This window comes from Pseudomonas sp. SMN11, from assembly GCF_052041945.1.
Lineage (GTDB): Bacteria > Pseudomonadota > Gammaproteobacteria > Pseudomonadales > Pseudomonadaceae > Aquipseudomonas.
Genome location: NZ_JBKGGW010000002.1, coordinates 278,979 through 333,394 on the forward strand (window position 1 = coordinate 278,979; position 54,416 = coordinate 333,394).

Genomic DNA, 54,416 nt, shown 5'->3' on the forward strand with positions numbered 1-54,416 from the left:
GCAGCACTTCACGCGGCAGGGCGTTGCCGATACCGGTGATGGCACCGGTGGCGGCGCAGTTGACGAAGCCATGCACTACCTGGGTGTCGACGCCGACCATCAAGGTCACGTCGTCATCCTTCGAGGTGATGTGCTCGGCGGCGTAGCGCAGGTCGGCACCACCGCCGAACTCCTTGAAACCGATCAGGTTGGGGAATTCGTGGCGCAGTTCGAAGAACAGGTCGGCGCGAGTGGCGAAGCCGTAGTAGGGGCTGTTGTAGATCACCGCCGGCAGCTTCGGCGCGGCGGCGAGAATGGCCGAGAAGTGGTGTTTCTGGGCGATCAGCGAAGCACCGCGGCTGAGCACACGGGGGATGACCATCAGGCCGGCGGCACCCACCTTGGCAGCGTGGGCTGCGTGGGCGACGGCTTCGCGGGTGTTCACCGCACCGGTGCCGACGATGGTCGGGATGCCGGCGGCCACCAGGCGGGCCACACCTTCCTGGCGTTCGGCTTCGGTCAACAGCGGCCAGTCGCCCATCGAGCCGCAGTAGACCACGGCGCTCATGCCGGCTTCGATCAGCTCGCGGCCCTTGCGCACCAGGGCGTCGAAGTCCGGCTTGCGCGCGGCGGTGCACGGGGTCATCAGGGCAGGCATGGTGCCGGTGAAGATGTTGTCAGTCATTGTTGTCACTCCTGGCGATATTCAGTGGTTTAAAAAGCCGGGTTCAGATGCCCCAGGCGAATGGATCCTGTTCATCGATCAGCAGGGTGCTGTCGGCGGTCATGTAGGCGCGGCCGGTGATGAACGGGCGAATGCGCTCGCCGTCGCGCTCGTAGCGTCCGTGGAACTGGCTGCCGGTGATGCTGGCCTGGACCCAGGTCTGGCCTTCTTCGAGCTTGCCGTCGGCGGCCAGGCATGCCAGCTTGGCGCTGGTGCCGGTGCCACAGGGCGAGCGGTCGTAGGCCTTGCCCGGGCACATGACGAAGTTGCGGCTGTCGGCATGGGCGTCATCGGCGAACAGCTCGACATGGTCGATCGGTGCACCGTGCTCGCCGGTGATGCCCTGAGCTTCGAGGGCCTTGAGCATGGCCCAGGTGTATTCGGTGAGGGCTTCGCGGTTGTCCAGTTCGATGCGCTGGCCGTGGTCGGAGACCAGGAAGAACCAGTTGCCGCCCCAGGCGATGTCGCCGCGCACCACGCCATGGCCAGGCACCTCCACCGCCACTTGCTGGCGGTAGCGGTAGGACGGCACGTTGCCGACGGTGATGGCGCCGTCTTCATGCAGGGTGGCGCTGACCGGGCCGACCGGGGTGTCGATCTTGTGCACGCCGGGCTCGATCAGGCCCAGGTGCTGCAGCGAGGCGACCAGGCCGATGGTGCCGTGGCCGCACATGTTCAGGTAACCGGCGTTGTTGAAGAAGATCACCCCGCAGGTTGCGTCGGCCGACACCGGTGGGCAATACAGCGCGCCCACCAGCACATCGTTGCCGCGCGGTTCCAGCAGGCAGGCGCGGCGCCATTGATCGTGCAGCTCGCGCAGTTCGTCGCGCTGCTCGGCCATGCTGCGCCCCTGCAGCGGCGGGAAGCCTTTCATCACCAGGCGGGTCGGTTCGCCGCCGGTATGCGAGTCGATCACGTGAATCTGTTTCATGGGCTTGTCCATTGCTAAGAGAATCAGGAGGCGACGGCGGGGCGGCCGCTGTAGGTTTCAGCCGAGGCTTCGCTTTCGTCCTCGCCTTCCAGGCGCACCAGGTGAGCCGGCACGCCGGTTGCCGCGCCCCAGTAGTAGATGCCCAGGGCGCAGACGGCCACGGCCACGGTGTCGAACGGGTGGCCGAGCACGCCCAGTCCGCCGAAGCTGCCCAGCCAGGACAGCAGGATGGTCACGGCGTAGAAGCCGATCAGCCAGGCCGACGAACGCACTTGCTGGGCCAGCGACAGGTGTTGGGTCGGGACGAAGCGGCCGCACAGCAGGTACAGTACGAACATCACGATCTGCAGGGCCAGCAGCCAGGACACGGTGCTCCAGCCCGACCAGTAGACGATCAGTGCGGCGATGATGAACGACAGCGGGCCGAGCACCCCCATGCCCTTGACCCGGAATGGGCGTGGCATGTCTGGCGCATTGCGGCGCAGGGCGGCGACGGTGACGGGAGCCACGGCGTAGCTCAGCACCAGCGCGGCGGATACCACGTTGATCAGCGCTTCCCAGGAGGGGAATGGCAGGGTCCAGAACACCGACAGGCCGAAAGTCAGCCACAGTGCCGGGCGCGGGATGCCGGACTCGGCGTCGATGCGGGTGAAGTACTTGAAGAAGGTGCCGGTCTGCGCCCAGCCATAGACCACGCGCGGGGTGGCGTTCATGTAGATGTTGCCACAGCCGCTGGGCGAGATCACCGCATCGGCCACCACCAGGTAGGCCAGCCAGCCCACGCCCAGGGCCAGGGCGATGTCACGGTAGGGCAGGGCCAGTTCCTTGGTCACCGCAGCCCAGCCGTTGCTGAGCATTTCGGTCGGTACGCTGCCGAGGAAGGCCAGTTGCAGCAGGGCGTAGATCGCGGTGGACAACAGCACCGAGAGGATCAGCGCGATCGGGATGGTGCGCTGCGGGTTCTTCACTTCGCTGGCCACCGAGATGATCGGCGTCAGCCCCAGGTAGGCGAAGATGATGCCACCCGCCGACACCGCCATTTCCACACCGGACAGGCCGAACGGGGCGAAGCCCTGGACCTCGAAGTTCTCTGGTTTGAAGAAGGTGAACAGCACGCCGATCACCAGCAGCGGGACGATGAACTTGAACACGCTGACCAGATTGTTGGCCTTGGCGAAGGTCTTCACGCTGCGGTAGTTGAGGAAGAAGAACAGCCCCAGCAAGGCGAACTGCACCAGCCAGCCGAGCACCGTCGGGTCGCTGGAACCGGCCTTGGTCAGCCCCGGGAACCAGGCCGCGGCGTACTGGCGCGAGGCGACCACTTCGATGGCGATCAGGCTGGAGAAGGCGATCAGGGTGATGAAGCCCATCAGGTAGCCGAGCAGCGGGCCGTGGGAGTACACCGGGTAGCGCACCACGCCACCGGCACGCGGCAGGGCGGCACCGAGTTCGCAGTAGACGATGCCCAGCAGCAATACGGCGAAGCCGCCGAGGAACCAGGAGAGGATACCGGCCGGGCCGGCGATGGCCGAGACGTGGCTGGCGGCGAACAACCAGCCGGAGCCGAAGATGGCGCCGAGGCCGATGAAGGTGAGGTCGAGCAATGACAGCTGTTTCTTGAATTTGCCTGACATGGGTGCGCCTTTTTGTAGGTTTTGGATAGGCAGGTCTGATGTCACGTGTTGCGGCTTTTTACGGCCGCGCTCTTGTAGGTTTGGGCGGCTTACGTGGGGCATAGAGTGGACCCGAACGGGGTGGGGGTTCTTGATGGTTTTCTGCAGGGTGAATGACGAAATCGGCACAATTGAAAAAAGTGCTGGCGACTGTGCTGGGCCGATGGGTACGCTGGAAGCCAAGCTGAATAAGGGCTGTAGAGAAAAGATGACACGCTCGAACCTGACAACCCTGTACCAGTCCCTCGACCAGTACCGCCCAGCCACCCTCGAGGCCCTGCTGGCCGGTGTGTCGCTGCTACTGCCAATCCTCGACGCCATCCCCAACGCCGCGATCTTCATCAAGGACCCGGCCGCCCGCTATGTGCTGGCCAACACCACCCTGGTCCAGCGCTGTGGCCTCAAGCGCCTGCAGCCGCTACTGGGCAAGACCAGCGCGGAGGTGTTCCCGGCGCAACTGGGCCCCGGCTACACCGAGCAGGACCGCCGCGTACTCAAGGATGGTCTGGTGCTGGAAGATCAGCTCGAACTGCACCTGTACGGCAGCCGTGAACCGGGCTGGTGCCTGACCCACAAGCGCCCGCTGCGCAATCCGGCCGGCGAGATCATCGGCCTGGTGGGCATCTCCGTCGACCTGCAGTCAGCCGCCGACACGCACCCCGCCTACCAGCGCCTGGCGGCCGTGGACGAGCACATCCGCCGCCATTTCCACCAGCCGATCAGCATGAATGAATTGACGCGCATCGCCGGGATTTCCGTGGCGCAGCTGGAGCGCTACTGCAAGCGGGTGTTCCACCTCACGCCGCGGCAGATGATCCACAAGGCACGCCTGGAGCACGCCCACCGGCTGCTGCATTCTGATTTGCCGATCACCGAAGTGGCGCTGCGCTGCGGCTACACCGACCACAGCGCGTTCAGCCGCCAGTTCAAGCAATTGACCGGTTTCACGCCTCGGCAGTATCGCCAGGCAACGGCGGATCAGGCCGGTTGAAACAGCCGCTTGGCTTCGTCGAAGCATTGCTCGGCAATCGCCGAGCGTGGCTCGCTGCGGCGCAGCAGCAGGCCTACCGGGCTGTGAATGCTGGCGTCGGTGATGGGGATGATGCGCATGTGTTCGCTGAGATCTTCCAGGCCGCAGCCCAGCGGCATGATCGCGCAGCACACGCCGGTGTTGATGGCCTGCACCAGCTGGAAGGTCGAGTCGCTTTCCAGCACCGCATTGGGCTCGAGGCCGCGGCTGCGGAAGCTCAGGTCCAGTGACTGGCGGTAGTGCATGCCCTTGCTCAGCAGGCCCAGGGGAACGTCGCCGAGTTCGTCCCAGCGCAGGCTGTCGGTGTCGAACTGGAAGTGCTGGGTGTCGAACAGCAGGCCCATGGTGGTGGTGCCCAGCTCGATCACTTCGAAGAAGTTGGCGTTGACCTGGTCAAGGTAGCAGATGCCCAGGTCGAGCTGGTTGCGGCTCAGGCCGTCCATGATTTGCTCGGTGCTGTGCGAGCTGAGCTGGAACTGCAGCTCGGGGTACTTCTCGCGCAGCGGCAGCAGCAGGTGCATGGGGTTGAAGCTGGCCAGCGGCACGGTACCCAGGCGCAGGCTACCGACCACCTGGCCACGGCAACTGGCGGCTTCGGCCTGCAGGCCGTCATGGGCGGCGAGCAGGGTGCGGGCCCAGGCCAGGATGCGCTCGCCCGCCTCGGTGAAGCCCTCGAAGCGCTGGCCGCGCTTGACCAGCACCAGGTCCAGTTCGTCCTCCAGGTTGCGCAGGCGCATGGACAGGGTCGGCTGGGTGATATGGCACAGCGCCGCCGCCTGGCCGAAGTGGCGGGTCTGGTCGAGGGCGATGAGGAACTTGAGCTGCTTGATGTCCATGGAAGTGCCTGGCGTCTGGTTGTGCAGACATTAACCCACGTCTGCGATAGATGTCATTGATCGGCCGGTTCGCCATTTCGATTGGACGCTTGCCAGGCTTGCCTCTAGCGTGACGACAATGCCATTCAAGGAGCTTCACCGTGCGCGTCCAACCCGATGCGGTCTTCGTACCGCTGAACATCGCCGTGCTGACCGTCAGCGACACCCGTACCTACGACAACGACACCTCTGGCGAGCTGCTGGCCAGCCGCTCGGTGGAGGTCGGCCATCGCCTGGTGGCGCGGGCGCTGCTCAAGGACGACCTGTACAAGATCCGCGCCCAGGTGGCGACCTGGATCGCCGATGACGACGTGCAGGTGGTGCTGATCACCGGCGGCACCGGCTTTACCGGGCGTGACAGCACGCCGGAGGCGGTGCAGTGCCTGCTGGATCGAAGCGTCGATGGCTTTGGCGAACTGTTCCGCGCCTTGTCCATTCTCGATATCGGCAGCTCGACCGTGCAGAGCAGGGCGCTGGCAGGGATTTCCAACGGCACCCTGGTGTGCTGCCTGCCCGGCTCGACCGGCGCTTGCCGTACGGCCTGGGAAGGCATTCTGGTGGAGCAGCTGGATTCGCGGCATCGGCCCTGTAATTTCGTGAAGCACCTGAAGCCTATCGTAGCCTGCGGAAGCCGCGGTTAGCCTGTACTGGCCCTTTCGCGGGTTCACCCGAGAAAGGGCCATCAGCTCAATACATAATCCACCGGCAGCAACACCGGTGGCAGCGGCTCGATCCCCAGGGCCCCCAGCACATCCCGCTCCACGGTCCTCACCATGGCATCCATCGGCAGGTCGTTCTCATCCCGCCCGAACGGGTCTTCCAGCTCGTTGCCAATCGCATCCAGCCCGAAGAAGGTGTAGCCGACAATGGTGGTGAATAGAGGCGCCAGCCAGCCCAGCGGCTCGGCAAGGGCAAACGGCAGCAGCAGGCAGAAGATGTAGATGGTGCGATGCAGCAGCAGGGTATAGGGGAACGGCAGCGGCGAACCCTTGATCCGCTCGCAGGTGGCCTGCACCTCGGTCAGCCCGGCCAGGCGTTGTTCCAGCAAGGTATAGCGCCATTCGCTGATCTGCCCATGTTCGGCCAGCCGTGAACAATGGGCGCCAATATCGCGCAGAATGCCATCGCACACGTTGTACTCAGCCACCGGAGCCGCTGCGTTCAGCCACGGGCGCGTGGCGTTCACTTCGTTTTCGTTGCGCAACCGCGCATTCAGCCCATGGGCAAAACCGCAGAGGCTGCGCAGCAGCTCGGCGCGCAGAGTCGCGTCGGTGATCACCAGGCTTTCGCGGATGAACGAGCGGGTTTCGATGATCAGCTTGCCCCAGGCCTTGCGCCCCTCCCACCAACGGTCGTAGCAGGCGTTGTTGCGAAAGCTCATGAAGATCGACAGCGACAGGCCAAGCAAGGTAAACGGCGTGGCGCTGACCGGGTAGAAGAACGCCGGAAAGTGTCGCTCGACCAGTACGATCAGCGCCGCCAGCAAGGTCACCATCAGGCAGCGCAGGGCAATACGCTTGACGATCGAGCCCTTGAGGGTAAAGAGCACGCGCAGTACATCGGGGCGGGGGTGGACGATCATGGAAATCCAGAGGCAGCCGATCAGCCGCCGGTCATGTTCATGAAGCGCAGGATCTGCACCTCGCCGCCGACCTCGAAGTGGTGGCGGTAGGGTTTGAGGTGCAGCGAGTCACGGATGGCCTTCTCCAGCCGTGCATCATCGCCGGGGTGGGCACGCAGCACCTGCTTGAGGTCCATCGAGTGTTCGTTGCCCAGGCACAGTAGCAGGCGGCCTTCGACGGTCAGGCGCACGCGGTTGCAGGTGGCGCAGAAATTGTGGCTGTGCGGCGAGATGAAGCCGACGCGGGTGTGCCCCGCTTCGGCCAGGCGCCAGTAGCGCGCTGGGCCCTGGGACGATTCGGTGGACTCGATCAGGGTAAAGTGCTCGGCCAGGCGCTCGCGCACTTCATCGCTGGAGCAGAACGACTCGCCGCGCTCATGTTCGTTGATCACCCCCAGCGGCATCTCTTCGATGAAGGTGATGTCCAGTTCGCGGTCGATGGCGAAACGCACCAGGTCGACCAGTTCGTGGTCGTTGCGGCCCTTCAGTACCACGCAGTTGAGCTTGGTGCGCTGGAAGCCGGCCTGGCGTGCGGCGTCGATGCCGGCGATCACCTGGTGCAGGTCACCCGTGCGGGTCAGTTGCTTGAAGCGCCCGGGGTCGAGGCTGTCGAGGCTGATGTTCAGGCGGGTGACACCGGCGTCGAACAGCGGCTGGGCCAGGCGCCCGAGCTGCGAGCCGTTGCTGGTCATGCACAGTTCACGCAGGCCGGGCAGGGCGGCAATGCGCCCGCACAGATCGACGATGCCCTGGCGTACCAGCGGCTCGCCACCGGTGAGGCGGATCTTGCGGGTGCCGAGGGCGACGAAGCGCTCGGCCACCTGGAACAGTTCTTCAAGGCTGAGGATCTGCTGGCGCGGCAGGAACTGCATGTCTTCGGCCATGCAGTACACGCAACGGAAGTCGCAGCGGTCTGTGACCGACATCCGCAGGTAGTCGATTTTCCGGTTGAAGTCGTCGATCAGGGCCCGGCTGTTCTGTTCCACGTTGGCGCTCGAAATGAAATGGGGGCTACAGGATCCAAGCTATCGCCTGTGGCCAGCCCCGTCAAATCGCTTTCCCTGACTGCTTGATCAATGCCCTCTATCACGGCTGCAGGCCAGGCGCGGCGAGGGCTGCAAGGCATGATCGAGAGCGCTTATCGTGCCGTAAGGTATTTCGATTGGACGGCTCTGGGCCGGGCTCCATAGGCTGGAAAAAACACCGGAGAGATCGATTCGGTGAACATTTCCATGCCGCGTGAGGATTGACCGCATGAGCCAGGACCAACACATCAGGGACTACAAGGGCCCCGCCGCCGGATGGGGTGCGCTGAAGAGCGTGACCAAGAGCTGGCTGGGCAGCGACAACGCCTTCAAGAACCTGCGGGCCATGCTCAAGACCAACCAGAACGGTGGCTTCGACTGCCCGGGCTGCGCCTGGGGCGAGTCGCCTGAAGGCGAGATGGTCAAGTTCTGCGAAAACGGCGCCAAGGCGGTGAACTGGGAAGCCACCGGCCGCTCGGTGGACCCGGCATTCTTTGCCAAGTACAGCGTCAGCGCCTTGCTCGACCAGACCGACTACTGGCTTGAATACCAAGGCCGCCTGACCCACCCGATGCGCTACGATGCGGCCACCGACCACTATGTCGAAACCAGCTGGCAAGAAGCCTTCGAGCTTATCGCCCAGCACCTGCGCGCGCTCGACTCTGCCGACCAGGCCGAGTTCTATACCTCGGGCCGGGCCAGCAACGAGGCGGCTTTCCTCTACCAGCTGTTCGTCCGCGCCTACGGCACCAACAACTTCCCTGACTGCTCGAACATGTGCCACGAAGCCAGCGGCGCCGGCATGTCGGAAACCCTCGGGGTGGGCAAAGGCACCGTGGTATTCCACGACCTGGAACTGGCCGACGCGATCTTCGTCATCGGCCAGAACCCCGGCACCAACCACCCGCGCATGCTCGAACCGCTGCGCGAGGCGGTCAAGCGCGGTGCCCAGGTGGTGTGCTTCAACCCGCTCAAGGAGCGTGGCCTGGAACGCTTCCAGCACCCGCAGCACCCGTTCGAGATGCTCAGCAACGGCTCCGAGCCGACCACCAGTGCCTACTTCCGCCCGGCTCTGGGCGGCGACATGGCAGCCATGCGCGGTATCGCCAAGTTCCTCTTGCAGTGGGAACGCGAAGCCCAGGCCAAGGGCGAGCCGGCGGTGTTCGACCATGCCTTCATCGCCGAGCACACCAGCGGCGTCGATGACTACCTGGCGGCGGTGGATGCCACCTCCTGGGAGCACATCGTCAAGCAGTCGGGCCTGACCCTGGCTGAGATCGAGCTGGCCGCGCGCATGTACCGCAAGGCCGAGCGGGTCATCATGTGCTGGGCCATGGGCGTCACCCAGCATCGCCATTCGGTGCCGACCGTGCAGGAGATCGTCAACCTGCAGCTGCTGCGCGGCAACGTTGGCAAACCCGGTGCCGGCCTGTCGCCGGTGCGCGGCCATAGCAACGTGCAGGGTGACCGCACCATGGGCATCGACGAGAAGCCCAAGGCGGCCCTGCTCGATGCCATCGAAAAACGCTTCAAGTTCCGTGTGCCGCGGGCCCACGGGCACAACGCGGTGCTGGCGATCAAGGCCATGGAAGAGGGGCTGGCCAAGGTGTTCATCGGCCTGGGCGGCAACTTCGCCCAAGCCACCCCGGATACCCCGCGCACCCACGCGGCGCTGCGCAAATGTGCGCTGACCGTGCAGATCTCCACCAAGCTCAACCGCTCGCACTTGGTCACCGGCCGTGATGCCTTGATCCTGCCGTGCCTGGGCCGTACCGAGATCGACATGCAGGCCGCGGGGCCGCAAGGCGTGACGGTGGAAGACACCTTCAGCATGGTGCATATCTCCAACGGCCAGCTGCGTCCGCGTTCGCCGCACATGCGTTCGGAGCCGTGGATCATCGCCGGCATGGCCAAGGCCACCTTGGGCAACCAGCCGATCGACTGGGAGTACGCGGTCACCGACTACAGCCGCATTCGCAGCATGATCGCCGACGTTATCCCGGGCTTCGCCAATTTCAACGAGCGCCTGCAGCACCCGGGTGGCTTCCACCTGGGCAACAACGCGGCCGACCGCAACTTCCGCACGGCCACCGGCAAGGCACGCTTCATGCCCCATGTGCTGCCGGAGGAGCTGGTCAACGCCAAGGTGCTGGCGCGGGGTGACAAGCCGGACCTGATCCTGCAGACCATGCGCTCGCACGACCAGTACAACACCACGCTGTACGGGCTCGATGACCGTTATCGCGGAGTGTTCGGCCTGCGCGAGGTGGTGTTTGTCAGCGAAGCGGACATCCGCCGCCTGGGCTTCGAGCCGGGCGAGCAGGTGGATCTGGTGTCGCTGTGGGAGGATGGCGTGGAGCGGCGGGTGTCGGGCTTCCGCCTGGTGCCCTATGACATTCCGGATGGCCAGGCGGCGGCGTATTACCCCGAGACCAACCCGTTGGTGCCGCTGGAGAGTTATGGCGAGGGGACGTACACGCCGACGTCCAAGTTCATTGCGATCAAGCTGGAAAAAGCCAAGGCCGGGAACCGGATCGAGGCGGTGCTGGCTGCTGATTGAGTGGGATTTGCTGGGGCCGCTTTGCGGCCCTTTCGCGACACAAGGCCGCTCCTACAGGAAATCGCATTCCCCTGTAGGAGCGGCCTTGTGTCGCGAAAGGGCTGCAAAGCAGCCCCGGCTATCGATGCACCGGTAAGGCAGTGGTGTATTTCATCTGCTCCATGGCGAAACTGGAGGTGATGTTCGACAGCCCGTCGGTGCTGGTGATCAGCTTCTTGTAGAAGCGGTCATACGCCGCGATGTCGCCTACCACTACCCGCAACATGTAGTCCCAATCCCCGGACATGCGGTAGAACTCCATCACCTCCTCGAACCCCTTCACCGTCGTCGCAAACTGCTCCAGCCAGGCGCTGTCATGGCGCTGGGTCTTGAGCTGGACGAACACGGTCAGCCCCAGCCCCAGGCGCTCGGGGTCCAGCAGGGCGACACGGCAGAGGATGTAGCCCTCTTCTTCCAGGCGCTTGACCCGCTTCCAGCACGGCGTGGTCGACAGGTTGACCGCTTCGGCCAGGTCCTTGAGCGAGATCGAGGCGTCGCGCTGCAGCAGGGTGAGGATGTGTTGGTCGAAACTGTCCATGGCAGGGTTGGAGCCCACAAGAAAAATTTTCCCCAGATTACCCCAAGCCTAGGAAAATTTCCCACGTCGTGTCTGATTTGCCGCCGCGCCACGTTGTTGCCATAGTTGCAGGCTTGAATCCTGCCAATGGGCCCGACCATGTCCGATAAGCCGCGTAATTTCGCCACCCGTACCATTCACGCCGGCGAGCAGTCCAGCGTTGCCGACAACGCCATCTTCCCGCCCATTTACACCGCCAGTTCCTACATCAAGCGCAGCCTCGACGATAACCCTGAATACGCTTACAGCCGTGTCGGCAACCCGACCCGGCACGCCTATGAGAGTTGTGTTGCCGCGTTGGAGGAGGGCGTTGGTGCGGTGGCCTGTGCATCGGGTGTGAATGCCACCGCCACGGTGCTGGAGCTGCTGCCCAAGGACGCCCACGTGGTGGTGATGAATGGCGTCTACGGCGGCACCTTCCGCATCCTCGAAGACTACCGCGGGCGTACTTCGGGCCTGACCACCACCTATGTCGACCTCAATGACGTCGAGGCGCTGGCGGCCGCGATCAAGCCCGAGACCCAGCTGATCTGGATCGAGTCACCGACCAACCCGTTGCTGCACCTGGTGGACATCAAGGCGGTGTGCGACCTGGCCCGTGCCCGCGGCATCCTCACCTGCATCGACAATACCTTCTGCTCGCCGTGGAACCAGCGCCCGATCACCCTCGGCGTGGACCTGGTGATGCACTCGGCGAGCAAGTACATCGGCGGCCATTCCGACCTCACCGGTGGCGTGGTGGTTGCTGCCAATGACCAACTACTGGCGCGGCTGCGCAAGATCAGCATGGCGGTAGGCGCTATCCAGGGGCCGTTCGACTGCTACCTGGCCCTGCGTGGGCTGAAGACCCTGGATGTGCGTATGGAGCGCCAGTGCGCCAATGCGCTGCAGGTGGCGCGCTTCCTCGAAGGTCACCCGCAGGTCGAGCAGGTGTTCTATCCAGGGCTGGAAAGCCACCCGCAGCACGACCTGTGCAAGCGGCAGATGCGCGCTGGCGGAGCGGTGGTGGCGATGAAGGTCAAGGGCGCTGATCGTGCGGCGCTCAACCGGCTGGTCGAGGCCCTGCAGATCTTCGTGCTGGCAGACTCGCTGGGCGGGGTGGAGAGCATGATCAACCACTCCTGGAGCATGTCGCACAACTCGTTGAGCCCGGCGCAGAAGGGCGAGATGGGGATCAGCGAGAACCTGCTGCGGTTGTCGGTGGGGATCGAGGATTACCGCGACCTGATTGAAGACCTGGATGGCGCGTTGAAGGCTTCGGCTGCTGTGTGAGGGCTACCAGCCCCTTCGCGGCTAAAGCCGCTCCCACAGGTATAGCGCAGCCCTCAGGTTATGCGCGGTCCCTGTGGGAGCGGCTTTAGCCGCGAAGAGGCCGGTGGATTCAATAGAGAACTATCAGGACTTCGGCGGATGGATGATCCGTTCGATCTTGTCCTTGAGCAGCAGCCTTTCCTTGCGCAGGCGGTTTACCGCCTCGTCGTTGGTGCCATTGGCCTCGGCGGCCAGCACCTCCTTGTCCTTGGTGTTGTATTCCTTGTGTAGCTTGTGAAGGTCCTGGTCCTTGTCTATGAGCGCCTGGAATGCGTCAGCGGTAACGTGCAGGTCAGCGAGCAGATCATGCGGAACTGGCATTTCTTCACCTCTGTCAGGGTTGTCGGTAAGGTCCTGACCTTTGAGGATAGCCGCCTTTGCGCAGGTGGGGGACTGGGGTAGGCTGTCGCATCCTTTCCCGTGCCTGGAACCTGCGCCATGCCTCACCTGAACCTGGAATACAGCGACAACCTGGGCGAGCTCAACGTCGATGTGCTGTTGCTGCGCCTGAACCACGCCCTGGTCGGCAGTGGCCAGTTCGCCGACGAGGCCGATATCAAGAGCCGTGCCGAGGCCTTCAGGCAGTACCGGGTTGGCACCGCGCCGGGTGAGCGGGCCTTCGCCCATGTGCGCCTGGCCATCCTCAGCGGGCGGTCGCCCGAGGTGAAGCAGCAGTTGTCCAACGGCCTGCTCGAGGTGTTGCGCGAAACCATCCCGGCCCGGGCCGGCGTGGACATCCAGCTGTGCGTCGAAGTGCTCGACATCGACCGCGAACCCTATGCCAAGGCGCGCCTGCCTGGCTGAACGAATGCTGAATGAAGTTAATTTAATGTAAAAAAATGCATCGGCTTACGAATTTGTTACCGTCTTTTTCACGAAAAATTGATGGTGCGCTTTCTAGAGTTCGCCCGACTTTCCCACGGTGCCATCTGGCCTTGGGGGTTGATAACCACTCTTGATTGCGAATGCCGATGCTCAACTTCAAATCCCTGCGGACTGAATGGGTCACGCTGTTGGCCAGCGTTTACCTGCTGGTCGGTCTCAACATGTTCCTCTGGAAGCACCTGCAAGAGGTGGTGCCCGCAGGGGTAACGGGGCTTTGGCTGAGCCTGGCGTTCGCCGTGCTGATGCTGTTCGCGTTCAACCTGATATTGACGCTGTTCGCCTTCCGTTATGTATTGAAGCCACTTTTGATCGTGTTGTTCGTGAGTGGGGCGGGTGCCGCTTACTTCATGAACCAGTATGGCGTGCTTATTGATGCCGGCATGTTCCGCAACATGGCCGAGACCAATGTTTCGGAAGTGCGCGACCTGATGTCGTTGAAGTTCGCAGCCTATATTCTTTTGCTCGGCGTATTGCCATCGGTACTGCTGTGGAAAGCGCAGATCGCCTACCGCCCTTGGCACCGCGAGCTGCTGGGCAAGCTGGTGGTCAGCGGGGCCTGCGTGGTGGCACTGGGCTCGGTGGCCCTGGTCAACTACCAAGGGCTGTCGTCGCTGTTTCGCAACCACCACGAACTGCGCCTGATGCTCACCCCGAGCAATGTCGTCGGCGCGACCATCGGTTATGTCAACGAACGCGTCGGCACCGCTGCGCGACCGTTCCAGAATTATGGCGAAGATGCCAAGCGCGATGCCGCCTGGCAGAAACACGAGCGCAAATCGCTGACCGTGCTGGTGGTCGGTGAAAGTGCGCGGGCCGATCACTTCGGCGTGCTGGGCTATGACCGCGATACCACCCCGAACCTTGCCAGGGAACAGGGCTTGCTGAGGTTCTCCGATGTACATTCGTGCGGTACCGAAACCGCCGTCTCGGTGCCCTGCATGTTCTCCGGCATGAAGCGCAAGGAATACGACGCCCGGGTGGCGAAGAACCGCGAAGGGCTGCTGGACATCCTCCAGCGTGCCGGCTTGGCCGTGCAGTGGCGCGACAACCAGTCGGGCTGCAAAGGCACCTGCGACCGCGTGCAGTACATCGATGTCAGCAACCTCAAGGACCCGCAGCTGTGCGCCAGCGGCGAATGCCATGACGAAATCCTGCTGCAGGGCCTGGGCGAGCTGATCGACAACCTCGACAAGGACACCGTGCTGGTGCTGCACCAGATGGGCAGCCACGGCCCCGAGTACTTCAAGCGCTACCCCCAGGCCGACGAGCGCTTCACCCCAGTGTGCCAAAGCAATGCGCTGGACCAGTGCAGCGAGCAGGAAATCATCAACGGCTACGACAACACTCTGGCCTACACTGACAAGGTGTTGTCCTCGCTGATCGACACCCTGCGCAGCAAGCAGGACAAGGTCGACACGGCGATGATCTACTTGTCCGACCATGGCGAGTCGCTGGGTGAGTACAACCTGTTCCTGCACGGCACCCCGTATGCCATCGCCCCGGAACAACAGAAGCACGTGCCATTGCTGACCTGGTTCTCCGACAGCTACAAAGAGGACTTCGGTATCGACACCGACTGCCTGGCCAAGCTCAGCGATGCGCCGCTGTCGCAGGACAACCTGTTCCACTCGATGCTGGGCCTGCTGCAGGTGCACACCGAGGTCTACCAGCAGTCGCTGGACATGTTTGCCAGCTGCCGGCCGTGGTTGGCTGCCCAGCGCTGAGGCCGTTCATCTAAACCAGGGATGGCGCAGGTTTCACCAGCAGGGCCCGCGCCGTATATACTGCGCGCCAATGTTTGTGGGAGAGCCTTGTGGCCATCGAAATTCACTGGATCCGTGACGACCAGACCCTGGCCGAACACTGCCGCAAGTGGCGCGAACTGCCCTTCGTGGCGCTCGACACCGAGTTCATGCGGGTCGACACCTTCTACCCGAAAGCCGGCCTGGTGCAGGTCGGTGACGGGCAGCGGGCTTTCCTCATCGACCCGCTGCTGATCGGCAACTGGCAGCCGCTGGGCGAACTGCTCGACGACAGCAGCGTGGTCAAGGTGCTGCACGCCTGCAGCGAAGACCTCGAAGTGCTGTTGCGCCTGACTGGAAAGCTGCCGCAACCGTTGTTCGACACCCAGTTGGCGGCCGGCTATCTGAACCTGGGCTTCTCCATGGGCTATTCGCGCCTGGTGCAGGAAGTGCTGGGCATCGAGCTGCCCAAGGGCGAAACCCGCTCTGACTGGCTGCAGCGCCCGCTGTCAGAAACCCAGGTCAGCTACGCCGCCGAAGATGCCGTGCACCTGGCCGAACTGTTCACTGCCCTGCAGCCGCGCCTGTCTGATGACAAGTACGCCTGGGTGCTGGACGACGGTGCCGAACTGGTGGCCGCCCTGCGCCGTGAGATCGAACCCGAGATTCTCTATCGCGACGTCAAGCTCGCCTGGAAACTGGGCCGCCAGCAGCTCGCGGTGCTGCGCGAGCTGTGCGCCTGGCGCGAGCGCGAAGCACGCAGCCGCGACGTGCCGCGCAACCGCATCCTCAAGGAACACTCGCTGTGGCCCATGGCCAAGAGCCAGCCGGACAACCTTTCGGCCTTGGCCAAGATCGAAGAAATGCACCCGCGCACCATCCGCCAGGACGGCCCCTTCCTGCTTCAGCTGATCAAGCGCGCCGGCAGTCTGCCGCCCGAGCAGTGGCCTGAGCCACTGCCTGAGCCGCTGCCGATCGAAGCCGCAGGTATCCTCAAGCGCCTGCGCGCCATCGGCCAGGCCGAAGGCGAGCGCCTGGGGATCGCCCCGGAGCTGATGCTGCGCAAGAAGGCCCTGGAAGCCCTGCTCAAGAGCGGCTATCCCAACGGCCCCTACCAACTGCCCGATTCGCTGCGCGGCTGGCGCCGTGAGCGAATGGGCCAGGCCCTGCTCGACGACCTCGCAGGCGCCGGAGACAAGCAATGAAACGTATCTGCTCGATCTACAAGAGCCCCCGCAAGAACGAAATGTACCTCTACGTGCTCAAGGCCGAAGGCCTGGAGCGGGTGCCAGAGGCGCTGCTGCCGTTCTTTGGCAAGCCGGTGCATGCCTTCGACCTGGTGCTGACCCCGGAGCGCCAACTGGCCCGCGAAAACATCGCCAAGGTGCTGGAAAACCTCGAGACCCAGGGTTATCACTTGCAGATGCCACCGGCCGAGGACGAGTACATCGAGCACTTGCCCGAAGAGCTGCTGCGCCGTAACGACCCGGTCTGATCATGCGTGTACTGATTGCTGAGCATGATCATGCTCGATACGCCGAGCTATTGCGCGAGGCAGCGCCGCAGCTGGAAATCCTGACCAGCAGCGACTCCGCCGAACTGGCTCGCCAGGCACCGCAATGCCCGGTCTGGCTGGGCCAGCCGGACTTGCTGGCGAGCCTGCTGCGCCAGGGGCACAAGCCGCAGTGGATGCAATCGACCTGGGCAGGTATCACGCCGTTGCTGGCCGAGGGTTTGCCACGTGATTACCGCCTGACCCGCGCCGTGGGCATCTTCGGCCAGGTGATGGCCGAGTACATGCTCACCTACATGCTCGGCCACGAGCGCGAAGTGCTGTCGCGCCTGGTCAGCCAGGTCGAGCGACGCTGGGATGACCGCCCTGGGCGTACCCTGGAAGGGCGCAAGGTGCTGATTGTCGGTACTGGCGATATCGGTCAACGGGTGGCGGAGTTCCTCGTGCCGTTTGGCGTGAGCCTGTACGGCATCGCCAGCAGCGCCCGTGAGCAGGCGCCATTCATCGAGGTTGCGGGGCTGGCGGATTTGCCGCGCATGGTCGGGGAGGTGGATTACGTGCTCAACCTGCTGCCCGACACGCCGGCTACCCATGACCTGTATGACGCGGCGCTGTTCCAGTGCTTCCAGCCCACGGCGCTGTTCATCAACGCCGGGCGCGGCGCGGCGGTGGTCGATGCCGACCTGGTCGAGGCATTGAAGGAGGGGCACCTGGCCGGTGCGGTGATCGACGTGTGCCGGCAGGAGCCGCTGCCGCAACGGCATCCATTTTGGACCGCCTGGGGCTTGTTGCTGACCGGGCACAGCTCGGCGCCCACCTCGCCGGCGGCGATGGTGCGGTTGTTTGCCGAAAATGTGCGGGCGTATGCAGAGGGGCAGGGGTTGCGCGGCGAAGTCGATTTCGCCCGGGGCTACTGATCTCTTACGCCTGTACCGGCCTCTTCGCGGGTAAACCCGCTCCCACATCTATTGCGTTGTCCCTGTGGGAGCGGGTTTGGCCGCGAAGAGGCCGGCACGGGCAACACAAGGTTTACAGGCTGAAATCACCCTCAGCCGCCAGCTCGCTCAACGGCCGACGCGGGCTCGGCACTTCACGCGCCTGCAACGCCTCGTCCAGGCTGGCCTTGTCGCCCAGCTTGCCGATCGCCACCATGGCATGCAGCTCGTAACCTTCCGGAATCTTCAGCTCCTGGCGCGCCAATGCCTGGTCGAACCCGGCCATGCCGTGGGTGTGCCAGCCGCTGATGCTGGCCTGAAGTGCCAGATGGCCCCAGGCGGAACCGGTGTCGAAGGTGTGCCACAGCGCCGGCTTTTCTTCGCTGGCGCCAGGTGCTGCGAAGGTGGTCTTGGAAATGATCAGCACCAGCGCCGAGGCCTGCTGCGCCCAGCTGCGGTTGAAAGGCACCAGCAGGCTCAGGTAACGCTCCCAGCTCGGCGTGTCGCGGCGCGCATACAGGAAGCGCCAAGGCTGCGAATTGTAGGCCGATGGCGCCCAGCGTGCCGCTTCGAGGAAGCTCAGCAGGATCTCTTCGCTGATCGGTTCGGCGGTGAAGGCGCGCGGCGACCAGCGGTTGATGAACTGCTCGTTGATGGCGTAATCGGCAATGCGGGGGGTGGCACTCATGGCGGCTCCTGCAAGTGGATGGCAAAGCACGCACGCTACTGCGTCCGCCTGGCACTGACAAGCGGTCTGGCGTTGCCGAAGGCCAGGCTCTAGACTGGCGCCGCCGCGCACCGCGGCCACCAAGATGACTGCAGGAAACCCGTGTGATGATCGCTGACAGCGCGCCGTTCTGGCGGCGCAAGACCCTCGAACAACTCAGCCCGCAAGAGTGGGAGTCGCTGTGTGACGGCTGCGGCTTGTGCTGTCTGCAAAAGCTCGAGGATGAAGACGACAACAGCGTCTATTACACGCGCATCGCCTGCAAGCTGCTCGACCTCGATACCTGCCAGTGCAGCGACTACCCGAACCGCTTTGCCCATGTGCCGGATTGCATCCAGCTCACCCCGGGCAAGGCCGACCAGTTCAAATGGCTGCCAAGCACCTGTGGCTACCGCCTGGTCAGCGAGGGCAAGGACTTGCCCGAGTGGCATCACCTGGTTTGCGGTGACCGCAAGCAGGTGCATGAACAGCGCATATCGCAATCGGGGCGTATGCTCAGTGAACATGATGTGGACGAAGACGACTGGGAAGACCACCTGATTTTCCGCGCCAGCTGAACGGCGCACCCGTCGCCTCTGAGGAACAAGGAGTTTCGGTATGCGTTGTCAGTGGTTGTTGCTCCTCGGGCTTGTGGCCTGTTCGTCGGCCTGGGCGAAGAAAGTCGACCTTGATTACCAGGTGCGCCTGCTGCCTGCCAACGGCCAGGCCGAAGTGCGCCTGACCCTGGCCGATGGCAGTGCCGTGCGCAGCCTGGATTTCGACCTGGGCAAAACCGATACCTACAGTGGATTCCAGGCCGATGGCCAATGGCAGCAGCAGGGCGAGCGCGGCGTGTGGCACCCGGCGACGGGCAAGACCAGCCTCAGCTACCGGGTGAAGCTGGACCAGAAACTGCGCAGCGGCGCCTACTCCTCGCGCATCACCCCGCATTGGGCGCTCTTCCTCGGCGATCAGCTGGTGCCGCCTGCACGCCTCGACCAGCAGGACGGCACCGAGCTGGTGGCGCGCCTGACGGTCGATTTGCCTGAAGGCTGGAAGAGCATCGAAACGTCCTGGCCACGCATCGGCAAGGACAAGTTCCGCATCGACAACGTGTCCCGCCTGTTCGACCGCCCGACTGGCTGGATGCTCGCGGGCGATCTTGGCAGTCGCCGCGCCCGTCTGGGTGAGACCGACGTGACCGTGGCGGCGCCGGTAGGGCAGGGCATGCGGCGGATGGACAGCCTGACCTTGCTGACCTTCATCTGGCCGCAATTGCAGGCAGTGTTCCCGCGCAACCCGGCCAAGCTGCTGCTGGTAGGGGCTCGTGATGGCATGTGGCGCGGGGCGATGGCTGCTGACGGTTCGATCTACCTGCACAGCAGCCGGCCGATGGTCAGCGAGAATGGCAGCACCCCGTTGCTGCGCGAGCTGGTGCAGCTGTTTGCGCAGATTCGTGTGCGCGACAATAGCGACTGGCTGGGCCAGGGCCTGACCGAGTACTACGCTACCGAGCTGTTGCGCCGTGCTGGCGGCATCAGCGATGACCGCTACGAGGTGTGGCAGGCACGCCTGCAGAAGCTGGGTGGCAAGGTGACCCAGCTGCGTGCCGAACATTCCAGCCCGGCGCAGGTGGCCCGCGGGGTAATGCTGTTGCAGGCGCTGGACAAGGAAATCCGGATCCATACCCAGGCCAAGCGCTCGCTGGATGATGTGACCCGGGCGCTGATGCGCCTGCCCAGCGTGAGCACCGAAGAGTTCGTGCAGATCAGCGAGAATGTGCTGGGGCGCCGGTCCGACGTCCTTCAAAGCAAAGCGCTGCGCTAGCCCGCACCGGCCTCTTCGCGGGTAAACCCGCTCCCACAGGGACAGTGAAAATCCCGAAGGTAACGCTTTACCTGTGGGAGCGGGTTTACCCGCGAAGAGGCCCGAACTGCCCGAGCAGATTCAACTGCCAGTCAAAGGATCCTTGCCGGTCACGCTCACCCCCCGGGTAGCCGCCTCGGCACTGGCCCTGAGCACCTCAAGCTCCGCCGCACTGCGCTCGATATCCGAACGCAAGCGGTGATACTCCTTCCGATGCTTCTGCCACCAGGCCTTGGTCGAGCAATGCCCGCTGACCCCGCGGGCTACCGCCAGGCCACCGACCACCATCTGCAGCAGCCCGATCAGCCCACCGTGGCGCAGCCCCTTGCTGAACATCAGCGCACCGCCAGCGAGTGAGCCGACCCGTTCCAGGCCATGGACATTGTGTTCCGCCGTCCCGTTGGATGAATGGATATCAAGCATGGCGAACCCTCCTTGTGGAATGTAAGTAGCTGACCCGCCTGCCGCGTCTGGCGTTCATTCGTTGCGCCGGGTGGTCGCGAAGGCTCTGCAACGGGCATTCCGTCCGTCCTGATGTCCGGTCTGGTCAACTGCCTGGCGGATACGGGCAACTGAGGCGCGCTCACGCAGGATTAACTTGTCCCCGCGCGAAGCTCATCCACGCTGGGTTTCGACCCAGGAGCTTCACGTCCCCCTCCACAAAAGAACAACAGCAGGGATCAGGATGACAACGACAAGCGCGAGTGGCGCCGGCAATCAGCTGGCGCAAGGCTTCAAGCAACGCCACGTGACCATGCTTTCCATCGCCGGGGTAATCGGCGCCGGGCTGTTCATCGGCTCCGGGCACGCCATCGCCGCCGCAGGGCCTTCAGCCATCATCGCCTATGCACTGGCCGGCGCCCTGGTGGTACTGGTGATGCGCATGCTCGGGGAAATGGCCGTCGCCAGCCCCGACACAGGCTCCTTCTCCACCTATGCCGACCGCGCCATCGGGCGCTGGGCCGGGTTCACCATCGGATGGCTGTACTGGTGGTTCTGGGTACTGGTCATCCCCATCGAAGCCATCGCCGCTGGCGTGGTGCTCAATAACTGGTTCCCGCACATCGATGCCTGGTTCTTCGCCCTGAGCATGACTGTGCTGCTGACCGCCACCAACCTGTTCAGCGTGGCCAAGTACGGTGAATTCGAGTTCTGGTTCGCCATGCTCAAGGTCATCGCCATCGTCGCCTTCATCGCCCTGGGTGCCGCAGCGTTGGCCGGGGTGTTGCCGGGCCGCGATGTCAGTGGCCTGCCGCGCCTGCTGGAGGAGCAGGGCGGGTTCATGCCCAACGGCTGGACGGCAATCATCGGTGCCTTGCTCACCACCATGTTCAGCTACCTGGGTACCGAGGCGGTGACCATCGCTGCCTCGGAATCCAAGGACCCGGCGCGCAACATCGCCAAGGCTACCCGCTCCGTGATCTGGCGCATCAGCGTGTTCTACCTGCTGTCGATCTTCGTGATCATCTCGGTGGTGCCGTGGAACGACCCGCTGCTGCCGGTGCAGGGGTCCTACCAGCGTGCACTGGAAATCATGCACATCCCGTATGCCAAGCTGCTGGTGGACATGGTGGTACTGGTGGCGGTGGCCAGCTGCCTGAACTCGTCGATCTACATTTCCTCGCGCATGCTCTATTCGCTGAGCAAGCGCGCTGACGCCCCGGGCTTCATCCAGCGCACCTCCAAGGTTGGCGTACCCCGTGCGGCGGTGATCGGCAGCACGCTGATCGGCATGCTGGCGACCATCGTCAACTACTTCGCGCCGGCCGAAGTATTTGCCTTCCTGCTGGCCAGCTCCGGCTCGATCGCCTTGCTGGTGTACCTGGCCATCGCCTTCTCGCAGCTGCGCATGCGCGCCATCCTGCAGCGGCAGAACGTCGAGATCGCCTTCAAGATGTGGCTGTATCCGTGGCTTACCTATGCGGTGATCGGCTTCATCGTGTTCGCGCTGGGCACCATGTTCGTAATGCCGCAACACCGCATGGAGGTGTCACTGACCTTGGCCTTGGCGCTGGTGATCCTGGTGTTGGGGGTGATTACCAGCAAGCGGCATGAGCGGCGGGAGGCGCTGGCTACTGCCTGATTCGGAGTGAAGCGAAGAAAGCCATCTGCCTGCAGATGGCTTTTTTGTTTGTGCATTTGTCTGATCTGGATAATTACCTGTCCGGTTTGGCAATGCAGCCTCCAGGGTGTTTAATCTCACCTCTGGAAAGCCCTCAACCCCCTGGAAACAAGGGCCCTGAGAGATTTCACCGTTCATCGAAAATGCTGTAGACACATTGTCTAACAGTGACCTATAGTCGTTATACAAATAGTAGACATAGCTCTATGACAACAAAGAAGGCCGCCATGAAAGCCACCGTCCAACCACTCGCTGCAGAAGTGCCGCAGGACCGCAAAGCCGTCCTTGCCGAAGCGCTGCGCCGCCGGATCCTCAGCATGGAACTGGCCCCGGGCGCCGTGGTGGACGAACTGGCGCTGTGCGACGAGTTCGGCCTGTCGCGCCCCCCGGTCCGGGAGCTGCTGCGCCAGATTGCCGCCGAAGGCTACATCGAGCTGGAAGCCAACCGCGCGCCTCGCGTCGCCGCCATGAACCACGAGTCGCTGCACAGCTTCTACGTTGCCGCGCCGCTTATCTACGTTGCCACCACCCAGCTGGCCGCCACCTACGCCAGTGCTGATGAAATCGAAGTGCTCAAGGCCATTCAGGCCAAGTTCCGCCAGGCCATCGAAGAGCGCGACGTGGAAAACCGCGTGCTCTACAACGACGCCTTCCACCTGGAAATCGGCAAGATGGCGCACAACGATTACCTGATGCCAAGCCTGCGCCGCCTGCTCATCGACCATACCCGCCTGGGCAAGATCTTTTACCGCCATCCGACTACCGACGACATGCAGCGGGACCTCGAGATCGCCTGTGAGCAACACGAACAGATTATCGAGGCCATCGAGCGCCGTGATGCGCAGACCGCTGGCCAGTTGGCCCGCGAGCATATGGAGCTGTCGCGTCGGCGTATGGCCGAATACGCCGCACCGCAAGGGCTGGATGTACCGATTCAGATATGAATTACCCGGTCGTCGCCACCGGCGCTGACCACCCGTCGAAACAAGAACCAGGTTAGTGACATGACAAGAATAAGTTCGTTACCTGCCGATGATGCCACCTGTGGCTGGTATCACCTGAGCAAACCCCGCACGCCAAGGCCGGCCCACAGTGGCCACAGCCAGGCGCGCTGGGTGGTGGTCGGCGCCGGCTTTACCGGCCTGGCCGCTGCGCGGCAGCTGGCAACGAACTTCCCGAATGACGAGATCGTACTGATCGAGGCCCAGGAGGTCGGTTTCGGCACCTCCGGGCGTAACGCGGGTTTTGCCATTGATCTGCCACACGACATTGGCGCCGAGGACTACATCGGCGACATCGACATCGCCAAGACCATCCTCAAGCTAAACCTGGGTGGCCAGTCGTACCTCAAGGAGCTGATCGAGCGCTACGACATCGAGTGCCAGTTCCGCCATTGCGGCAAGTACCAGGCCGCCATCGAAGACCGTGGCATTGCCGTGCTGGATGCCTACCGCCGTGGCCTGGACAAGCTCGGCCAGCCCTACGAAGTGATCGAAGGGCGCGACCTGCCCGAACACATCGGCACGCACTTCTACCGCAAGGGCCTGTTCACTCCGGGCACGGCACTGCTGCAGCCCTCGGCACTGGTCAAAGGCCTGGCCGACAGCCTGCCGAGTAACGTTTCCCTCTACGAACACACACCGATCACCGACGTCGAGTACGGCGACAAGGTCGTGCTGCGCCACGCCAATGGCTCGATCACTGCCGACAAGCTGGTGCTTACCACCAATGCCTTCGGCATGAGCTTCGGCTTCCTCAAGGGCCGCATGTTGCCGGTGTTCACCTACGGCAGCATCACCCGCCCGCTGACCGAGGACGAACAGGCGCGCCTGGGCGGCAAGCCCTTCTGGGGTGTAATCCCGGCCGACCCATTCGGCACCACCATGCGCCGTACCGTCGACAACCGCCTGCTGATCCGCAACAGCTTCAGCTACAACCCGGACGGGCGCAGCAACCGCAAATACCTGGAGCGCTTCGTCGAGCGCCACCGCGAATCGTTCGCCCGACGCTTTCCGATGTTGCCCGGCGTGAATTTCGAATATACCTGGGGCGGTGCACTGGCCTTGTCGCGCAACCACATGGGCTTCTTCGGCAAGTTGGCGCCGAATGTGGTCGGCGCATTGTGTTGCAACGGCCTGGGCGTTACCCGTGGCACCGTCACCGGAAAGTTGCTGGCCGACTGGCTGGCGGGTGACAAGAACGAACTGATCGAGTTTCTGCTCAATGCCCCCGGGCCTTGTGCGAATCCGCCGCAGCCCCTGGTTTCCCTGGGCTTGAACGCCAACCTGATGTGGGGGCAGTTCCGCGCTGGCAAGGAAAGCTGACCGTTCTTTGAAGTAGGCAGTAAACAACTTGATGCCGGTGCTTATTTGCCGGCACGGGCGCCCTTTGCCCGAATTTGATGATCGAGATGCGTAGTCCGGTCACTCGGGGCTGAATGTGCTTTTCAGTTTCGCGGATGCGCTCGCCTTGAATATGTGCAAGCAAGAAGTGGTAGGAACTAACAATGACAAGTCCGAATCTTTCGATTGAAGAAGTACCGATCAATAACTTCCACCAGTTGCTGACCTTGCGTTCAGGTGGCGGTTCGTTCGTCGATGGCTACGTGCTGAGCATCATCGGTGTGGCCATGGTGCAGATGTCCGCCGGCCTCAACCTGACCAGCTTCTGGCAGGGCATGATCGCCGCCTCGGCATTGATCGGCATCTTCTTCGGTGGCTTCTTTGGCGGCTGGCTGACCGACCGCCTGGGCCGCAAACGGGTGTTCTTCGTCGGCCCGGTCCTGTTCATGCTGGCTTCGGTCGCGCAGTTCTGGGTGGAGTCGGCGCTGGCCTTGTTCCTGTTGCGCTTCGTCATCGGCATCGCGGTGGGCATCGAATACCCGGTGGCGACTTCGCTGTTGGTGGAGTTCCTGCCCAAGAAGAACCGCGGCCCACGTCTGGCCACCCTGACCGTGCTGTGGTTCGCCGGTGCCGCCACGGCCTACATGGCCGGTGAAGCGATCCTGCGCCACGGTGGCGACGACGCCTGGCGCCTCGTGCTGGCCAGCGCCGCGGTGATTGGCGCACTGCTGTTCGCCATCCGCCTCGGCACCCCGGAATCGCCACGCTGGCTGATCAGCAAGGGCCGTTCGGCCGAGGCAGAGCAGGTGATCAAGCAAGTCTACGGCAACGGTTTCAGCCTGAAGAACCTGCCCGAGGAACCCAAGACCCGCAAGCTGTCGTTCCTCAGCCTGCTGCACTCTGGCTACGGCAAACGCATGCTGTTCGTCACCATGTTCTGGACCTGCTCGGTGATCCCGGTGTTCGCCGTCTACGCTTTCGCTCCGAAAGTCCTGGGTGCGTTGAACCTGAAAGGGGACTGGGCGTCGATCGGCTCGGTGGCCATCACCTGCCTGTTCGTCGTCGGTTGCATCATCGGCACCCGCCTGCTGAACACCATTGGCCGGCGCACCACGCTGCTGCACAGCTTCTTCTGGTCGGGGCTGGCACTGCTCGGCCTGGGCGCCTTCAGCAACGGCAACGAGATGCTCATCCTCGTGCTGTTCGGCGCTTATGCCTTATTCATTGGCGGTGCCCAGGTGCTGCAACTGGTCTACCCGAACGAACTGTTCCCCACCGAAATTCGCGCTGGTGCCGTGGGCGTAGGCACCTCGATGTCGCGAATCGGTGCCGCCGTCGGCACCTGGCTGGTGCCTATTGCCCTGGATAGCTATGGCATCGGCGCAACCATGTATGCCGCTGCCGCCGTGACGTTCGTCGGCCTGGCCTTCTCGGTCGCCCTGGCCCCGGAAACCCGTTCGCTGAACCTGCAACAGGCCGCTTCGCTGGGCTGAATTGACTGACAACCCGCCACGGCGTCGATCCGTCGTGGTCTTTACAACACTGATCAACGCACTGGAGAACCTACCGTGAAATTCGAAGGCATCTACACCCCGGCAATCACTCCGCTGGCTGCGGACGGCTCGATCGACAAGGCGGCGTTCGCCGAAGTGCTCGAATACCTGGTCGAGTCGAAGATCCACGGCGTCATCATCGGCGGCTCCACCGGCGAGTACTACGCCCACACCACCCAGGAGCGCATCGAGCTGGCCGCCCAGGCCAAGGACGTGCTCAACGGCCGCCTGCCACTGATCGTCGGCACCGGTGGCATCCGTACCGAAGACGCCGTGGCCTTTGCCCAGCACGCCAAGGAAATCAAGGCAGACGCGCTGCTGGTCGGCACCCCGCCGTACGCGCTGCCGACCCAGCAGGAAATCGCCCTGCACGTCAAAGCCGTCGACGCCGCCGCCGGCCTGCCGATCATGCTCTACAACTACCCAGGCCGCATGAGCGTGAGCATGGGAGAAGAGTTCTTTGACGCCGTGGCCGACGTGAAGAACATCGTCGCCATCAAGGAAAGCTCCGGTGACATGGCCCAGTTGCACCGTCTGGCCATCCAGCGCCCGAACATCCAGCTGTCGTGCGGCTGGGACGACCAGGCCCTGGAATTCTTCGCCTGGGGCGCCAAGAGCTGGGTCTGCGCCGGTTCCAACTTCATCCCGCGCGAGCACGTGGCCCTGTACGAGGCCTGCGTGATCGAGAAGAACTTCGACAAAGGCCGCAAGATCATGGCCGCCATGATGCCGCTGATGGACTTCCTCGAAGGTGGCAAGTTCGTCCAGGCGATCAAGAACGGCGTTGCCCTGAACGGTCTGAAGACTGGCGGCGTGCGCAAGCCGCTGTACGACCTGGATGACGCCGAGAAGGCCGAACTCAAGCGCGTGGTCACCGAACTGAAGGCCACCATCGCCCAGATCAAATAAGGAGGCTGGAAAAATGGCTGAATTGCTGAGCAAGGAACAATACGCGGCCATCGCCGCCGACCTGCAGCTGCGCACCAAGGCGTTCATCGACGGTGAATTCCGTGATGCCATCTCCGGTCGCACCTTCGTCACCACCAACCCAGCCACCGGCAAGCAGCTGGCTGAAGTCGCCGCCTGCGACGTCAACGACGTCAACGTTGCCGTGGCAGCAGCCAAGCGTGTGTTCGAAGAAGGCACCTGGTCGAAGATGCAGCCGAACGACCGCAAGCACGTGCTGCAGAAGTTCGCCCAGCTGCTGGAAGACAACGCCCATGAGCTGGCGGTACTGGAAGCGCTGGACAGCGGCAAGCCGGTCAGCGAGTGCCAGACCGTCGACGTACCGGAAACCATCCACACCATTCGCTGGCACGCCGAGCTGATCGACAAGATCTACGACGCCACCGCCCCGACCGGCAACGCCGCCGTGACCATGGTCGTGCGCGAAGCCATCGGCGTGGTCGGCCTGGTGCTGCCGTGGAACTTCCCGCTGCTGATGCTGGCTTGGAAGATCGCCCCGTCGCTGGCCGCCGGTTGCTCGATCGTGGTCAAACCGGCCAAGGAAACCACCCTCAGCGCCCTGCGCGTGGCGGAACTGGCCCATGAGGCGGGCATTCCTGCTGGCGTGTTCAACCTGGTGCCTGGCGGTGGCCGTGAAGTGGGCGAAGCCATTGGCCGCCACATGGACATCCCGATGGTCAGCTTCACCGGCTCGACCGATACCGGCCGCCTGTTCCTGAAATACGCCTCCGAGTCCAACCTCAAGCGCATCGTCCTGGAGCTGGGTGGCAAGAACCCGGCCGTGGTCATGAACGACTGCGAAGACCTCGACGAAGTGGCCCAGTTCGTCACCGCCGGTGCGTTCTGGAACATGGGTGAGAACTGCTCGGCGTCCTCGCGCCTGATCGTCCACAAGGACGTCAAGGACGAACTGCTGGGCCTGATCGCCAAGCACCTGAAGGACTGGAAACTGGGCGACCCGCTTGATCCGGACAACCGCCTGGGCGCGATGGTCAGCAAGTCGCACTTCGAAAAGGTGAAGTCGTACCTGGAATACGCTGCCGAGCAGAAACTCAGCATCGTTCAGGGTGGCGAGACCGAGGAAGGCGTGTTCGTGCAGCCGACCATCGTCGACAACGTTGGCCGCGACAACAAGCTGTTCGTCGAGGAAATCTTTGGCCCGGTGCTGAGCGTGACCAGCTTCGAGACCATTGACGAGGCGATCGAGCTGGCCAACGACACCGTCTACGGGCTGGCTGCCTCGGCCTACACCGGCAGCCTGCGCAATGCGCTGCGCCTGTCGCGTGAAATCCGTGCGGGCGTGGTGACGGTCAACTGCTTCGGCGAGGGTGATGTGACCACGCCGTTCGGTGGCTACAAGGAGTCTGGCTTTGGTGGGCGCGACAAGTCCATCTGGGCCCATGACCAGTACACGGAGCTGAAGACCATCTGGATCAACGCTTCGTGACCTGAGCAAGACCGGTGCTGTTCTGACGGAGCTCAGCACCTGGCCGCCCTTGCAGTTTTACTGCATGGGCGGCTTTTTTTATTTGTCTTTTATTTGAATTTGGGGCCCGAACGGGTATTCAGCCCCTTGGCCATGCGGTCATACAGCACCACATTCACCGTCGCCGCCAGGTTCATGCAGCCTTCGGTGGGGATGTAGATGGTCTCTTCACACCAGGCCCGCACTTCCTCGCTCAACGAGCCATCCTCAGGCCCGAATATATAGATCGCCCGGTCCGGGTGGGTGTATTCAGGCAGCGGCCGTGCGCCTTCCACCAGCTCCACCGCCACTGGCGTGCAACCCAGGGGAATGATGCGTTGCAGGTCGTCGATGCCGATCAGCGGAATGTCGTAATGCACCCGCTTGGTGTCGGTGACGAAGTCACGCGCGCGTTCATAGCGCTTGCCGGTGTAGAACACCGAGTTGACGCCGTAGCAACCCGCTGCGCGCATCACCGAACCGACGTTCTCCGCAGACTTGGGGTTGAACAGGCCGATGCAGCTGTACCGTTTGTTTGCCACGTGCCGGGGCCCTTCGCGAAAAAAAGAGCGCGATTATACGGGCTTGCCGGCAACGGCGGGGATTTGCAGGCAGGAGTCGCGACGATCAGTCTTTCTTGAGCATGCCCGCCAGCCCGGCGAACGGGTTGTGGGTGGCCTTGGCGATGCTCGGGGAGCTGGTCGAGCCTTCGCTGAAGTACTGCTGGTCGGTGTAGCGCGAGTGCTCATTGTCGTGGCAGTACAGGCACAGCAGCTCCCAGTTGGAGCCGTCCTGCGGGTTGTTGTCGTGGTTGTGATCGCGGTGGTGCACGGTCAGCTCGCTCAGGCGCTTGCCGGCGAACTCGCGGGCGCAGCGGCCACACACGTGCGGGTACATTTTCAGGGCCTTGTCGCGGTAGCCCATCTCCTTGTCGCGCTTGGCGTCGGCGAGGATGCGATCGAGGCGGGCGGTGGCGGCGGAGGTGGAAGCCGAACTCATGGTGTTTCCTTTGTTCTGATCAGGCAGATGACGGTTATGCCATTGAGTCTAGCGCGCTTGCAGGGCAGGCGGACAGGCGAAAACTCGAATATCGGCGTAGCCTGTAGAGAGGTTCCCGACAGGAGGTTGCTGATGTTCCACGCGATCCTCGCCGCGCTGCTTGCTGCCGCCATGCCCCTGGCCGAAGCGGCAGGCACGCCACCCCGGCTGAACACCCCGGTGCCTGGTGCGCCGGGCACGCCGACGCCCACGCCTTACCCGCAGATCACCCCGAGCACGCCGCCCAAGGCCTACGACAGCACGCCGGGTGCGCCGCTGCTGCCGCCGATGCCGGTACCGGGGCCGCCGAAGGATCAGGACTTGCCCGGCCTGCGCCAGGAACCGGCGAAACCGCCTGCGCAGGATGACTAGAGCGACAGGCGCTGGCCATCCTGCATGCGCAGGCGCTTCGACAGTGCCACAGCCAGCGCCCGAATGATCCGTGAGGCGATGCGTGGAGCTTCGTTGAGCATCTTTTCCAGTGAGTCCTTGCCCAGTGTCAGCAACTGACAGTCGCTGGCGGCCACGCAGCTGGCCGAGCGGCGCTCGCCGTCGAGCACGGCCATTTCGCCGAAGGCCCGGCCACTGCGCAGGGTGGCGATTTCCACCGGATGGCCGTTGCTGTCGGCCTTGCGCACGGAAACCACGCCCCGGTGCAGGATGCACATGAAAGTGCCGGCATCGCCTTCGTTGAAGATGGTTTCGCCTTCAGCCATGGCGGCCAGGCTGAAGTAGCCGGCGGCAGTATGGAAGTCGGCGAGCTGCAGGGTGTCGAACAGGCCGCAGTCCATGAGCATGTCGCGGATTTCGGCGCTGAGGTGGGTCGGGTCGGGCATGTGTTGTTCTTCTTGGCGGGTGTTGTCCGAGAGCTGAAGTGCGCCATCAAAGATGGCGCGCATGCTATGACAACGGAAAACGCGATTTACACCACGCCCAGCTCATTGAAGACGAACGCATATTCCAGCGCCACATCGCGCAGCCCCTGGTAGCGCCCGCTCATCCCGCCATGCCCGGCGCCCATCTCGGTCTTGAGCAGCAGCAGGTTGTCGTCGGTCTTGCGCGTGCGTAGGCGCGCTACCCACTTGGCCGCCTCCCAGTACTGCACGCGGCTGTCGTTGTAGCCGGCCACCACCAGCATGGCCGGGTAGGCCTGGGCGCAGACATTCTCGTAGGGCGCATAGGCCTTGATGCGCGCGTACACCTCGGGCTCCTCGGGGTTGCCCCATTCGTCGTACTCGGTGACGGTCAACGGCAGTTCGGGGTCGAGCATGGTATTGAGCACGTCGACGAACGGTACTTCGGCGATGGCGCAGCGGAACAGTTCAGGGCGCAGGTTGAGCACCGCGCCCATCAGCAGGCCGCCGGCGCTGCCGCCGCTGATGGCCAGGCGCTCTGGCGCGGTCACACCCTCGGCGATCAGGTGTTCGGCGCAGGCGATGAAGTCACTGAAGGTGTTGTGCTTGTGTTCCTGCTTGCCGGCGCGGTACCAGGCTTCCCCCAGTTCGCCGCCGCCGCGTACGTGGGCGATGGCGAAGGCTACACCGCGTTGCAGCAGGCTCAGGCGGGCGTGGGAGAACCACGGGTCGAGGCTTTCGCCGTAGGCGCCGTAGCCATACAGGTACAGCGGCACGGTCTTGCCCTGGTCTTCGCGGCGGCGCACCAAGCTGATCGGCACCTGGGTGCCGTCTGGCGCCGTGGCCCACAGGCGCTGGCTGACGTAGTCGTCGGCGTCGAACTGGCCGAGCACCGGCGTCTGTTTGAGCACGTCCTGGGCGCCCGTGGCCAGCTCCAGCTGGCGCACCTGGGCCGGGCGGTTGAGCGCCTCATAGCGCAGGCGCACGCGGCGGCTGGCGAACTCCATGCTGTCCTGCACGTACAGGCTGTAGGCCGCATCGGGCAATTCGACCCGGTAGGGGGCCAGCCCCTGCGGGCGTACTTCGATGATCGGCAGGCCGCCTTCACGCAGGCTCAGGGTCACCGCCTCGGCATTCAGGCTCAGGCCCTCGAGCATGATGTCGTCGCGGTGCGGTACCAGCACCTGCCACTGGTCGCGGCTGGGGACCGGGATAACCGGGGCATGACAGAGGGCGAAGTTGATACCGTCCTGATTGGTACGGATGAACCAGCGCCACTGGCCGTCGAGCTGGCCGTGGTCGGGGAAGTACTCATGGCCCTCGACCCGTGGTGCCAGGCAGGCGAATGCCGCTTGTGGCGTTGCGGCGTCGAGCACCCAGGCTTCGCTGGTGGTCTTGCTGTTGAGCAGCAGCACCAGCTGGCGCTCGGAGCTGGTGCGGTAACAGTGCAGGAAGAAACGGCCGTCGGCCTCTTCGAACACCGTGGTCGCGTCGGCCTCGCCAAGGGTGTGGCGGCGCAGGCGCCAGGGGCGGTGGGTATCGTCCAGTTCGGCGAAGAACAGCGTCTGGCTGTCGTTTGCCCAGGTCATGCTGCCGTCGCAGTCGTCGAAGGGCAGGGCGGTCAGGTTGCCGCTGGTCAGGTCCTTGACGTACAGACTGTAGATTTCGTCGCCGCTGGTATCGAGGCTGTAGGCCAGCAGGCGGTGGTCGGGGCTGACACTGAACGCGCCCAGCGACAGAAAGCCGCCGTTGGCCAGGGCGTTGGGGTCGAGCAGCAGTTGTTCCTGGCTTTCATCGACCGTGTTGGAATCGTCCGCCGGGCGTGGGCAGCGGTAGTGGCGTGGGTACTCGTCGCCCGCGGTGGTGCGGGTGTAGTAGAGGTATGGGCCCCAGGGCGAGGGCAGCGACAGGTCGGTTTCGAGGATGCGGCCCTTGATCTCTTCGAACAACTGCTCACGCAAGGGGGCCTGAGCGGCCAGGCAGGCCTCCTGGTAGGCGTTTTCCGCCTGCAGGTAATCGAGCACTTGCGGGGTGTCGCGCTGTTGCAGCCAGGCGTAGGGATCGGCGGCCTCGTCCTGGCGGGCAATGGGGGGCTGGGGCTTGGTTGGCATCGGGGATCTCTTGACCGGGGACAGGGAGACGCTGTCTGCGCCCTGAAAAGTGTTTATCATAGGCATCTCTTTGCCTGGCTTGCACGAACACCATGATCGAGAACGACTACACCTTCGCCTGGGGCCTCTACGCTGTTGCCGCCCTGGGTTGCCTGCTGGTGGGCTTCAAACTCACCGGCTGGATGTGGCGCTGGCTGCGTGAACCGCTACGGGTGATCCTGGCGGTGCTGCTGCTGACCCCGACCATCGTCGACCCGGTCAAGGACAGCTTCGCCCCGGCGATCGCCATTACCGCCCTGGACCTTGCGTTCAAGGTCGGCAACAACGCCTGGCGGGCGATCTCCGATTTCGCCATGTACGGCATGATTGCCTTCGCCTTGTACATCGTCTTCGTGCTGATCCGCTGGCCGCTGGAAAAACGCGCCCGCGAGCGCCGCGCGCAGGCCGAAGCCGCCGCCCAGCGCCGTGCCGCCGAGGACACTGCAGTCACTGCTGGCGCGCCAATGGCCGCCGAGCGCCATGACCGTTACCGCGACGACCCGCCACCTGCCGCACCGAGCGGTGGCCGCGGCCGGGTCGAGCCGCGCCTGTAAGCGGAGACACCTTCATGTGCGAACTGCTGGGCATGAGTGCCAACGTCCCCACCGACATCGTCTTCAGCTTCACCGGCCTGATGCAGCGCGGTGGGCGTACCGGCCCGCACCGCGACGGCTGGGGCATTGGCTTCTACGAAGGGCGCGGTCTGCGCCTGTTCCAGGACCCGGCCGCAAGCAGCGAGTCGGAAGTCGCCAACCTGGTGCAGCGGTATCCGATCAAGAGCGAAGTGGTGATCGGTCATATCCGCCAGGCCAACGTCGGCCGGGTGTGCCTGTCCAACACCCACCCGTTCGTCCGCGAAATGTGGGGCCGCAACTGGTGCTTCGCGCACAATGGCCAGCTTGGCGAATTCAAGGGCGAAGCGACGTTCTATCGCCCGGTGGGTGACACCGACAGCGAGGCCGCCTTCTGCGACCTGCTCAACCGCATCCGCGCGGCCTTCCCCGAGCCGGTCGAGGTGGAACAGCTGCTGCCGGTGCTGGTCGAAGCCTGTGCCGAGTATCGCGGCAAGGGCGTGTTCAACTGCCTGCTCAGCGACGGCGACTGGCTGTTCTGCTTCTGCTCGACCAAGCTGGTACACATTACCCGGCGTGCGCCGTTTGGTGCCGCACGCTTGAAAGATGTCGACCTGATCGTCGATTTTCACACCGAGACCACCCCCAATGACGTGGTCACGGTGATCGCCACCGAGGCCTTGACCGAGAACGAGACCTGGCGGCGCTACGAACCCGGCCAATGGGGCCTGTGGCGGCACGGCGAGTGTGTCGTGCAAGGCCAGAGCTAAGGACGCTGCATGTTCAGAAGTTACCTGCGGTTGCTGCTGTTCACTTTCGGCCTGCTGGCCGGTATCCAGGTGCCTGGGCTGGTCAAGGACTACAGCCAGCGGGCCGAGGCGCACCTGTTCGAATCGCGCCAGGCGCTGGATGGGTTCAAGCAGACTGCCGAGCGCTTTTTCAACGGTGATCTGCAGGCCTTGGTGCGGCATTATCGGACCAGTGAAGACCCGGTGTTCCTCAGCGACGCCAACAGCATCGAGAGCCTGCTGATTCGCAATCAGTTGCTGGAAGACGAATGGCAGGCGCTGCAAGGCTCGTGGCTGAGCCGGACCTGGCATGTGTTGGTGCAGCCGGAGCCGCAACTGCGCGAAGAGACGCTCAAGGGCTACAGCTACCAGATTCTGCTGGTGCCCGAGGCGATTGGCTGGGGCGTCGGGGCCGGGTTTGTGCTGGCTTTCGTGGTCGAGAGCCTGTTGCTGGGGATTGGCTGGGTGATCCTGGGTGGGCGACGCAAGGCGGTGAAAGAGAGCTGGCGCTGATTTTTGTTACCTGTACCGGCCTCTTCGCGGGTGAACCCGCTCCCACAGGGACTGCACAGGCCTCAAAGGCGGCGATATCCCTGTGGAAGCGGGTTTACCCGCGAAAGGGCCGGCACAGGCGAAGTAAAACTTTCAGACCAACACAATCCGCTGCCCACCCACATCCCGTGCATACCGCTCCAGCACCTGCCTGCACACGCCGACCACCTCATCCACCAACGCCACCCCGGTCTGCCAGGCCACCACCAGCTCCAGGCTCGGCGGTGGCTGCAAGCCTTCCAGCAGCACCAGCTCACCCCGGTCCAACTCCGCATCCACCAAGGCCGGCGGCAAGGCGCCAACCCCGAAACCATCACGCAGCAACCGGGTAATCGCCGCCACCGAGTTCACGCAGTTCAGGCGTGGCGTTTCGGCCCCAGCACCCTGCAGCAGGCTGAGCACCTCCTGGTGCGGCCGTGAGTTCTTCGAGAAGGTGACAATCCGCTCGCGGCCCAGCTCGGCCAGCGAGGCGAAGTCGCGGTGGTACACCGAGCCTGCCGCCACCACCCAACCCATCGGGTAGCGCGCCAGGTCCTGGCTGCGGATTGATTGTTCGCGCAGCAGGTCGGTCTGCAGTATCACGTCGAGAAAGCCCTTCTGCAGCTGCTCGCGCAGGTTCAGCGCGGTGTCGGCGACCAGTTCGATCTCCACCTGCGGGTAACGCTCGGTCAGCTCTGCCACCAGGGCGCTCATCCAGGTGTGGATCACCGTGTCCATCACCCCGACGCGAATGCGCCCGACCTTGGCCCGGTCGCTGTCCAGCGACTGCTTCATGGCCTTGGCCGTGTCGAGCATGCGCTCGGCATACTCCAGCACCTTGCTGCCTTCCGGCGTCAGGCTGACACCCCGGGAGTCGCGCAGCAGCAGTTTCACCCCGAGGTCGGCCTCCAGTGCAGCAATGCGGCTGGACACCGATGCCTGGGTGGTGAACAGCTTCTCGGCGGTAAGGCGGAAGCTCTTGAGGCGGGCGACCCAGACAAAGGTTTCGAGGAAGCGAAGGTTCATGATCAGTTTTTCTTGTTCCAGACCGGCGGTTTTTCTCGTTGGACTCAGGCAGCACGGCCTCTGAACATGACGCCCAGGCCGCGACGCTCGACGTCGCCCATAGAACAATACCAACAAGCCGAGGCAAGCATGAACCCAAGCGGCGTGCAGCAGCAGGTGCAATCCCCCCCTTCGACCGGGCCGTTCGCCTGGTACCGCGACATCGACCAACAGCAACGGCGCACATTCTGGAGCTGCAAGATCGGCTATGGCCTGGACGGCATGGACACGCAGATGCTCAGCTTCGTCATCCCGACGCTGATCATGCTGTGGGGCATCAGCACCGCAGAAGCCGGACTGATCCACACCAGCACGCTGATCGCTTCGGCCGTCGGTGGCTGGGTCGCTGGCATTCTCTCTGACCGCATTGGCCGCGTGCGCACCCTGCAGCTGACGGTGCTGTGGTTCGCTTTCTTCACATTCCTCTGCGGTTTCGCCCAGAACTATGAGCAGCTGCTGATCGCCCGCACCTTGATGGGCTTCGGTTTCGGCGGCGAGTGGACCGCTGGCGCAGTGCTGATCGGCGAGGTGATCCGGGCCCAGGACCGTGGCAAGGCGGTGGGCATGGTGCAGTCGGGCTGGGCCATCGGCTGGGGCTTGACGGCGATCCTGTATGCGCTGCTGTTCTCCTGGCTGCCAGCGGAACAGGCCTGGCGCGCGCTGTTCCTGCTGGGCCTGGTGCCGGCGATCTTCGTGATCTTCGTCCGCCGCCTGGTCAAGGACCCAGAGGTGTATCGCCAGGCCAAGGCCGTGGAAACCGCCGAAGCGCCGTCGCATTTCTACGAGATCTTCGCCCCTGGCATGCTCTGGACCACCGTACGCGCCTCGCTGTTGACCACCGGCGCGCTGGGTGGCTACTACGCCATCACCTCGTGGCTGCCGACCTTCCTCAAGAACGAGCGCGGCCTGAGTGTGCTGGGCACCGGCGGCTACCTGGCCATGGTGATCGTCGGGTCCTACATCGGTTATGTGGTCAGCGCGTACCTGTCCGACCTGCTAGGGCGCAAGAAGAACTTCATCCTGTTCGCCGTGGGTTCGTTCATCATCGTGTTGCTGTATACGCAGATGCCAGTCAGCGACGGCGTGATGCTGTGGCTGGGCTTCCCGCTGGGGTTCTTCGCCTCGGGCATCTTCAGCGGCATGGGCGCGTTCCTGACCGAACTGTTCCCGACCCGGGTACGTGGCTCGGGGCAGGGCTTCTGCTACAACATCGGCAAGGTCATCGCAGCCTTGTTCCCGCTGCTGATCGGCCTGCTCGGCGAGAAAATCCCCCTGGGCCTGGGCATCGGCGTGTTCTCTGCGGTGTCCTATGGCGTGGTGATCGTGGCAGCGCTGAGCTTGCCGGAAACACGCGGCAAACAACTTCAGGCGCGCTAAGGTAGGCCTATGAACATCGACACGGGAGCACGTCAGGTGAAACCCCTGCTACTCAATTGCGACATGGGCGAGAGTTACGGCAGCTGGCGCATGGGCCTGGATGCCGAGGTGATGCCCTACATCGACTGCGCCAACATCGCCTGCGGCTACCACGCCGGCGACCCGAGCATCATGCGCCGCACCGTGGCCATGGCGCTGGAGCACGGCGTGACCATCGGCGCGCACCCGGCCTACCCGGACCTGGTCGGCTTCGGCCGCCGCTCCATGGCCTGCAGCCCTGAAGAAATCCGCGACCTGCTGCATTACCAGATCGGTGCCCTGGACGGCATCTGCAAGGTGCTCGGCGGCCGCGTGGCCTATGTGAAGCCCCACGGCGCGCTGTACAACGACATGATGGCCGACCCGCTCAAGCTGCGCACCGTGCTGGAAGCCGTGGCGGTCTATGGCAATGGCCTGCCGCTGATGCTCATGGCCACTGCCGACAACCGCGCGGCCCAGGCCCTGGGCGATGAAATCGGCGTGCCGCTGTGGTTCGAAGCTTTCGCCGACCGCGCTTACACCGCCAGCGGCCACCTGGTCTCGCGGCGCCTGCCGGGCGCGGTGCACCATGACCCGGCACTGGTGGTCGAACAGGCCCTGCGCCTGGCCCGCGGTGAAAGCCTGGTGGCGGATGACGGCAGCACTTTGCATCTGGCTGCCAGCACCCTCTGCGTGCATGGCGACAACGACAGCTCGGTTGCAGCCGTGCGGCAGATCCGCCAGGCCCTCGATGCGCTGGAGGCGTGATGAAGCTGCGTATCGAAGTCGTAGCGATCGACAGCCTGATGGTGCGCCTGTTCGACCGTATCGATGAAGCCAACATGCCTTGGATGCTTGCCGCCAGCCAGCGCCTGAGCGCGGCGTTCGGCCTGCATTTGGTAGATCTGGTGCCGTCCTACACCACGCTGATGGTGCAGTTCGATCTGCCGCCGTGTGAGGCGAGGGCGTTGATCACTCAGGCGCTGCATGGCTTGCAGCCGGACACCGGCAGCGGTGGCCGGCGCCATGAAATCCCGGTGTGGTACGACGCCAGCGTCGGCCCGGAGCTGCCCGCGCTCGCAGCCCGCAACGGGCTGAGCGAAGCCGAGGTGATCCGTCTGCACAGTGAACGTGAGTACCCGGTGTTTGCCCTTGGTTTTGCCCCCGGTTTCGGCTTCATGGGGCTGGTCGACGAACGCCTTGCCAGCCCGCGCCTGAGCACCCCACGCAAGCGTGTGGCAGCTGGCAGCGTAGGTATCGCCGAACGTCAGACGGCGGCTTACCCCGCAGTGTCGCCGGGAGGCTGGAACCTGATCGGGCGCACCCCGGTGCGCCTGTTCGACCGCGAACGCGAGGGCTACAGCCTGCTGCAGCCGGGTGATCGGGTGCGTTTCGTGGCGGTGTCGCGTGACGAATTCCTGGCCTTGGGCGGCGATGTGGAGGCGCAAGGATGAAGCAGTTGAAGATCGAGGCCAGTACGGCTCTGTGCCAGTTGCAGGATGCCGGGCGCTTTGGTGTACGTCATCTGGGCGTGACACAGGGCGGGGCGCTGGATTGGGTAGCGATGCATTGGGCCAACTGGCTGCTGGGTAACCCGCTGGGGGCGCCGGTGGTAGAAGTGGCGCTGGGTGGTTTCAGCGTGGTTGCCGAGCAGGATTGCGTGCTGGCGCTGGCCGGGGCTGACCTGGAGGCACGGGTGGATGATCAGCCACTGCTGCCATGGCGCAGCTTCACGCTGGCCAAAGGGCAGCGCTTGACCCTGAAGCAGCCAAAGCACGGTGTGCGGGCCTATCTGGCAGCGCCGGGCGGGTTTGTCGGTGAGGATGTGCTGGGCAGCTGTGCCACGGTCGTGCGCGAGGAACTGGGGGGTATCGATGGGCGCGGTTCAGCGCTTGGCAAAGGGCAAACGCTCACGTTTGCCGGGGATTCGCCGGCTTTGCGTGAGGTGCCGGCGAACCTGTGTCCAAACTATGTGGCCAAGCCCGTGCTCGACCTGGTGATGGGCGCGCAGATTGGCGATTTCAGCGGGACCAGCCTGTTTGAAGCGTTCAACCGTGACTGGACACTGGACAGCCGGGCTGACCGCATGGGTATTCGCTTGCTGGGGCCGGAGCTGGTCTATCAAGGCGCGCCGATGATTTCCGAAGGGATCCCGCTGGGGGCGGTGCAGGTGCCGCCGGACGGGCAACCGATCGTGCTGCTCAATGACCGGCAGACCATTGGCGGCTATCCTCGGCTGGGGGCGTTGACGCCGTTGGCGTTGGCGCAATTGGCGCAGTGCATGCCGGGTGCGGTCGTGCGGTTCAGGGCCGTAGTGCAGGGAGAAGCCTGGCGGGAGCAGCAGGCATACTTGAGCCGTTGGTTGTAAGGCTACCGGCCCTTTCGCGGGGTGAGCCCGCTCCCACAGGATTACTGACAGCTCTGGCAAATCACAATCCCTGTGGGAGTGGGCTTGCCCCGCGAAAGGGCCGGTACAGGCGAAATCACTTGGACAGGTAACGCATGCCTTCTTCCAGTCCCTGCAAGGTCAGCGGATACATCTTGTCCTCGATCAGATCCCGCACCAGGTGGGTCGACGCCGTGTAATCCCAGGCCTGCTTGGGATACGGGTTGATCCAGATGATCTTCCTGAATTTCTCCATGAAGCGCTGCATCCACACATACCCGGCCTCTTCGTTCCAGTGCTCGACGCTGCCCCCCGGCTGGGTGATCTCGTACGGCGCCATGGCCGCATCCCCGACGAACACCACCTTGTAGTCATCCCCGTACTTGTGCAACAGGTCAAAGGTGGAGAAGCGCTCCGAGGTGCGGCGCAGGTTGTTCTTCCACACCGACTCGTACACGAAGTTGTGGAAGTAGTAGTACTCCAGGTGCTTGAACTCGGTCTTGCAGGCCGAGAACAGCTCTTCGCAGACCTTGACGTGGGCGTCCATCGAGCCGCCGATGTCGAATAGCAACAGCAGCTTCACTGTGTTGCGCCGCTCCGGGCGCATCTGAATGTTCAGCAGGCCGGCATCCCGCGCGGTGTGGTCGATGGTGCCGTCGATGTCCAGCTCTTCGGCGGCGCCTTCGCGGGCGAACTTGCGCAGCCGGCGCAGGGCCAGCTTGATGTTGCGCGTGCCCAGTTCGACCTGGTCGTCGAGGTTCTTGTATTCGCGCTGGTCCCAGACCTTTACCGCCTTGCCCTGGCGCTTGCCGGCCTCGCCGACACGGATGCCTTCGGGGTTGAAGCCGCCCGAGCCGAACGGGCTGGTGCCGCCGGTGCCGATCCACTTGTTGCCACCGGCGTGGCGTTCCTTCTGCTCTTCGAGGCGCTTCTTGAATTCCTCGATGAGTTTGTCCAGGCCACCCAGCGACTGGATCTGCGCGCGCTCCTCGTCGGTAAGCGAGCGCTCGAATTCCTTGCGTAGCCATTCATCGGGGATCAGCGCCTCGATGTGCCGGTCGAGGTTTTCCAGGCCCTTGAAGTAGGCGGCGAACGCACGGTCGAACTTGTCGAAATGGCGCTCGTCCTTAACCAGGATGGCGCGGGCCAGGTAGTAGAAGGCGTCCATGTCGGCGAACACCACGCCTTTTTGCAGGGCGTGGTGCAGGTCGAGCAGTTCGCGCACCGATACCGGCACCTTGGCCGCGCGCATTTCATTGAACAGGTTGAGCAGCATGGCCCGGCTCCTGTCAGCGGTTGCCGCGCCGGCTCATGAAGGCCAGGCGTTCGAGCAGTTGCACGTCCTGCTCGTTCTTCACCAGGGCGCCAGCCAATGGCGGGATGGCCTTGGTCGGGTCGCGTTCGCGCAGCACGGCTTCGCCGATGTTGTCGGCCATCAGCAGCTTGAGCCAGTCGACCAGCTCGGAGGTGGACGGCTTTTTCTTCAGGCCCGGTACCTTGCGCACGTCGAAGAACACATCCAGTGCCTCGCTCACCAGCGACTGGCTGATGTTCGGGTAGTGCACATCGACGATCTGCTGAAGGGTGCCGCGGTCGGGGAAGGCGATGTAGTGGAAGAAGCAGCGGCGCAGGAAGGCGTCGGGCAGCTCCTTTTCGTTGTTGGAGGTGATGATGATGATCGGGCGCTGCCTGGCCTTGATGGTCTCGTCGATTTCGTAGACATAGAACTCCATCTTGTCGAGTTCCTGCAGCAGGTCGTTGGGGAACTCGATGTCGGCCTTGTCGATCTCGTCGATCAGCAGGATTACCCGTTCGTCGGCCTCGAAGGCCTCCCACAGCTTGCCTTTCTTCAGGTAGTTGCGCACGTCGTGGACCTTGTCCACGCCCAGCTGCGAGTCGCGCAGGCGGCTGACCGCGTCGTACTCGTAGAGGCCTTGGTGGGCCTTGGTGGTGGACTTGATGTGCCAGGTGATCAGGCGTGCGCCGAACGAGGCCGCGAGCTGCTCGGCGAGCATGGTCTTGCCAGTGCCGGGTTCGCCCTTGACCAGCAGCGGGCGTTCGAGGGTGATGGCCGCGTTGACCGCCAGCTTCAGGTCGTCTGTGGCGACGTAGTCGCGGGTGCCTTCGAACTTCATGGGTCTGTCCTCTGCGGGGTGCCTGTAGTTTGCCAACGACTATAACGCGGGCCTCCGCAGCTGGAAACGCAGACCGGGTATTCAGTCCCTGAATGGCCCGTCACAAAGATTCAGTCAGACTTGGGTGCAGGCTGTTCATAGCGTGCGTTGAACGCCTGGATGAAGCCGTTGCGCAGGATCTGCAAAAACGCCTCGAAGGCACTGATGTTCTGCTTGTGTACGCTGCCGCTGAGCTCGACGCGGGTGGCGAACTGGTTTTTCGGCTGGTTCTTCAACACGGTTTCGGTGGCCCCCACTACCGCTTCCCAAACTGAGCGAAAGAAGCCTTTGTCCTTTTCCTGCACATCCTGCTGCCAGTCGAACACATCCACATCACGCAGCAACGGCTTGATGTAGCCATGCAGGCGGCCGTCTTCGGCCTGAGCCTCGATCACCACATCGCCATGCCCGGCGTTGAAGTCGAATTTTCCGTATGCGCTGGCGAAGTCATTGAGCTTGCGCAGTTCGATGCCGGTGGCGCGCAAGCGGAACTCGAAATCGTCGAAATCACTGAACGGGTCGAAGGTGGCGCGGCTTTCGACCTTGGCATCGCCTGCAATCAGCGCGGTACCTTCGAAACTGGCATCGCGTCGGCCCTTTTCGTCGCGCACGTTGGTCAGGTTGCGGATGCTGGCATCGAGCTGCGTGGCCTTGAGGTCGACCGGGGGCTTGGAGTTGAAGTTGCGAAAGGTCAGCGTGCCTTTTTCGATCTGCACTTCGTTGAGGGTGATCGGCAGCAGTTTTTCCAGCTGCTGGCGCCAGTCGGTCCCCCGGCCAGTCTGCGAGGCCTGCTTGCTGCCGCCGTCGACGAAGTTGAGCTCGGGACGCTGGAAAGTCACCTTGGCCACCACGGCCTTGTCGTAGATCAGCGAATGCCAGCTCACCGACAGGTCGATCAGCGGCGCATCCAGCAACGGCACCGGTACCTTGCCGGTGGTCTTGACGATCTTCAGGCCGTTGATCTGGTAGGCGCCGCGCCACCAGGCCAGGTCGACGTCGGCCACCTGGCCGCGGTACTCGCCCATGTGGGCAAGCTTGTCGTTCAGGTAATCTCGTACCAGGTAGGGCAGGGCCAGCTGCAAGGCCACCAGCAGCACGACCAGGCTGGCCAGGCCGAGCAGCGGCCAGCGATAACGAGCTTTCATCGCAAGGCTCTCCGCAGCGGGTTGCACGGTTGACCGCAGGCAGAGCCCGGGAGTTCGAACAGGCTTTACTGGCCATCGGGGCGGGCTTACCCTTTAAGTCTTTCCCTGCTGTTTCTCATGTTCAAGGACCCTGCCATGAGCCGTATCTACGCAGACAACGCCCATTCCATCGGCAACACGCCGCTGGTGCAGATCAACCGCATCGCCCCGCGTGGGGTGACCATTTTGGCCAAGATCGAAGGGCGCAACCCGGGCTACTCGGTCAAGTGCCGGATCGGCGCGAACATGGTCTGGGACGCCGAGAGCAGCGGCAAACTCAAACCGGGCATGACCATCGTCGAGCCGACGTCGGGCAACACCGGTATCGGCCTGGCGTTCGTTGCCGCCGCCCGTGGCTACAAGCTGATCCTGACCATGCCGGCCTCGATGAGCCTGGAGCGCCGCAAGGTGCTCAAGGCGCTGGGCGCAGAGCTGGTGCTGACCGAGCCAGCCAAGGGCATGAAAGGCGCCATCGAGAAGGCCAACGAAATCGTCGCCTCCGACCCCGCCCGGTACTTCCTGCCAGGCCAGTTCGAGAACCCGGCCAACCCGGCGATCCACGAGAAGACCACCGGGCCTGAAATCTGGAACGACACCGACGGCGCGGTCGATGTGCTGGTTGCAGGTGTTGGTACCGGCGGCACCATTACCGGCGTGTCGCGCTACATCAAGCACACTCAGGGCAAGTCGATCCTGTCGGTGGCGGTCGAACCAGTGGCCTCGCCGCTGATCAGCCAGACCCTGGCCGGTGAAGAACTCAAGCCCAGCCCGCACAAGATCCAGGGCATTGGCGCCGGTTTCGTGCCGAAAAACCTTGACCTGTCGATCGTCGACCAGGTCGAGACCGTGACCGACGAAGAGTCCAAGGCCATGGCCATTCGCCTGATGCAGGAAGAGGGCATTCTCTGCGGTATTTCCTGTGGTGCAGCCATGGCCGCTGCCGTGCGCCTGGCCGAAAAACCAGAGATGCAGGGTAAGACCATCGTCGTAATTCTGCCCGACTCGGGCGAGCGTTATCTGTCCAGCATGCTGTTCAGCGACCTGTTCAGTGAGCAGGAAAACCAGCAGTAATCCGCCCGGCCGCTGATCCGGCGCAACATTCGGCGGCCTGGTTTATTGCAAAATCTTCATGAGTGAGATCCTGCCCTGGTTGTTTTTACCGGGGCGGGATGGGTTTATGATGGCCGGATGATTTTTCTGGGAGCAGGCAGCGCTGGCCTGCTTCCACTCCAAGGAGTGTTGCATGACCTTTTCCTTCCTCGCCAAGGCCGGTGTCCTGCTGGTGTTCTTCGGCAGCGTGCTGTACGTGCACCTGCGCGGCAAGGCACGCTTGCCGGTACTGCGCCAGTTCGTCAACCATTCGGCGCTGTTCGCTCCTTATAACAGCCTGATGTACCTGTTCTCCGGCGTGCCCTCCAAGCCTTACCTGGACCGCCAGCGCTTCCCTGAACTGGACGTGCTCAAGGACAACTGGCAGGTGATCCGCGAGGAGGCAATGCGCCTGTTCGACGAGGGGTACATTCGTGCCGCCGAAAAGGACAACGACGCCGGCTTCGGTTCATTCTTCAAGAAAGGCTGGAAGCGCTTCTACCTGAAGTGGTATGACAAGCCGCTGCCGTCTGCCGAAGCTCTGTGCCCGAAAACCGTCGAGCTGGTCAGCAGCATTCCCAATGTGAAGGGTGCGATGTTCGCCCTGCTCCCAGGTGGCAGCCACCTGAACCCGCACCGTGACCCGTTTGCCGGTTCGCTGCGCTATCACCTGGGCCTGTCGACCCCCAACTCCGACGCCTGCCGCATTTACGTCGATGGCGAGGAATACGCCTGGCGTGACGGTGAGGACGTGATGTTCGACGAGACCTACGTGCACTGGGTCAAGAACGAAACCGATGTGACCCGGGTGATCCTCTTCTGCGACATCGAACGCCCGTTGAGCAGCCCGCTGATGACCCGTATCAACCGCAAGGTCAGTGCCTTCCTTGGCCGCGCCACCGCGCCGCAGAACACTGATGACGAGCGTGTGGGCGGGATCAACCAGGCGTACGCCTGGAGCAAGCGCTTCAGCAACAAGATCAGCACCCGCATGAAGCAGTTCAAGCGTGCCAACCCAAAGGCCTACCGCATCCTGCGGCCGGTGCTGGCGGTGGTGGTGGCTTACTTCCTGTATCGCTGGTTGTTCTGATAGCAGGACCGGCCTCTTTGCGGGGAAGCCCGCGAAGAGGCCAGGCTATTGCCCAACACTGAATTCACCGCTATATTCCGAAACACTTCTTTTCTCCGAAGACCGACCCGATCATGCCAGCCATCCCTTCCACCACATGCTTTGCCATCGCGCCAGTCGCGGGCATGGTCGTGCGTGGCAGCCAGCAGCCGGCCATGATCAGTCACTATCCACCACCACCTGTCAGTGGCGTCGTAGGCGGCGTAGCTCCGCCTCCTTGCGTGGTCGTGCTGGGCTGATCGGCTTCTGGCCGCATCCCTTCGCACCCGCAACCTACTGACCACGGTCGGCACCTTCCCTCGCTGAAGTTCACGCCCGCCGTCTGGCTTATTCGCCTCATATCAGGTGGCAATACATGTCTGTCTTCAACAAAGCATCCGTGGCTTCGGCGGCCACCACCAGCCTGTTCGTCCTGCTCTGGAGCAGTGGCGCGATCGTTTCCAAACTCGGCCTGGCCCATGCCAGCCCCTTCGCCTTCCTGCTGCTGCGTTCGGCGCTAGCCCTGACCGGCCTGTTGCTGATCGGCCCGATGCTGGGCCTGCGCTGGCCGCGTACACGGGGGGCGATCCTGCGTGCCCTGGGCACCGGCTGCGTGTTGCTTGGCGCCTACCAGATCTTCTACCTGCTGGCGCTCAACACCCACGTCACCCCTGGCGTGATGGCTACGGTAATGGGGGTGCAACCGATACTCACCGTGGTCCTGATGGAGCGCCAGCGTTCCTGGAGCCGTTTGTTCGGCCTGGGCCTGGGGCTTGGCGGGCTGGTGATGGTGGTCTACCAAGGCATCAACCTCGGCGGAGTGTCGCTGCTCGGCATGCTGTTCGCCCTGCTGGCGCTGGCCAGCATGACCTTCGGCTCGATCCTGCAGAAGCGCATCACCGACAACCCGATGGGAACGCTGCCGTTGCAGTACATCGCCGGCTTCGCCATGTGCGCCGTGTTCGCGCCGCTGCAACCGCTGCACGTGGAGTGGACCGGCGGCTTCGTCGGCGCGCTGCTGTGGATGGGGTTGGTGGTGTCGCTGTTGGCTACCCTGCTGCTGTATCGGCTGATCGCCAAGGGCAACCTGGTCAATGTCACCAGCCTGTTCTATCTGGTGCCGGCAGTGACCGCGGTGATGGACTTGCTGATCTTCGGCAACCGCCTGGCGCCGTTGAGCCTGTTGGGCATGGGGCTGATCGTGGTCGGCCTGCTGTTCGTGTTCCGCAAGCCGGCGGCACGGCTGGCCGAGGCGTAAGGCCTAGCGGAATTCTTCGGGGATGGCGTGGCGCAATACGCCTTCCTCGAAGTCCAGGGTGCCGGCTTCGCGCTGGGTCAGCAGGTAGTAGAGCAGGGTGTCGGCCGATTGCTTGGCCGGCACTTCGACTGCCAGCATCCTGACTGCTTTTTCCACTTCGCAGGTGCAGCCGAACTCGGCCAGGGCCGCGTGCACCTGCTCCAACGTTTCCGGTGGCCTGACGACGACCCGGAACACCGACGCCCCGGCGCTCTGCTGCAAGGCGTCGAACCAGGCCTGGTCACCCTCGTGGCGAATGCTGATGATGTCGCCGGGGGCAATACCGTAGACATGGAAGGGGATGCTGTCGACCCGATAGCCGCCAGCGACGACCTGTGTCCACAAGCCTTCCACCGAGGCTGGCGGGTAGCCGCTCGCGTCTTGTTCCAGGCGGAACAGCACCTTCTTGAATGTGTCGCTCATGGTCCGAATCGCCTCACGTGCGCGCCGGGCGCAGTACCAGCCACAGCGCCAAGGCAATCAGCACACCGCCATACACATGGGCCATCGACAGGGGCTCGTCGAGCAGCCACGCTCCCCACAATACCCCGAACACCGGGATCAGGAAGGTCACGGTGCTGGCCTTGACCGGGCCGATTTCGGCCAGCAGGCGGAAGTACAGGATGTAGGCGAAGGCGGTGCACAGCAGGCCCAGGCCCAGCAGCGACAGCCACACCTGCCAGCCGCCCCAGCTTGCCGGTGGCTGGGTCAGCGCGCTCCAGGCGAATAGTGGGCTCAGCATCAGGGTGGCGCCAAGCATGCTGCCAAGGGCTGACAGGCGGCTGTCCAGGCCGCTGATCCAGCGCCGTGCGAGGAAGCCGGCGAAGCCGTAGCAGGTGGTGGCCGCAAGGCAGGCCAGGGCACCTTGTACCAGGGCCATGTCCAGCGCTACCGGGCCCGCGCCGCTGAGGATGCCGACACCGAACAGGCCGAGGAAGATGCCGCCGAGCTTGGGCAGGGTCATGGCTTCGCGGAAGAACAGCGCGCCGATCAGCACGCCCATCAGCGGTGTGGTGGCATTGAAAATTGCCGAATAGCCGGCGGGCAGCACTTGCGCGGCCACGGAGTAGAAGGTAGCCGGGATGCCCGAGTTGATCATGCCCAGCACCAGGCAGGCGCCAAGTTTGCCGTCGAAGTTCCAGCGCACCCGGGTGGCGGCGAGGATGGCGATCAGGCCCAGGCAGGCGATGGAAACGCGGAAGAACGCGGTAGGGACGGTACCCAGCTCCGGGGCGATGATGCGCATGAACAGGAAGCTCGCCCCCCAGACAGCGGCAAGGGTCAGCAGGCGGGCTAGGGCGATGGGGCTCACAACGGTCTCCGGGTACAGGGCAGGGCGCGAGTGTACGTGACTCGCCTGGGCGATTCTTGTGCTTTCTTGCGCTGTAAACCTGTACCGGCCTCTTCGCGGGTAGACCCGCTCCCACAGGGATATCACAGCGTTCAGTATTGTGGAGATCCTGTGGGAGCGGGCGTGCCCGCGAAGAGGCCAGCACAGGCTAAGCTCATAGCTCACCCAGCCCCGAGGTGTTGCGCATGACCCAGCATTGGCCCGCCGGCGAGATTGCGCGGATGATCCTCGACGGCTTCGATGACTACCGTGAGCACTTTCGCCGTATCACCCTCGGCGCCCGGGAGCGCTTCGAGCAGGCGCGCTGGCAGGACATCCAGCGGGCGTCGGCAGTGCGGATCAACCTGTATGAACAGAAAGTCGGCGAGGTAAACGCCTGGCTGCGAGACGGTTTCGACGAAGAGGTGCTGCTGGATGTGGAGCAGTGGCCGCTGGTGAAAAACGCCTACATCCGCCTGATCGACCCACGGCTGGACGACGAGCTGGCGGAGACCTGGTACAACTCGCTGTTCTGTAGCCTGTTCAGCCACGACCAGATCAGCGACGGCTGCATGTTCATCCACACCACCCGGCCTTCGATCCGCACTCATGAGCGCGCTGCGCAGACCCGCACCTACACGCCCGGCGGTAGCCTCAAGGGGCTGTTGCGGGCTATTTTCGCTGACTATGCCTTTGCCTATGGTGATCTCGAAGGCGATGTGGCGCGCCTTGAAGACCAATTGAAGGAGTGCCTGCCAGATTGGGTGTGCAAGGATCCGGGCCTGGCCGTGGAGCTTTTCGTGCCGGTGCTGTACCGCAACAAGGGCGCTTACCTGGTCGGCCGCCTGTACAACGCTGACGAGCAGTGGCCGCTGGCAATCGCGCTGCTGCACCGGGAAGGCCATGGCATCGAGGCCGATGCGCTGATTACCGATGAGGCCGAGGTGTCGATCATCTTCTCGTTCACCCGCTCGTACTTCATGGCCGACGTGCCGGTGCCGGCGGAGTTCGTCAACTTCTTGAAACGCATCCTGCCGGGAAAGCACATTGCCGAGCTGTACACCTCGATCGGTTTCTACAAACAAGGCAAGTCGGAGTTCTATCGCGCCCTGATCAACCACCTGGCCAGCAGTGACGACCGTTTCGTCATGGCCCCCGGTGTACGCGGCATGGTCATGAGCGTGTTCACCCTACCGGGCTTCAATACCGTGTTCAAGATCATCAAGGACCGCTTCTCGCCGTCCAAGACCGTCGACCGCGCCACGGTAATCGACAAGTACCGGCTGGTGAAAAGTGTCGACCGGGTGGGGCGCATGGCCGATACCCAGGAATTCGCCGATTTCCGCTTCCCGCGTGGCAAGTTCGAACCCGAATGCCTGGCCGAGTTGCTGGAAGTGGCGCCCTCGACCGTGGCGCTTGAAGGCGACACGGTGCTGGTCCGCCACTGCTGGACCGAGCGGCGCATGACCCCGCTCAACCTGTACCTGGAGCACGCCAGCGAAGGGCAGGTGCTCGAAGCGCTGGAGGACTACGGGCTGGCCATCAAGCAACTGGCGGCGGCGAACATCTTCCCGGGTGACATGCTGCTGAAGAACTTCGGCGTGACCCGGCATGGGCGGGTGGTGTTCTACGACTATGACGAGATCAGCTTCCTGACCGAGGTGAACTTCCGGCACATCCCGCCGCCGCGCTATCCGGAGGATGAGATGTCCGGCGAGCCGTGGTATTCGATCGGGCCGCACGATGTGTTCCCCGAAGAGTTCCCGCCGTTCCTGTTTGCCGATATCGGCCAGCGCCGGTTGTTCAGCCGCTTGCATGGCGAGTTGTATGACGCGGACTACTGGAAGGGGCTGCAGGCGGCGATCCGCGAAGGCAAGGTGATTGATGTGTTTCCCTATCGGCGCAAGGGGCGGTGATCGCGGGTTTTCCAGGTCCGGCCTCTTCGCGGGACAAGCCCGCTCCTACAGGTACGGCGCAGGCCTCAGGCATTGAGCGATTCCTGTAGGAGCGGGCCCGCAAAGGGGCCGGGCCTGCTGTCAGCATTCAACCTTTCAAACACTTCATCTCACTGAAGTCAGTGCGCACCTTGGTCAGCCGCTCCTGCAGGAACTGCCGCTGCGCCGGTGTGCTCAAGTGCACCAGGTCCACAATCAAACTGCGCGCCTGCTGCTCGGTATTCTGATAGGCCGCCCGGTACTCCGGCGTCCACAGGCTTTCCTTGCGTTGCAGCAGGGTCGCCAGGCGCGGCTCGAAGCTGGCCTCGTTGCGCTGGTTCATGGCCAGCATCAGCTGTTGCTGCCAGTGCTGGCGGTTGGCGATCCACTGGCGGTTCTGGTCACCCAGCGCCTGCGACCAGGCCTGCACACGCTGGCGCTGGACAGGGTTGAGCTCGCCGAACCAGCTGGTCAGGCGCTTTTCCATGCGCTCGGTGCGGCGTGTAATCTGTCTGGCCACGGGGGTGTCGACGTATTCCTTTTGCCGCTCGCTGATATCGTCGCGGAAGGCATCGCGCATTTCCGTGACTTGTCGATCGCTCATGCCGCGCAGCAGCTCGGTGGCCGAAGGTGTAATTTCTTCGGCCACCCGGCCGATCGCCTGGCGCGCCTCGACGGTGCGTTGCTGCAGGGCCTGGTCGGTCACCTGGTCCTCGGCGACCATGTCGCGCACCCGGTCGAGCCAGTCGAGGTAGCCGGGCAGTTGGGTCTTGCAGTGCCAGGCCAGGTGCTGCTTGAGCCGTTCGTCGAGCAATGCCTTCTGTTCGCGGTTCATCGCCATGTAGTCGCCCAGCGACCAGGGCACCAGGCGGTCGAGGTTGCGATAGGCCAGGTCGATGCGGCTGCAGGCCGCCATTGCCACGGCGCAGGCGATGGCGATGAGCAGGGCTTTGGACAGGCGTGCTGGCATGTGCAGGTCCTGGCTGTGGCTGGCTGATCGGTAGACGTGAGGAGGGCGGCGCGGTTCCGCCGAATCAGTGATCGGGCAGCGCGGTGGCTTCAGGTGTAGAATAGCCGCCTTGTCTTGAGGAACATCGGAAATGGCTCTGCTTGGGCGTTACAACAGTTTGCAAATCGTGAAACACGTGGAATTCGGCCTGTACCTGGATGGCGGCTCCGACGGTGAGATCCTGCTGCCAGGGCGATACATCCCGAAAAACGCCGAAACCGAGGTCGACGACTGGCTGAACGTATTCCTTTATCTGGATAGCGATGACAAGCTCATTGCTACCACGGAAAAGCCCAAGGTGCAGGTTGGCGAGTTCGCCAGCCTCAAGGTCAAGGACATCAACGGCGCCGGTATCTTCCTGGATTGGGGACTGCCCAAGGACTTGTTGATGCCGTATTCCGAAGAAGCCCGGCAACTGAAAATCGGCGATTACTGCGTGGTGCATGCCTACCTCGACAAACGCACCCGCCGCATCACCGCCACTTCACGCCTGGATCGTTACCTGGATGTTACTCCGGCTCAATACCAGGTTGGCCAGCCGGTCCAGTTGCTGGTGGCCGGTGAGACGCCGATGGGTTTCAAGGCCATCATCAACAATCGCCACTGGGGCCTGATCCACAAGAACGAGGTGTTCAAGTTCCTGCGTTCGGGCATGCATGTGGATGGCTTCATCAAGGAAGTGCGCCATGACGGCAAGATCGCCCTGAGCCTGCAGCCGGTCGGCCAGGCGTTGGGCGACGACCTGCAGGCGCGCATCATGGCGCGCCTGGAGGCCGAAGGCGGGGTGCTGGCGGTGAGCGACAAGAGCGCTCCGGAAGTGATCAGCCAGATGTTCAACGTCAGCAAGGGCAACTTCAAGAAGGCCATTGGCGGGTTGTTCAAGCAGGGCCGTATCGTCATCCATGACGATCGCATCGAAAAGGCCTGATCAGGCCTGCACGAAGGTCCGGAAGTCCAGCTGCTCGCCACCCGGGCGGGTGTCGCGCAGCAGCGAGTCGCGGTCGGCGCTCAGGGCCAGGCTGATGGTCGAGCGGCGCTTGCCGGGGTTGCGCACTTCCATCTGCTCCTGGTGAGCACGGAGGAAGTTGACCGGCACCTTCAGGTGCTGCAGCTCGTCGCTTTCCGGGGTGTGCAGCAACAGGTTGACCCAGTCGGGCTGGCCCTTGCGCAGCAGCGCCACCGGCACCTCGAACCACCACAGGTTGCGCTTGCGGTCGAGGATGGCGAACAAGGTGTTGGCGCTGGTCAGCACCGGGTTGGCCAAGGCCTGGTTGCGGCGGGCGATGGCGGCTGGTTTGTCGAGTTTCATGCAGGTTCCTGCGGGTTGACGCTTGATTAGGGCTGCATTGTGAGGGGTGGCAGAGAGCGCGGCAAGGTTTGACGGCCCTTTCACGGGTAAACCCGCTCCCACAGTTACAGCGCATGCCTCAGGCTGTGCGCAATCCCTGTGGGAGCGGGTTCATCGAGGCGTCGAACCGCCGCGAAGAGGCCATCAGCCTTATCGACTGAGCGGCCTGCTCAACTCTGAAGTAGCCCCATCCGCAGTGGTCACCGTCGCCGTAACGCTCTTCAGCCCGCCGATATTCTCCAGCACTTGGGCAAACCGCGCCTGCCCCTGGTCATCACTGTTCACCAGCACATCCCCCAAGTATTGCTCAGCCTCGGTCCCACCTGCCTGGGCATTGCCAAACACCTCGATGCGCAACAGGCTCGACACCGGCCCCTGCACCTCGCCCCGCAGCACATTGCCGTCCAGGGCGATCAGCCGTGGCGGCTGCTGGTTGTGGTTGGGCAGTGGCTGGCATGGCTTGGGCTCGCCTTTGGCATCACAGATGATCGCCTGGTCCTTCTTCGGCAAATCCGCGCCGACGCCACGCGAGCCTACATACAAGGCATGGGCCTGGGCCGGTACGCCGAACACGATGGCGCCGGTGCGCTGGTTCGGCACGCACGAACCACCGGCCTCGCAGCGGCGGATGTCCTGACTGTTGCCCCAGATGCGGTTGCCGCTCAGGCGCGTGGCGGTAACGTCCGACTCTGGGCGCAGGGCCACGCCGATGCGGTTGCCGTGGATCAGGTTGCCGTCGAGGATGTTGCCTTCGCCGGTGACGCTGACGCCGATCGAGTTGCCGCTGAAGGTGTTGGCGCCGAGGTAGTTGCGCTTGCCCCAGTTGATCTGCAGGCCGTCGGAATAGTTCTCGAAGCGGTTGCGCACCACGCTGTTGTCATTGCCCAGCAGGATCTCTATGCCCTGGGACGGCTCGGGGTTGGCCGGGGTCGAGCGGAACAGGTTGTCGGCCACCAGGTTGAAGGCCGCGCCACGGGTCAGTTCCAGGCCATCGCCGTTGTCGATCAGCTGGTTGCGCAGCACCTTGTTGTTGACCGTGGTGGTGGCGGTCGGGTTGCCGGCACCGTCGTCGCCCGTGAGCATGATGCCGGCGCCGCCTTTGTTGGCGACGATGCGGTTGTCTTCGATGACGTTACCGCTGGCGCGGTTGATCAGGATGCCGATGCAGAAGTTGCGCACCTCCAGGCCACTCAGGTGCACGCCCTGGGTGTCACGCAGCACCAGCCCCGGGTGGGTGGTGGTGCGCACGTTGGTGCCGAACTGGCCGGGCAGGGCGCCGGGGCAGGTACGCACGCCCTGGTCTTTGATGTAGCCCGAGCCGTCGATGGCGATGTACTGGCCGTCACGGGCCCAGGGCAGGCCGGTGATTTGTACCGGGCCCTTGATTTCCGGCAGCGCGTGGGTCGGGCGAATCACGTAGGGCGGCTTACCCACCGCAGCGATCTCGATGCGGTAGTGGCCGGGGTTCTGGTTGCTGGTTTCTATGGCCCAGCGCAGTGTGCCGGGTTGGCCATCGTCGGCATAACGCTCGACCTTCAGGGTTTCGCTGGCCGGTGTGGCAGCAAGGGCAGGCAAGGTCAACAACGGCAGCATGGCCGCGAACAGGGGCATCAGACGCATGGGTGCGGGTTCCGGAAACTGTTGTTCTTGTGCGAGGGCAACCTGCTTCGGGTTGCCGTTTGCCGGCGATTCTAGATGAGCACTCACCCCTTGGGCAGCGCGGCGGGGCCGAATTGGTGCGGTATTCGCCCGTACAATCACCGTTTGGCTTGAACCGGACAAATTCATTGAAACTCCTGCGAACGGTGCCTGGTCCACAGACTGTCGACACGGTCCACGTGTCTCCATTTGCAGGAGATTTGCCATGAGCGGCACTAAAGATAAAGCGAAAGGCCTGGCCAACGAAGCAATTGGTAACGTTAAACAGGGCGTCGGCAAGGTGACCGATAACGACAAGCTGCGGGCAGAAGGCAAGGCCCAGGAACTCAAGGGCGAAGCTCAGCAGATCAAGGGCGATGTGAAGGACGCGGTGAAGAAGCCTTGATGTGAAACGGCCTGTTTCTGCCTCTTCCCGGGGCAGGAGCAGGTTCAGGCATTTTCTTCTGGCATGTCCGGGAGCAGTACATCATCGGCGTGGTCTATTAGACTTACCCGTTGTACTCAAGAATCAAGCGGCGAAAGGAGACGCTATGATTTTCCCCGACCTGCGCGGTCTGCCCCTGCACCGCGTGCTGGTACGCACCGTCAAGGAGTTCCTCGACGACGAGATGTCGACCTATGCGTCCGCGCTGGCCTACCAGATGCTTTTTTCGCTGTTCCCGTTCCTGCTGTTCCTGATCGCCCTCATCGGCTTCCTGCACCTGCCGGACTTCTTTTCGTGGTTGCGCCTGCAATCCGAACTGGTGCTGCCGCCCCAGGCGCTGGAGCAGGTAAACCCGGTGATCGACCAGTTGCAGCAGTCCAAGGGCGGGCTGTTGTCCGTGGGTATCGTCATCGCCCTGTGGACCGCCTCGGCTGGCGTACGCCTGATGATGAGCGCCATGAATGCTGCTTACGACGTGCCCGAAGGCCGTCCGGTGTGGAAGCGCATTCCGCTGTCGATCATCTACACCATCGGCATCGCCGGCATGCTGCTCTCGTCGGCTGCGTTGATGGTGCTGGGTCCGCAGGTGATGGAGTGGATCGCTTCGCAAGTCGGCCTGCAGGAAGTGATCGTCACCATCT

At 63.5% G+C, this 54,416-nt stretch carries 56 protein-coding genes (2 of these 56 cut by a window edge); 33 read left to right on the forward strand and 23 right to left on the reverse strand.

Features of this window, described 5'->3' with window-relative positions:
- The 3 genes in view from ACLEJU_RS03510 to ACLEJU_RS03520 are tightly spaced (at most 43 nt apart) and all read right to left on the reverse strand, a layout consistent with a single transcriptional unit that may run on beyond the window.
- Nucleotides 1-664, reverse strand: partial view of a dihydrodipicolinate synthase family protein gene (locus ACLEJU_RS03510; protein WP_435423965.1) — the 5' portion only. It extends 284 nt beyond the left edge of the window; the window shows 664 of its 948 coding nt (coding positions 1-664); its start codon is at nt 662-664; its stop codon lies beyond the left edge, outside the window.
- Nucleotides 665-707: 43 nt separating this feature from the next.
- Nucleotides 708-1,634: a 4-hydroxyproline epimerase gene (locus tag ACLEJU_RS03515; RefSeq protein ID WP_435423964.1), complete on the reverse strand. Its 927-nt coding sequence runs from the start codon at nt 1,632-1,634 to the stop codon at nt 708-710.
- 23 nt (nt 1,635-1,657) lie between these two features.
- Complete coding sequence (locus tag ACLEJU_RS03520) at nt 1,658-3,268, reverse strand: APC family permease (RefSeq protein WP_435423963.1); 1,611 nt, start codon at nt 3,266-3,268, stop codon at nt 1,658-1,660.
- A gap of 247 nt (nt 3,269-3,515) precedes the next feature.
- Here ACLEJU_RS03520 and ACLEJU_RS03525 point away from each other — a divergent pair, with 247 nt between their 5' ends.
- Nucleotides 3,516-4,298: a helix-turn-helix domain-containing protein gene (locus tag ACLEJU_RS03525; RefSeq protein WP_435423962.1), complete on the forward strand. Its 783-nt coding sequence runs from the start codon at nt 3,516-3,518 to the stop codon at nt 4,296-4,298.
- Here the strand turns inward: ACLEJU_RS03525 and ACLEJU_RS03530 are convergent.
- Nucleotides 4,286-5,173 carry a LysR family transcriptional regulator gene (locus ACLEJU_RS03530; RefSeq protein ID WP_435423961.1) on the reverse strand — a complete coding sequence of 296 codons (888 nt, stop codon included), beginning with the start codon at nt 5,171-5,173 and terminating at the stop codon, nt 4,286-4,288. The two genes, ACLEJU_RS03525 and ACLEJU_RS03530, sit on opposite strands and share 13 nt — an antisense overlap.
- Before the next feature lie 140 nt (nt 5,174-5,313).
- Here ACLEJU_RS03530 and moaB point away from each other — a divergent pair, with 140 nt between their 5' ends.
- Nucleotides 5,314-5,853 (forward strand): molybdenum cofactor biosynthesis protein B, encoded by a 540-nt coding sequence (moaB, locus tag ACLEJU_RS03535; RefSeq protein WP_435423960.1) that lies wholly within the window; start codon nt 5,314-5,316, stop codon nt 5,851-5,853.
- Nucleotides 5,854-5,894: 41 nt separating this feature from the next.
- Here moaB and ACLEJU_RS03540 read toward each other — a convergent pair whose 3' ends face one another.
- On the reverse strand, nt 5,895-6,794 hold the full coding sequence (locus tag ACLEJU_RS03540; RefSeq protein WP_435423959.1) for a bestrophin family protein: 900 nt from the start codon (nt 6,792-6,794) through the stop codon (nt 5,895-5,897).
- 20 nt (nt 6,795-6,814) lie between these two features.
- Nucleotides 6,815-7,819: a GTP 3',8-cyclase MoaA gene (moaA, locus tag ACLEJU_RS03545; protein WP_435423958.1), complete on the reverse strand. Its 1,005-nt coding sequence runs from the start codon at nt 7,817-7,819 to the stop codon at nt 6,815-6,817.
- 268 nt (nt 7,820-8,087) lie between these two features.
- On the opposite strand from moaA, the gene ACLEJU_RS03550 reads away from it, so the two are divergent.
- Nucleotides 8,088-10,418, forward strand: a complete 2,331-nt coding sequence (locus ACLEJU_RS03550) for an FdhF/YdeP family oxidoreductase (protein WP_435423957.1) — start codon at nt 8,088-8,090, stop codon at nt 10,416-10,418.
- A gap of 118 nt (nt 10,419-10,536) precedes the next feature.
- On the opposite strand, the gene ACLEJU_RS03555 is transcribed toward ACLEJU_RS03550, so the two are convergent.
- Nucleotides 10,537-10,995, reverse strand: a complete 459-nt coding sequence (locus ACLEJU_RS03555) for an Lrp/AsnC family transcriptional regulator (protein WP_435423280.1) — start codon at nt 10,993-10,995, stop codon at nt 10,537-10,539.
- Nucleotides 10,996-11,121: 126 nt separating this feature from the next.
- Between ACLEJU_RS03555 and ACLEJU_RS03560 the strand changes: the two genes are divergently transcribed.
- Nucleotides 11,122-12,306 carry a trans-sulfuration enzyme family protein gene (locus ACLEJU_RS03560; RefSeq protein ID WP_435423279.1) on the forward strand — a complete coding sequence of 395 codons (1,185 nt, stop codon included), beginning with the start codon at nt 11,122-11,124 and terminating at the stop codon, nt 12,304-12,306.
- A 123-nt stretch (nt 12,307-12,429) separates the two neighbouring features.
- Here ACLEJU_RS03560 and ACLEJU_RS03565 read toward each other — a convergent pair whose 3' ends face one another.
- Nucleotides 12,430-12,666 carry a YdcH family protein gene (locus ACLEJU_RS03565; RefSeq protein ID WP_103446325.1) on the reverse strand — a complete coding sequence of 79 codons (237 nt, stop codon included), beginning with the start codon at nt 12,664-12,666 and terminating at the stop codon, nt 12,430-12,432.
- 117 nt (nt 12,667-12,783) lie between these two features.
- Between ACLEJU_RS03565 and ACLEJU_RS03570 the strand changes: the two genes are divergently transcribed.
- From ACLEJU_RS03570 to ACLEJU_RS03590, 5 genes are all read left to right on the forward strand, one after another.
- Entirely contained in the window at nt 12,784-13,149 is a 366-nt protein-coding gene (locus tag ACLEJU_RS03570; RefSeq protein WP_435423278.1) for a 5-carboxymethyl-2-hydroxymuconate Delta-isomerase, read from the forward strand.
- Between the two features lie 167 nt (nt 13,150-13,316).
- Nucleotides 13,317-14,954: a phosphoethanolamine transferase gene (locus ACLEJU_RS03575; RefSeq protein WP_435423277.1), complete on the forward strand. Its 1,638-nt coding sequence runs from the start codon at nt 13,317-13,319 to the stop codon at nt 14,952-14,954.
- A gap of 89 nt (nt 14,955-15,043) precedes the next feature.
- Nucleotides 15,044-16,177, forward strand: a complete 1,134-nt coding sequence (rnd, locus tag ACLEJU_RS03580) for a ribonuclease D (protein ID WP_435423276.1) — start codon at nt 15,044-15,046, stop codon at nt 16,175-16,177.
- Complete coding sequence (locus tag ACLEJU_RS03585; protein WP_435423275.1) at nt 16,174-16,467, forward strand: YcgL domain-containing protein; 294 nt, start codon at nt 16,174-16,176, stop codon at nt 16,465-16,467. Before rnd ends, ACLEJU_RS03585 begins: the two co-directional genes overlap by 4 nt.
- Before the next feature lie 2 nt (nt 16,468-16,469).
- Nucleotides 16,470-17,402, forward strand: coding sequence for a D-2-hydroxyacid dehydrogenase (locus tag ACLEJU_RS03590; RefSeq protein ID WP_435423274.1), 933 nt, complete (start codon nt 16,470-16,472; stop codon nt 17,400-17,402).
- A gap of 112 nt (nt 17,403-17,514) precedes the next feature.
- On the opposite strand, the gene ACLEJU_RS03595 is transcribed toward ACLEJU_RS03590, so the two are convergent.
- Complete coding sequence (locus ACLEJU_RS03595) at nt 17,515-18,108, reverse strand: nitroreductase family protein (protein ID WP_435423273.1); 594 nt, start codon at nt 18,106-18,108, stop codon at nt 17,515-17,517.
- 146 nt (nt 18,109-18,254) lie between these two features.
- Between ACLEJU_RS03595 and ACLEJU_RS03600 the strand changes: the two genes are divergently transcribed.
- Both ACLEJU_RS03600 and ACLEJU_RS03605 read left to right on the forward strand, forming a co-directional pair.
- Nucleotides 18,255-18,704 (forward strand): YcgN family cysteine cluster protein, encoded by a 450-nt coding sequence (locus tag ACLEJU_RS03600; protein ID WP_060510309.1) that lies wholly within the window; start codon nt 18,255-18,257, stop codon nt 18,702-18,704.
- A gap of 40 nt (nt 18,705-18,744) precedes the next feature.
- Nucleotides 18,745-19,953, forward strand: a complete 1,209-nt coding sequence (locus tag ACLEJU_RS03605) for a hypothetical protein (protein ID WP_435423272.1) — start codon at nt 18,745-18,747, stop codon at nt 19,951-19,953.
- A 120-nt stretch (nt 19,954-20,073) separates the two neighbouring features.
- On the opposite strand, the gene ACLEJU_RS03610 is transcribed toward ACLEJU_RS03605, so the two are convergent.
- Complete coding sequence (locus ACLEJU_RS03610) at nt 20,074-20,415, reverse strand: DUF2892 domain-containing protein (RefSeq protein ID WP_435423271.1); 342 nt, start codon at nt 20,413-20,415, stop codon at nt 20,074-20,076.
- Between the two features lie 262 nt (nt 20,416-20,677).
- Here ACLEJU_RS03610 and gabP point away from each other — a divergent pair, with 262 nt between their 5' ends.
- The 6 genes from gabP (at nt 20,678) to ACLEJU_RS03640 (ending at nt 28,422) form a co-directional block, all read left to right on the forward strand.
- Nucleotides 20,678-22,075, forward strand: coding sequence for a GABA permease (gabP, locus tag ACLEJU_RS03615; RefSeq protein ID WP_435423270.1), 1,398 nt, complete (start codon nt 20,678-20,680; stop codon nt 22,073-22,075).
- Nucleotides 22,076-22,341: 266 nt separating this feature from the next.
- Nucleotides 22,342-23,058 (forward strand): GntR family transcriptional regulator, encoded by a 717-nt coding sequence (locus ACLEJU_RS03620; RefSeq protein ID WP_435423269.1) that lies wholly within the window; start codon nt 22,342-22,344, stop codon nt 23,056-23,058.
- Between the two features lie 60 nt (nt 23,059-23,118).
- Nucleotides 23,119-24,438 (forward strand): NAD(P)/FAD-dependent oxidoreductase, encoded by a 1,320-nt coding sequence (locus ACLEJU_RS03625; protein WP_435423268.1) that lies wholly within the window; start codon nt 23,119-23,121, stop codon nt 24,436-24,438.
- Nucleotides 24,439-24,620: 182 nt separating this feature from the next.
- Nucleotides 24,621-25,949: an MFS transporter gene (locus ACLEJU_RS03630; protein WP_435423267.1), complete on the forward strand. Its 1,329-nt coding sequence runs from the start codon at nt 24,621-24,623 to the stop codon at nt 25,947-25,949.
- Nucleotides 25,950-26,024: 75 nt separating this feature from the next.
- Nucleotides 26,025-26,918, forward strand: a complete 894-nt coding sequence (locus tag ACLEJU_RS03635) for a dihydrodipicolinate synthase family protein (RefSeq protein ID WP_198753546.1) — start codon at nt 26,025-26,027, stop codon at nt 26,916-26,918.
- A 13-nt stretch (nt 26,919-26,931) separates the two neighbouring features.
- On the forward strand, nt 26,932-28,422 hold the full coding sequence (locus tag ACLEJU_RS03640) for an aldehyde dehydrogenase (protein ID WP_435423266.1): 1,491 nt from the start codon (nt 26,932-26,934) through the stop codon (nt 28,420-28,422).
- Nucleotides 28,423-28,511: 89 nt separating this feature from the next.
- Here the strand turns inward: ACLEJU_RS03640 and ACLEJU_RS03645 are convergent, their stop codons facing one another.
- Both ACLEJU_RS03645 and ACLEJU_RS03650 read right to left on the reverse strand, forming a co-directional pair.
- A complete protein-coding gene (locus ACLEJU_RS03645; protein ID WP_435423265.1) occupies nt 28,512-28,982 on the reverse strand; it encodes an RNA methyltransferase in 471 nt (156 codons plus the stop codon).
- Between the two features lie 85 nt (nt 28,983-29,067).
- Nucleotides 29,068-29,439, reverse strand: coding sequence for a YajD family HNH nuclease (locus ACLEJU_RS03650; protein ID WP_435423264.1), 372 nt, complete (start codon nt 29,437-29,439; stop codon nt 29,068-29,070).
- Nucleotides 29,440-29,571: 132 nt separating this feature from the next.
- Between ACLEJU_RS03650 and ACLEJU_RS03655 the strand changes: the two genes are divergently transcribed.
- Nucleotides 29,572-29,850, forward strand: a complete 279-nt coding sequence (locus tag ACLEJU_RS03655; RefSeq protein ID WP_435423263.1) for a hypothetical protein — start codon at nt 29,572-29,574, stop codon at nt 29,848-29,850.
- Here the strand turns inward: ACLEJU_RS03655 and ACLEJU_RS03660 are convergent.
- Together ACLEJU_RS03660 and ACLEJU_RS03665 are read right to left on the reverse strand one after the other, a co-directional pair.
- Entirely contained in the window at nt 29,847-30,314 is a 468-nt protein-coding gene (locus ACLEJU_RS03660; protein WP_435423262.1) for a cyclic nucleotide-binding domain-containing protein, read from the reverse strand. The genes ACLEJU_RS03655 and ACLEJU_RS03660 overlap by 4 nt on opposite strands.
- Nucleotides 30,315-30,400: 86 nt before the next feature.
- The gene (locus ACLEJU_RS03665) at nt 30,401-32,443 is read right to left on the reverse strand and encodes a S9 family peptidase (protein WP_435423261.1); all 2,043 of its coding nucleotides are present in this window, start codon (nt 32,441-32,443) and stop codon (nt 30,401-30,403) included.
- Between the two features lie 92 nt (nt 32,444-32,535).
- On the opposite strand from ACLEJU_RS03665, the gene ACLEJU_RS03670 reads away from it, so the two are divergent.
- Genes ACLEJU_RS03670 through ACLEJU_RS03680 form a run of 3 tightly spaced genes read left to right on the forward strand, consistent with a single transcriptional unit; the run spans nt 32,536 to nt 34,355 of the window.
- Nucleotides 32,536-33,036 (forward strand): MFS transporter, encoded by a 501-nt coding sequence (locus tag ACLEJU_RS03670; RefSeq protein WP_110637076.1) that lies wholly within the window; start codon nt 32,536-32,538, stop codon nt 33,034-33,036.
- 14 nt (nt 33,037-33,050) lie between these two features.
- Entirely contained in the window at nt 33,051-33,824 is a 774-nt protein-coding gene (locus ACLEJU_RS03675) for a class II glutamine amidotransferase (RefSeq protein ID WP_435423260.1), read from the forward strand.
- Nucleotides 33,825-33,833: 9 nt separating this feature from the next.
- Nucleotides 33,834-34,355, forward strand: a complete 522-nt coding sequence (locus ACLEJU_RS03680; RefSeq protein ID WP_435423259.1) for a DUF2937 family protein — start codon at nt 33,834-33,836, stop codon at nt 34,353-34,355.
- Nucleotides 34,356-34,487: 132 nt separating this feature from the next.
- Here the strand turns inward: ACLEJU_RS03680 and ACLEJU_RS03685 are convergent, their stop codons facing one another.
- Nucleotides 34,488-35,399 carry a LysR family transcriptional regulator gene (locus ACLEJU_RS03685; RefSeq protein WP_435423258.1) on the reverse strand — a complete coding sequence of 304 codons (912 nt, stop codon included), beginning with the start codon at nt 35,397-35,399 and terminating at the stop codon, nt 34,488-34,490.
- Nucleotides 35,400-35,528: 129 nt separating this feature from the next.
- Here ACLEJU_RS03685 and ACLEJU_RS03690 point away from each other — a divergent pair, with 129 nt between their 5' ends.
- From ACLEJU_RS03690 to ACLEJU_RS03705, 4 genes are read left to right on the forward strand one after another with little or no spacing between them, the layout of a single operon-like run.
- Nucleotides 35,529-36,815, forward strand: a complete 1,287-nt coding sequence (locus ACLEJU_RS03690) for an MFS transporter (RefSeq protein WP_435423257.1) — start codon at nt 35,529-35,531, stop codon at nt 36,813-36,815.
- A gap of 9 nt (nt 36,816-36,824) precedes the next feature.
- Nucleotides 36,825-37,601 (forward strand): 5-oxoprolinase subunit PxpA, encoded by a 777-nt coding sequence (locus ACLEJU_RS03695; protein ID WP_435423256.1) that lies wholly within the window; start codon nt 36,825-36,827, stop codon nt 37,599-37,601.
- The gene (gene pxpB / locus ACLEJU_RS03700; protein WP_435423255.1) at nt 37,601-38,287 is read left to right on the forward strand and encodes a 5-oxoprolinase subunit PxpB; all 687 of its coding nucleotides are present in this window, start codon (nt 37,601-37,603) and stop codon (nt 38,285-38,287) included. Before ACLEJU_RS03695 ends, pxpB begins: the two co-directional genes overlap by 1 nt.
- Nucleotides 38,284-39,201, forward strand: a complete 918-nt coding sequence (locus tag ACLEJU_RS03705; protein WP_435423254.1) for a biotin-dependent carboxyltransferase family protein — start codon at nt 38,284-38,286, stop codon at nt 39,199-39,201. Before pxpB ends, ACLEJU_RS03705 begins: the two co-directional genes overlap by 4 nt.
- 115 nt (nt 39,202-39,316) lie before the next feature.
- Here the strand turns inward: ACLEJU_RS03705 and ACLEJU_RS03710 are convergent, their stop codons facing one another.
- From ACLEJU_RS03710 to ACLEJU_RS03720, 3 genes are all read right to left on the reverse strand, one after another.
- On the reverse strand, nt 39,317-40,495 hold the full coding sequence (locus ACLEJU_RS03710) for a vWA domain-containing protein (protein ID WP_159411656.1): 1,179 nt from the start codon (nt 40,493-40,495) through the stop codon (nt 39,317-39,319).
- A 13-nt stretch (nt 40,496-40,508) separates the two neighbouring features.
- On the reverse strand, nt 40,509-41,354 hold the full coding sequence (locus tag ACLEJU_RS03715; protein WP_159411655.1) for an AAA family ATPase: 846 nt from the start codon (nt 41,352-41,354) through the stop codon (nt 40,509-40,511).
- Nucleotides 41,355-41,464: 110 nt separating this feature from the next.
- Nucleotides 41,465-42,538 (reverse strand): DUF748 domain-containing protein, encoded by a 1,074-nt coding sequence (locus ACLEJU_RS03720; protein ID WP_435423253.1) that lies wholly within the window; start codon nt 42,536-42,538, stop codon nt 41,465-41,467.
- A gap of 135 nt (nt 42,539-42,673) precedes the next feature.
- Between ACLEJU_RS03720 and cysK the strand changes: the two genes are divergently transcribed.
- The 4 genes from cysK to ACLEJU_RS03740 all read left to right on the forward strand — a co-directional run bounded on the left by cysK (nt 42,674) and on the right by ACLEJU_RS03740 (nt 46,032).
- Complete coding sequence (cysK, locus tag ACLEJU_RS03725) at nt 42,674-43,648, forward strand: cysteine synthase A (protein WP_435423252.1); 975 nt, start codon at nt 42,674-42,676, stop codon at nt 43,646-43,648.
- Nucleotides 43,649-43,820: 172 nt separating this feature from the next.
- Nucleotides 43,821-44,756 (forward strand): aspartyl/asparaginyl beta-hydroxylase domain-containing protein, encoded by a 936-nt coding sequence (locus tag ACLEJU_RS03730; protein WP_110637045.1) that lies wholly within the window; start codon nt 43,821-43,823, stop codon nt 44,754-44,756.
- A gap of 113 nt (nt 44,757-44,869) precedes the next feature.
- Complete coding sequence (locus tag ACLEJU_RS03735; protein WP_240349685.1) at nt 44,870-45,034, forward strand: hypothetical protein; 165 nt, start codon at nt 44,870-44,872, stop codon at nt 45,032-45,034.
- Nucleotides 45,035-45,150: 116 nt separating this feature from the next.
- On the forward strand, nt 45,151-46,032 hold the full coding sequence (locus tag ACLEJU_RS03740; RefSeq protein WP_435423251.1) for a DMT family transporter: 882 nt from the start codon (nt 45,151-45,153) through the stop codon (nt 46,030-46,032).
- A gap of 3 nt (nt 46,033-46,035) precedes the next feature.
- Here the strand turns inward: ACLEJU_RS03740 and ACLEJU_RS03745 are convergent, their stop codons facing one another.
- Entirely contained in the window at nt 46,036-46,494 is a 459-nt protein-coding gene (locus tag ACLEJU_RS03745) for a DUF4265 domain-containing protein (protein WP_435423250.1), read from the reverse strand.
- Nucleotides 46,495-46,507: 13 nt separating this feature from the next.
- Entirely contained in the window at nt 46,508-47,383 is an 876-nt protein-coding gene (locus ACLEJU_RS03750; protein ID WP_435423249.1) for a DMT family transporter, read from the reverse strand.
- 224 nt (nt 47,384-47,607) lie between these two features.
- Between ACLEJU_RS03750 and aceK the strand changes: the two genes are divergently transcribed.
- Nucleotides 47,608-49,317: a bifunctional isocitrate dehydrogenase kinase/phosphatase gene (gene aceK / locus ACLEJU_RS03755; RefSeq protein ID WP_435423248.1), complete on the forward strand. Its 1,710-nt coding sequence runs from the start codon at nt 47,608-47,610 to the stop codon at nt 49,315-49,317.
- Between the two features lie 127 nt (nt 49,318-49,444).
- On the opposite strand, the gene ACLEJU_RS03760 is transcribed toward aceK, so the two are convergent.
- Nucleotides 49,445-50,305, reverse strand: a complete 861-nt coding sequence (locus ACLEJU_RS03760) for a DUF6279 family lipoprotein (protein ID WP_435423247.1) — start codon at nt 50,303-50,305, stop codon at nt 49,445-49,447.
- Between the two features lie 130 nt (nt 50,306-50,435).
- Between ACLEJU_RS03760 and ACLEJU_RS03765 the strand changes: the two genes are divergently transcribed.
- Nucleotides 50,436-51,272, forward strand: coding sequence for a CvfB family protein (locus tag ACLEJU_RS03765; RefSeq protein ID WP_435423246.1), 837 nt, complete (start codon nt 50,436-50,438; stop codon nt 51,270-51,272).
- On the opposite strand, the gene ACLEJU_RS03770 is transcribed toward ACLEJU_RS03765, so the two are convergent.
- Together ACLEJU_RS03770 and ACLEJU_RS03775 are read right to left on the reverse strand one after the other, a co-directional pair.
- The gene (locus ACLEJU_RS03770) at nt 51,273-51,653 is read right to left on the reverse strand and encodes a hypothetical protein (RefSeq protein ID WP_060510375.1); all 381 of its coding nucleotides are present in this window, start codon (nt 51,651-51,653) and stop codon (nt 51,273-51,275) included.
- Nucleotides 51,654-51,842: 189 nt separating this feature from the next.
- A complete protein-coding gene (locus ACLEJU_RS03775) occupies nt 51,843-53,312 on the reverse strand; it encodes a right-handed parallel beta-helix repeat-containing protein (RefSeq protein ID WP_435423245.1) in 1,470 nt (489 codons plus the stop codon).
- A 244-nt stretch (nt 53,313-53,556) separates the two neighbouring features.
- Here ACLEJU_RS03775 and ACLEJU_RS03780 point away from each other — a divergent pair, with 244 nt between their 5' ends.
- Nucleotides 53,557-53,736, forward strand: coding sequence for a CsbD family protein (locus ACLEJU_RS03780; protein ID WP_043201700.1), 180 nt, complete (start codon nt 53,557-53,559; stop codon nt 53,734-53,736).
- Between the two features lie 145 nt (nt 53,737-53,881).
- A protein-coding gene (locus ACLEJU_RS03785) for a YihY/virulence factor BrkB family protein (RefSeq protein ID WP_435423244.1) crosses the window boundary here: on the forward strand, nt 53,882-54,416 show its 5' portion. It continues 419 nt past the right edge of the window; only the first 535 of its 954 coding nucleotides appear in the window; it begins with the start codon at nt 53,882-53,884; its stop codon lies off the right edge, out of view.

Coding starts and splice junctions, on each gene's coding strand:
- ACLEJU_RS03515 (WP_435423964.1), bottom strand. CDS start 1,634: ATGAAACAGATTCACGTGATCGACTCGCATACCGGCGGCGAACCGACC.
- ACLEJU_RS03520 (WP_435423963.1), bottom strand. CDS start 3,268: ATGTCAGGCAAATTCAAGAAACAGCTGTCATTGCTCGACCTCACCTTC.
- ACLEJU_RS03525 (WP_435423962.1), top strand. CDS start 3,516: ATGACACGCTCGAACCTGACAACCCTGTACCAGTCCCTCGACCAGTAC.
- ACLEJU_RS03530 (WP_435423961.1), bottom strand. CDS start 5,173: ATGGACATCAAGCAGCTCAAGTTCCTCATCGCCCTCGACCAGACCCGC.
- ACLEJU_RS03540 (WP_435423959.1), bottom strand. CDS start 6,794: ATGATCGTCCACCCCCGCCCCGATGTACTGCGCGTGCTCTTTACCCTC.
- ACLEJU_RS03550 (WP_435423957.1), top strand. CDS start 8,088: ATGAGCCAGGACCAACACATCAGGGACTACAAGGGCCCCGCCGCCGGA.
- ACLEJU_RS03555 (WP_435423280.1), bottom strand. CDS start 10,995: ATGGACAGTTTCGACCAACACATCCTCACCCTGCTGCAGCGCGACGCC.
- ACLEJU_RS03560 (WP_435423279.1), top strand. CDS start 11,122: ATGGGCCCGACCATGTCCGATAAGCCGCGTAATTTCGCCACCCGTACC.
- ACLEJU_RS03565 (WP_103446325.1), bottom strand. CDS start 12,666: ATGCCAGTTCCGCATGATCTGCTCGCTGACCTGCACGTTACCGCTGAC.
- ACLEJU_RS03570 (WP_435423278.1), top strand. CDS start 12,784: ATGCCTCACCTGAACCTGGAATACAGCGACAACCTGGGCGAGCTCAAC.
- ACLEJU_RS03575 (WP_435423277.1), top strand. CDS start 13,317: ATGCTCAACTTCAAATCCCTGCGGACTGAATGGGTCACGCTGTTGGCC.
- ACLEJU_RS03585 (WP_435423275.1), top strand. CDS start 16,174: ATGAAACGTATCTGCTCGATCTACAAGAGCCCCCGCAAGAACGAAATG.
- ACLEJU_RS03590 (WP_435423274.1), top strand. CDS start 16,470: ATGCGTGTACTGATTGCTGAGCATGATCATGCTCGATACGCCGAGCTA.
- ACLEJU_RS03595 (WP_435423273.1), bottom strand. CDS start 18,108: ATGAGTGCCACCCCCCGCATTGCCGATTACGCCATCAACGAGCAGTTC.
- ACLEJU_RS03600 (WP_060510309.1), top strand. CDS start 18,255: ATGATCGCTGACAGCGCGCCGTTCTGGCGGCGCAAGACCCTCGAACAA.
- ACLEJU_RS03605 (WP_435423272.1), top strand. CDS start 18,745: ATGCGTTGTCAGTGGTTGTTGCTCCTCGGGCTTGTGGCCTGTTCGTCG.
- ACLEJU_RS03610 (WP_435423271.1), bottom strand. CDS start 20,415: ATGCTTGATATCCATTCATCCAACGGGACGGCGGAACACAATGTCCAT.
- gabP (WP_435423270.1), top strand. CDS start 20,678: ATGACAACGACAAGCGCGAGTGGCGCCGGCAATCAGCTGGCGCAAGGC.
- ACLEJU_RS03620 (WP_435423269.1), top strand. CDS start 22,342: ATGAAAGCCACCGTCCAACCACTCGCTGCAGAAGTGCCGCAGGACCGC.
- ACLEJU_RS03625 (WP_435423268.1), top strand. CDS start 23,119: ATGACAAGAATAAGTTCGTTACCTGCCGATGATGCCACCTGTGGCTGG.
- ACLEJU_RS03630 (WP_435423267.1), top strand. CDS start 24,621: ATGACAAGTCCGAATCTTTCGATTGAAGAAGTACCGATCAATAACTTC.
- ACLEJU_RS03640 (WP_435423266.1), top strand. CDS start 26,932: ATGGCTGAATTGCTGAGCAAGGAACAATACGCGGCCATCGCCGCCGAC.
- ACLEJU_RS03650 (WP_435423264.1), bottom strand. CDS start 29,439: ATGAGTTCGGCTTCCACCTCCGCCGCCACCGCCCGCCTCGATCGCATC.
- ACLEJU_RS03655 (WP_435423263.1), top strand. CDS start 29,572: ATGTTCCACGCGATCCTCGCCGCGCTGCTTGCTGCCGCCATGCCCCTG.
- ACLEJU_RS03660 (WP_435423262.1), bottom strand. CDS start 30,314: ATGCCCGACCCGACCCACCTCAGCGCCGAAATCCGCGACATGCTCATG.
- ACLEJU_RS03665 (WP_435423261.1), bottom strand. CDS start 32,443: ATGCCAACCAAGCCCCAGCCCCCCATTGCCCGCCAGGACGAGGCCGCC.
- ACLEJU_RS03670 (WP_110637076.1), top strand. CDS start 32,536: ATGATCGAGAACGACTACACCTTCGCCTGGGGCCTCTACGCTGTTGCC.
- ACLEJU_RS03675 (WP_435423260.1), top strand. CDS start 33,051: ATGTGCGAACTGCTGGGCATGAGTGCCAACGTCCCCACCGACATCGTC.
- ACLEJU_RS03680 (WP_435423259.1), top strand. CDS start 33,834: ATGTTCAGAAGTTACCTGCGGTTGCTGCTGTTCACTTTCGGCCTGCTG.
- ACLEJU_RS03685 (WP_435423258.1), bottom strand. CDS start 35,399: ATGAACCTTCGCTTCCTCGAAACCTTTGTCTGGGTCGCCCGCCTCAAG.
- ACLEJU_RS03690 (WP_435423257.1), top strand. CDS start 35,529: ATGAACCCAAGCGGCGTGCAGCAGCAGGTGCAATCCCCCCCTTCGACC.
- ACLEJU_RS03695 (WP_435423256.1), top strand. CDS start 36,825: ATGAACATCGACACGGGAGCACGTCAGGTGAAACCCCTGCTACTCAAT.
- pxpB (WP_435423255.1), top strand. CDS start 37,601: ATGAAGCTGCGTATCGAAGTCGTAGCGATCGACAGCCTGATGGTGCGC.
- ACLEJU_RS03705 (WP_435423254.1), top strand. CDS start 38,284: ATGAAGCAGTTGAAGATCGAGGCCAGTACGGCTCTGTGCCAGTTGCAG.
- ACLEJU_RS03710 (WP_159411656.1), bottom strand. CDS start 40,495: ATGCTGCTCAACCTGTTCAATGAAATGCGCGCGGCCAAGGTGCCGGTA.
- ACLEJU_RS03715 (WP_159411655.1), bottom strand. CDS start 41,354: ATGAAGTTCGAAGGCACCCGCGACTACGTCGCCACAGACGACCTGAAG.
- ACLEJU_RS03720 (WP_435423253.1), bottom strand. CDS start 42,538: ATGAAAGCTCGTTATCGCTGGCCGCTGCTCGGCCTGGCCAGCCTGGTC.
- cysK (WP_435423252.1), top strand. CDS start 42,674: ATGAGCCGTATCTACGCAGACAACGCCCATTCCATCGGCAACACGCCG.
- ACLEJU_RS03730 (WP_110637045.1), top strand. CDS start 43,821: ATGACCTTTTCCTTCCTCGCCAAGGCCGGTGTCCTGCTGGTGTTCTTC.
- ACLEJU_RS03735 (WP_240349685.1), top strand. CDS start 44,870: ATGCCAGCCATCCCTTCCACCACATGCTTTGCCATCGCGCCAGTCGCG.
- ACLEJU_RS03740 (WP_435423251.1), top strand. CDS start 45,151: ATGTCTGTCTTCAACAAAGCATCCGTGGCTTCGGCGGCCACCACCAGC.
- ACLEJU_RS03745 (WP_435423250.1), bottom strand. CDS start 46,494: ATGAGCGACACATTCAAGAAGGTGCTGTTCCGCCTGGAACAAGACGCG.
- aceK (WP_435423248.1), top strand. CDS start 47,608: ATGACCCAGCATTGGCCCGCCGGCGAGATTGCGCGGATGATCCTCGAC.
- ACLEJU_RS03760 (WP_435423247.1), bottom strand. CDS start 50,305: ATGCCAGCACGCCTGTCCAAAGCCCTGCTCATCGCCATCGCCTGCGCC.
- ACLEJU_RS03765 (WP_435423246.1), top strand. CDS start 50,436: ATGGCTCTGCTTGGGCGTTACAACAGTTTGCAAATCGTGAAACACGTG.
- ACLEJU_RS03770 (WP_060510375.1), bottom strand. CDS start 51,653: ATGAAACTCGACAAACCAGCCGCCATCGCCCGCCGCAACCAGGCCTTG.
- ACLEJU_RS03775 (WP_435423245.1), bottom strand. CDS start 53,312: ATGCGTCTGATGCCCCTGTTCGCGGCCATGCTGCCGTTGTTGACCTTG.
- ACLEJU_RS03780 (WP_043201700.1), top strand. CDS start 53,557: ATGAGCGGCACTAAAGATAAAGCGAAAGGCCTGGCCAACGAAGCAATT.